The sequence below is a fragment of the Phenylobacterium sp. genome, assembly GCF_965284355.1.
Taxonomy (GTDB): Bacteria; Pseudomonadota; Alphaproteobacteria; order Caulobacterales; family Caulobacteraceae; genus Phenylobacterium.
Genome location: NZ_OZ260078.1, coordinates 1 through 57,099 on the forward strand (window position 1 = coordinate 1; position 57,099 = coordinate 57,099).

46 protein-coding genes, 2 tRNA genes, 1 pseudogene and 1 riboswitch (1 of these 50 only partly in view) are annotated in these 57,099 nt (G+C 68.7%); of the genes and pseudogenes, 29 read left to right on the top strand and 20 right to left on the bottom strand.

Features of this window, described 5'->3' with window-relative positions; genetic code table 11:
• The coding region (locus ACQ66R_RS00005; RefSeq protein ID WP_430426159.1) for a circularly permuted type 2 ATP-grasp protein at positions 1 to 1,236 on the bottom strand (1,236 nt) is incomplete at its 3' end.
• A 276-nt stretch (positions 1,237 to 1,512) separates the two neighbouring features.
• Between ACQ66R_RS00005 and ACQ66R_RS00010 the strand changes: the two genes are divergently transcribed.
• Together ACQ66R_RS00010 and ACQ66R_RS00015 are read left to right on the top strand one after the other, a co-directional pair.
• Entirely contained in the window at positions 1,513 to 3,282 is a 1,770-nt protein-coding gene (locus tag ACQ66R_RS00010; RefSeq protein ID WP_430418103.1) for an autotransporter assembly complex protein TamA, read from the top strand.
• Entirely contained in the window at positions 3,279 to 7,439 is a 4,161-nt protein-coding gene (locus ACQ66R_RS00015) for a translocation/assembly module TamB domain-containing protein (protein WP_430418105.1), read from the top strand. Before ACQ66R_RS00010 ends, ACQ66R_RS00015 begins: the two co-directional genes overlap by 4 nt.
• On the opposite strand, the gene ACQ66R_RS00020 is transcribed toward ACQ66R_RS00015, so the two are convergent.
• From ACQ66R_RS00020 to hspQ, 3 genes are all read right to left on the bottom strand, one after another.
• Positions 7,436 to 8,266 carry an acyl-CoA thioesterase gene (locus tag ACQ66R_RS00020; RefSeq protein WP_430418107.1) on the bottom strand — a complete coding sequence of 277 codons (831 nt, stop codon included), beginning with the start codon at positions 8,264 to 8,266 and terminating at the stop codon, positions 7,436 to 7,438. The two genes, ACQ66R_RS00015 and ACQ66R_RS00020, sit on opposite strands and share 4 nt — an antisense overlap.
• A gap of 67 nt (positions 8,267 to 8,333) precedes the next feature.
• Entirely contained in the window at positions 8,334 to 9,203 is an 870-nt protein-coding gene (gene phhA / locus ACQ66R_RS00025) for a phenylalanine 4-monooxygenase (RefSeq protein WP_430418108.1), read from the bottom strand.
• A gap of 106 nt (positions 9,204 to 9,309) precedes the next feature.
• On the bottom strand, positions 9,310 to 9,639 hold the full coding sequence (hspQ, locus tag ACQ66R_RS00030; RefSeq protein ID WP_293364778.1) for a heat shock protein HspQ: 330 nt from the start codon (positions 9,637 to 9,639) through the stop codon (positions 9,310 to 9,312).
• Positions 9,640 to 9,803: 164 nt separating this feature from the next.
• Here hspQ and ACQ66R_RS00035 point away from each other — a divergent pair.
• Positions 9,804 to 10,893 (top strand): annotated as a pseudogene (locus tag ACQ66R_RS00035) (Ppx/GppA phosphatase family protein).
• Positions 10,890 to 11,597: an RlmE family RNA methyltransferase gene (locus ACQ66R_RS00040; protein WP_430418110.1), complete on the top strand. Its 708-nt coding sequence runs from the start codon at positions 10,890 to 10,892 to the stop codon at positions 11,595 to 11,597. The pseudogene ACQ66R_RS00035 and the gene ACQ66R_RS00040 overlap by 4 nt, the downstream one beginning before the upstream one ends.
• 12 nt (positions 11,598 to 11,609) lie before the next feature.
• Here ACQ66R_RS00040 and ACQ66R_RS00045 read toward each other — a convergent pair whose 3' ends face one another.
• Positions 11,610 to 12,482 carry a sulfurtransferase gene (locus ACQ66R_RS00045; RefSeq protein WP_430418112.1) on the bottom strand — a complete coding sequence of 291 codons (873 nt, stop codon included), beginning with the start codon at positions 12,480 to 12,482 and terminating at the stop codon, positions 11,610 to 11,612.
• 62 nt (positions 12,483 to 12,544) lie between these two features.
• A complete protein-coding gene (locus tag ACQ66R_RS00050) occupies positions 12,545 to 13,447 on the bottom strand; it encodes a LysR family transcriptional regulator (protein ID WP_430418114.1) in 903 nt (300 codons plus the stop codon).
• A gap of 54 nt (positions 13,448 to 13,501) precedes the next feature.
• Here ACQ66R_RS00050 and ACQ66R_RS00055 point away from each other — a divergent pair, with 54 nt between their 5' ends.
• The 6 genes from ACQ66R_RS00055 to guaA all read left to right on the top strand — a co-directional run bounded on the left by ACQ66R_RS00055 (position 13,502) and on the right by guaA (position 20,267).
• Complete coding sequence (locus ACQ66R_RS00055; RefSeq protein ID WP_430418116.1) at positions 13,502 to 14,290, top strand: class I SAM-dependent methyltransferase; 789 nt, start codon at positions 13,502 to 13,504, stop codon at positions 14,288 to 14,290.
• Positions 14,287 to 15,459 carry an MFS transporter gene (locus tag ACQ66R_RS00060; protein ID WP_430418117.1) on the top strand — a complete coding sequence of 391 codons (1,173 nt, stop codon included), beginning with the start codon at positions 14,287 to 14,289 and terminating at the stop codon, positions 15,457 to 15,459. Before ACQ66R_RS00055 ends, ACQ66R_RS00060 begins: the two co-directional genes overlap by 4 nt.
• 71 nt (positions 15,460 to 15,530) lie before the next feature.
• Complete coding sequence (gene guaB / locus ACQ66R_RS00065) at positions 15,531 to 16,991, top strand: IMP dehydrogenase (protein ID WP_430418119.1); 1,461 nt, start codon at positions 15,531 to 15,533, stop codon at positions 16,989 to 16,991.
• A 42-nt stretch (positions 16,992 to 17,033) separates the two neighbouring features.
• On the top strand, positions 17,034 to 17,429 hold the full coding sequence (locus ACQ66R_RS00070; RefSeq protein ID WP_430426161.1) for an MAPEG family protein: 396 nt from the start codon (positions 17,034 to 17,036) through the stop codon (positions 17,427 to 17,429).
• 4 nt (positions 17,430 to 17,433) lie between these two features.
• Positions 17,434 to 18,711: an RsmB/NOP family class I SAM-dependent RNA methyltransferase gene (locus tag ACQ66R_RS00075; protein WP_430418121.1), complete on the top strand. Its 1,278-nt coding sequence runs from the start codon at positions 17,434 to 17,436 to the stop codon at positions 18,709 to 18,711.
• The gene (gene guaA / locus ACQ66R_RS00080) at positions 18,708 to 20,267 is read left to right on the top strand and encodes a glutamine-hydrolyzing GMP synthase (RefSeq protein WP_430418122.1); all 1,560 of its coding nucleotides are present in this window, start codon (positions 18,708 to 18,710) and stop codon (positions 20,265 to 20,267) included. The genes ACQ66R_RS00075 and guaA overlap by 4 nt, the downstream gene beginning before the upstream one ends.
• Before the next feature lie 13 nt (positions 20,268 to 20,280).
• Here guaA and ACQ66R_RS00085 read toward each other — a convergent pair whose 3' ends face one another.
• Positions 20,281 to 21,060, bottom strand: coding sequence for a class I SAM-dependent methyltransferase (locus tag ACQ66R_RS00085; protein ID WP_430418124.1), 780 nt, complete (start codon positions 21,058 to 21,060; stop codon positions 20,281 to 20,283).
• A 353-nt stretch (positions 21,061 to 21,413) separates the two neighbouring features.
• Between ACQ66R_RS00085 and lon the strand changes: the two genes are divergently transcribed.
• The 4 genes from lon (at position 21,414) to ACQ66R_RS00105 (ending at position 26,570) form a co-directional block, all read left to right on the top strand.
• Positions 21,414 to 23,810 (top strand): endopeptidase La, encoded by a 2,397-nt coding sequence (lon, locus tag ACQ66R_RS00090; protein ID WP_430418125.1) that lies wholly within the window; start codon positions 21,414 to 21,416, stop codon positions 23,808 to 23,810.
• A gap of 198 nt (positions 23,811 to 24,008) precedes the next feature.
• A complete protein-coding gene (locus tag ACQ66R_RS00095; RefSeq protein ID WP_430418127.1) occupies positions 24,009 to 24,284 on the top strand; it encodes an HU family DNA-binding protein in 276 nt (91 codons plus the stop codon).
• A gap of 87 nt (positions 24,285 to 24,371) precedes the next feature.
• Positions 24,372 to 24,497: riboswitch (yybP-ykoY riboswitch) on the top strand.
• 65 nt (positions 24,498 to 24,562) lie between these two features.
• Complete coding sequence (locus tag ACQ66R_RS00100; RefSeq protein WP_430418129.1) at positions 24,563 to 25,144, top strand: TMEM165/GDT1 family protein; 582 nt, start codon at positions 24,563 to 24,565, stop codon at positions 25,142 to 25,144.
• 25 nt (positions 25,145 to 25,169) lie between these two features.
• Positions 25,170 to 26,570: a peptide MFS transporter gene (locus ACQ66R_RS00105; RefSeq protein WP_430418131.1), complete on the top strand. Its 1,401-nt coding sequence runs from the start codon at positions 25,170 to 25,172 to the stop codon at positions 26,568 to 26,570.
• Positions 26,571 to 26,624: 54 nt separating this feature from the next.
• On the opposite strand, the gene ACQ66R_RS00110 is transcribed toward ACQ66R_RS00105, so the two are convergent.
• Positions 26,625 to 26,701, bottom strand: a tRNA-Val gene (locus ACQ66R_RS00110).
• Between the two features lie 39 nt (positions 26,702 to 26,740).
• On the opposite strand from ACQ66R_RS00110, the gene ACQ66R_RS00115 reads away from it, so the two are divergent.
• From ACQ66R_RS00115 to ACQ66R_RS00130, 4 genes are all read left to right on the top strand, one after another.
• Entirely contained in the window at positions 26,741 to 27,613 is an 873-nt protein-coding gene (locus ACQ66R_RS00115) for an alpha/beta hydrolase (protein WP_430418133.1), read from the top strand.
• A complete protein-coding gene (locus ACQ66R_RS00120; protein WP_430418134.1) occupies positions 27,613 to 28,524 on the top strand; it encodes an aldo/keto reductase in 912 nt (303 codons plus the stop codon). Before ACQ66R_RS00115 ends, ACQ66R_RS00120 begins: the two co-directional genes overlap by 1 nt.
• Before the next feature lie 89 nt (positions 28,525 to 28,613).
• Complete coding sequence (locus tag ACQ66R_RS00125; RefSeq protein WP_430418136.1) at positions 28,614 to 30,536, top strand: flavin-containing monooxygenase; 1,923 nt, start codon at positions 28,614 to 28,616, stop codon at positions 30,534 to 30,536.
• Between the two features lie 15 nt (positions 30,537 to 30,551).
• Complete coding sequence (locus ACQ66R_RS00130; RefSeq protein ID WP_430418138.1) at positions 30,552 to 30,968, top strand: GFA family protein; 417 nt, start codon at positions 30,552 to 30,554, stop codon at positions 30,966 to 30,968.
• Here the strand turns inward: ACQ66R_RS00130 and ACQ66R_RS00135 are convergent.
• The 9 genes from ACQ66R_RS00135 to lptF all read right to left on the bottom strand — a co-directional run bounded on the left by ACQ66R_RS00135 (position 30,965) and on the right by lptF (position 41,600).
• Complete coding sequence (locus ACQ66R_RS00135) at positions 30,965 to 31,975, bottom strand: DUF2891 domain-containing protein (RefSeq protein WP_430418140.1); 1,011 nt, start codon at positions 31,973 to 31,975, stop codon at positions 30,965 to 30,967. The genes ACQ66R_RS00130 and ACQ66R_RS00135 overlap by 4 nt on opposite strands.
• Complete coding sequence (locus tag ACQ66R_RS00140) at positions 31,959 to 32,909, bottom strand: DUF979 domain-containing protein (protein ID WP_430418142.1); 951 nt, start codon at positions 32,907 to 32,909, stop codon at positions 31,959 to 31,961. The genes ACQ66R_RS00135 and ACQ66R_RS00140 overlap by 17 nt, the downstream gene beginning before the upstream one ends.
• Complete coding sequence (locus ACQ66R_RS00145) at positions 32,906 to 33,574, bottom strand: DUF969 domain-containing protein (protein WP_430418144.1); 669 nt, start codon at positions 33,572 to 33,574, stop codon at positions 32,906 to 32,908. The genes ACQ66R_RS00140 and ACQ66R_RS00145 overlap by 4 nt, the downstream gene beginning before the upstream one ends.
• A gap of 59 nt (positions 33,575 to 33,633) precedes the next feature.
• The gene (gene rsmA, locus ACQ66R_RS00150; protein WP_430418146.1) at positions 33,634 to 34,461 is read right to left on the bottom strand and encodes a 16S rRNA (adenine(1518)-N(6)/adenine(1519)-N(6))-dimethyltransferase RsmA; all 828 of its coding nucleotides are present in this window, start codon (positions 34,459 to 34,461) and stop codon (positions 33,634 to 33,636) included.
• On the bottom strand, positions 34,458 to 35,462 hold the full coding sequence (gene pdxA, locus ACQ66R_RS00155; protein WP_430418148.1) for a 4-hydroxythreonine-4-phosphate dehydrogenase PdxA: 1,005 nt from the start codon (positions 35,460 to 35,462) through the stop codon (positions 34,458 to 34,460). Before pdxA ends, rsmA begins: the two co-directional genes overlap by 4 nt.
• Complete coding sequence (locus ACQ66R_RS00160) at positions 35,459 to 36,802, bottom strand: peptidylprolyl isomerase (protein WP_430418150.1); 1,344 nt, start codon at positions 36,800 to 36,802, stop codon at positions 35,459 to 35,461. The genes pdxA and ACQ66R_RS00160 overlap by 4 nt, the downstream gene beginning before the upstream one ends.
• Before the next feature lie 42 nt (positions 36,803 to 36,844).
• On the bottom strand, positions 36,845 to 39,175 hold the full coding sequence (locus tag ACQ66R_RS00165; RefSeq protein ID WP_430418152.1) for an LPS-assembly protein LptD: 2,331 nt from the start codon (positions 39,173 to 39,175) through the stop codon (positions 36,845 to 36,847).
• Between the two features lie 179 nt (positions 39,176 to 39,354).
• Positions 39,355 to 40,455 (bottom strand): LPS export ABC transporter permease LptG, encoded by a 1,101-nt coding sequence (gene lptG / locus ACQ66R_RS00170; protein ID WP_430426162.1) that lies wholly within the window; start codon positions 40,453 to 40,455, stop codon positions 39,355 to 39,357.
• A complete protein-coding gene (lptF, locus tag ACQ66R_RS00175; protein WP_430418154.1) occupies positions 40,455 to 41,600 on the bottom strand; it encodes an LPS export ABC transporter permease LptF in 1,146 nt (381 codons plus the stop codon). The genes lptG and lptF overlap by 1 nt, the downstream gene beginning before the upstream one ends.
• 129 nt (positions 41,601 to 41,729) lie before the next feature.
• Here lptF and ACQ66R_RS00180 point away from each other — a divergent pair, with 129 nt between their 5' ends.
• From ACQ66R_RS00180 to ACQ66R_RS00190, 3 genes are read left to right on the top strand one after another with little or no spacing between them, the layout of a single operon-like run.
• Complete coding sequence (locus tag ACQ66R_RS00180; protein ID WP_430418156.1) at positions 41,730 to 43,178, top strand: leucyl aminopeptidase; 1,449 nt, start codon at positions 41,730 to 41,732, stop codon at positions 43,176 to 43,178.
• A 1-nt stretch (position 43,179) separates the two neighbouring features.
• Complete coding sequence (locus ACQ66R_RS00185) at positions 43,180 to 43,656, top strand: DNA polymerase III subunit chi (RefSeq protein ID WP_430418158.1); 477 nt, start codon at positions 43,180 to 43,182, stop codon at positions 43,654 to 43,656.
• Between the two features lie 5 nt (positions 43,657 to 43,661).
• Entirely contained in the window at positions 43,662 to 43,982 is a 321-nt protein-coding gene (locus ACQ66R_RS00190; protein WP_430426164.1) for an I78 family peptidase inhibitor, read from the top strand.
• Here the strand turns inward: ACQ66R_RS00190 and ACQ66R_RS00195 are convergent.
• Positions 43,979 to 45,205, bottom strand: coding sequence for a glycosyltransferase (locus tag ACQ66R_RS00195; RefSeq protein ID WP_430418160.1), 1,227 nt, complete (start codon positions 45,203 to 45,205; stop codon positions 43,979 to 43,981). The two genes, ACQ66R_RS00190 and ACQ66R_RS00195, sit on opposite strands and share 4 nt — an antisense overlap.
• Before the next feature lie 335 nt (positions 45,206 to 45,540).
• Between ACQ66R_RS00195 and ACQ66R_RS00200 the strand changes: the two genes are divergently transcribed.
• Genes ACQ66R_RS00200 through ACQ66R_RS00235 form a run of 8 tightly spaced genes read left to right on the top strand, consistent with a single transcriptional unit; the run spans position 45,541 to position 56,170 of the window.
• Complete coding sequence (locus ACQ66R_RS00200; RefSeq protein WP_430418162.1) at positions 45,541 to 48,435, top strand: TonB-dependent receptor plug domain-containing protein; 2,895 nt, start codon at positions 45,541 to 45,543, stop codon at positions 48,433 to 48,435.
• Between the two features lie 38 nt (positions 48,436 to 48,473).
• A complete protein-coding gene (locus ACQ66R_RS00205) occupies positions 48,474 to 50,003 on the top strand; it encodes an alpha/beta hydrolase-fold protein (protein WP_430418164.1) in 1,530 nt (509 codons plus the stop codon).
• 28 nt (positions 50,004 to 50,031) lie between these two features.
• Positions 50,032 to 50,835 (top strand): IclR family transcriptional regulator, encoded by an 804-nt coding sequence (locus ACQ66R_RS00210; protein WP_430418166.1) that lies wholly within the window; start codon positions 50,032 to 50,034, stop codon positions 50,833 to 50,835.
• A gap of 27 nt (positions 50,836 to 50,862) precedes the next feature.
• A complete protein-coding gene (locus ACQ66R_RS00215) occupies positions 50,863 to 51,807 on the top strand; it encodes a dihydrodipicolinate synthase family protein (RefSeq protein WP_430418167.1) in 945 nt (314 codons plus the stop codon).
• 1 nt (position 51,808) lies between these two features.
• Positions 51,809 to 52,498, top strand: coding sequence for an SDR family NAD(P)-dependent oxidoreductase (locus ACQ66R_RS00220; RefSeq protein WP_430418169.1), 690 nt, complete (start codon positions 51,809 to 51,811; stop codon positions 52,496 to 52,498).
• Positions 52,495 to 53,697, top strand: coding sequence for a mandelate racemase/muconate lactonizing enzyme family protein (locus tag ACQ66R_RS00225; RefSeq protein ID WP_430418171.1), 1,203 nt, complete (start codon positions 52,495 to 52,497; stop codon positions 53,695 to 53,697). The genes ACQ66R_RS00220 and ACQ66R_RS00225 overlap by 4 nt, the downstream gene beginning before the upstream one ends.
• 44 nt (positions 53,698 to 53,741) lie before the next feature.
• Positions 53,742 to 55,142, top strand: coding sequence for a sodium:solute symporter family protein (locus ACQ66R_RS00230; RefSeq protein WP_430418173.1), 1,401 nt, complete (start codon positions 53,742 to 53,744; stop codon positions 55,140 to 55,142).
• Positions 55,139 to 56,170, top strand: coding sequence for an alpha/beta hydrolase (locus ACQ66R_RS00235; RefSeq protein ID WP_430418175.1), 1,032 nt, complete (start codon positions 55,139 to 55,141; stop codon positions 56,168 to 56,170). Before ACQ66R_RS00230 ends, ACQ66R_RS00235 begins: the two co-directional genes overlap by 4 nt.
• A gap of 78 nt (positions 56,171 to 56,248) precedes the next feature.
• On the opposite strand, the gene ACQ66R_RS00240 is transcribed toward ACQ66R_RS00235, so the two are convergent.
• Both ACQ66R_RS00240 and ACQ66R_RS00245 read right to left on the bottom strand, forming a co-directional pair.
• Positions 56,249 to 56,338: transfer RNA gene (locus tag ACQ66R_RS00240), tRNA-Leu, on the bottom strand.
• Positions 56,339 to 56,627: 289 nt separating this feature from the next.
• Positions 56,628 to 57,099: the 3' end of a PepSY-associated TM helix domain-containing protein gene (locus ACQ66R_RS00245; protein ID WP_430418177.1), read on the bottom strand. The gene runs 731 nt beyond the window's last position; the window shows 472 of its 1,203 coding nt (coding positions 732-1,203); its start codon lies beyond the right edge, outside the window; the stop codon is at positions 56,628 to 56,630.

Below are 57,099 nucleotides of genomic sequence, written 5' to 3' on the forward strand. Positions count from 1 at the left end.
CTCGACGGCGTGGTCGATCAGGCAGGGGGCGGTCGAAAGCTGGATGGTCGGCTGGGCGATGTAATTCTCGGGGTCGGCGCGCAGGGCCTCGGCGAACTCGGCCTGCTGGGCCTTGGTCGAGTGCGGGCCCACCAGCATGCCGTAGCCGCCGGACGCCCCCACGGCCTTGACCACCAGCTTGTCCAGGTTGGTCAGGACATGGCTGAGCTGCGACTTCTCGCGGCAGAGATAGGTCTCGATGTTGGGCAGGATCGCATCCTCGCCCAGGTAGTATTTGATGATTTCCGGGACGTAGGCGTAGACCGCCTTGTCGTCGGCCACGCCGGTGCCGGGCGCGTTGCAGATCACGATGTTGCCGGCCCGGTAGGCGTTGAACAGCCCCGCGGCGCCCAATGAGCTGTCCCGCCGGAAGGTGAGGGGATCGATGAAGTCGTCGTCCACACGTCGGTAGATCACGTCGATCCGGCGAAGGCCCGTCGTGGTCCGCATGTAGACCATGTTGTCGTGGACCACGAGGTCGCGGCCCTCGACCAGCGGCACGCCCATCAGCCGCGCCAGGTAGGCGTGCTCGTAGTAGGCTGAATTGTAGACGCCGGGCGTCAGCACCACGACCTGCGGGTTGGGCCGCCAGTCGGCCGCCATGCTCTTCAGCGTGGTCAGAAGAAGGTCGGGGTAACGGTCGATCGAGCGCACGCCCGAGGCGCGGAAAGTGCCCGGGAAGACGCGCCGCGAGGCCTCGCGGTTGGCCAGCATGTAAGACACCCCGGACGGGACGCGGAGGTTATCCTCGAGAACCGCGAACTCGCCGTTCTCCTGGCGGATAAGGTCCGAACCGCAGACGTTGGCGTAGGCCTTGTGGGGCACGTACAGGTTCTGCATCTCGCGCCGGTAGCTGGGCGCGTTCAGCACCAGCTCGCGCGGGACCACCCCGTCCATCAGGATCTGCTGTTCCGAGTAGATGTCGGCCAGGAACATGTTGAGCGCGCGAAGGCGCTGCGTCAGGCCCGCCTCGATTCGCGCCCATTCGGCCGCCGCGATGATCCGCGGCAGGATGTCGGTCGGGATGATCCGCTCGGTCGAACTCTCGGCGCCGTAGACGGTGAAGGTGATACCCTGGAGCAGGAAGAACCGCTCCTGGGTCCGCTGCCGCTCGGCCAGCTCGTCGGGCGAAAGCGTGGAGAGCCGGGCGTCGAGCGCCGCATAGTGCGGGCGCACCTGGCCCTCGGGCGTCAGCATCTCGTCGTAGGGCGTGGCCGGCGCAATCGCCGCCGGGGAAGGCGCTTCCAGGGCCGGGTCGTCCCGCTTCACGCTCACGATCGATTCCACGCTTGCCGCCGTACAGACTTCAAATCTGTAGGACGCTTAGAGCCCCGCCGATAGCCGGGCCCTCAAATTCGGCCCGCGCAAGAGATGCGGGCTGCGACTGCCTAAGAATTGGGCGCCCACTTCGGATGACACATCTGCCTCGCGGGGCTAAGCGTGGGGCGGGGGCTAAACCTGAGGATTCGTGGCTTGGGTCGACTGCTCTACGCCGCCGCCGTCTCGGCGGCCATCTGCAGCCCCGCCGCAGCCGCCGAACCACGCGCGGTCATCCAGGGTGACATGCCGGCCGACCTGCGCGCGACGATCCAGCGGGCCGTGGGCGAGACCGACCGCCCGATAGAGAACCGCTTCGAGGCCCGCCGGCGCGCCCGCGCCGCCGCCGAGGACGCCATCGCCGTCCTGCGCTCAGAAGGCTACTACGCCGCCGTGGTCGAACCCGAGGTCAGTGAGACCGATCCGCCGGCGCCGCTGGTCCGCGTCGTCCCCGGCCGTCGCTTCAATCTCGGCCCGGCCGCCATCGACTGGCAGGGCGAGCAGCCCGACCCCCAGGCCGACGAGTCCGCCCGGGCGGCGCTGGCGCTGACCCCGGGAGCTCCGGGCCGGGCCGGCGACGTGGTGGCGGCCGAAGGGCGGGCCGTGGCGGCGATGCAGGAGCGCGGCTACGCCGACGTCGTCTCCGAGCCGCGCGAGGTCATCGTGGACCACGCCGACTTCACCGTGCGGCCGACCTACAAGATCGCCGCCGGCCGACTGGTGCGGCTGGATGGGCTGGACGTGACTCCGGGCCTGCGAACACGGACGGATTGGATCCTTCGCCTCGCCCCCTGGCAGTCGGGCGAGACCTACGACCCCAAGGACGTGGCCGAGTTGGAGCGTCGGTTGTTGGACACCGGCGTCTACGACAGCGTCACGGTCGCCCTGTCCCCGCCCGAAAAGGCGACCGCTGAGGGCCTGCGTCCGGTGGTGGTCAGCGTCGCCGAGCGGGCGCGCCGCACCCTGGAGGCCGGCGCCAGCTATGACACGGCCGACGGGCTGGGCGTGAACGTGCGCTGGACGCACTACAATCGCTTCCGCCGCGCCGACACCTCGGCGCTGTTCGGCCAGGTTTCGACCCGCGACAGCCGGGTGGGCGCCGACCTCTCGCTGCCCCACTGGCGACGGCCGCAGCAGACCCTGAAGACCACCGCCGCCGCCTATCGGGTCCGCACCGACGCCTATGACGAGACCGGGGTCGGCGTGGAAGCCGACGTCACCCGCCGCTACGGCCGAACCTCCTACGTGACGGCCGGCGCCTCGCTCGATTACAGCCAGACAGAGGAACTGAAAGCCGGGACCCTCACATCACTTGGGCGCGACCTCATCACGGTGGGTACGTTGGGCGACCTGCTGCTCGACAGATCGAACGATCCGCTCAACCCCACCAGCGGCTGGAAGCTCAGCGCGCGGCTCGAGCCCACCCTGATCCTGGGCGACACCAACCTGCCGTACCTGCGCGCCGTCGCCCAGGGCTCGTACTATCAGCCGCTGGACAAGCAGGCCCGCACGGTGCTCGCAGGTCGGCTGCGGCTGGGCCGCATCCTCAATGGCACGGTCGACCAAATCCCGGCGTCGCAGCGCTTCTATGCCGGCGGGGGCGGGTCGGTGCGCGGCTTTCCCTATCAGGCGGTGGGCCCGCGCCTGGACGACAACACTCCGCGGGGGGGCGTCTTTCTGTTCGAGTCCTCCTTCGAGGTTCGGCGCGATCTGACGCCGAAGTGGGGGTTCGCGGCCTTCGTGGACGCCGGCGCCGTGGGCTCGTCGGGCCCGATCGATTTCATGGACCTGGCGGTCGGGGCGGGCCTGGGTGTGCGCTACAACCTGGGCTTTGCGCCGATCCGCATCGACGTCGCCACGCCGGTGGTGAAGCGGCGCGGAGAAGCGCCGTTCCAGGTCTACGTCAGTATCGGACAGAGCTTTTGAGCGAGGGCGCGGACACAACACCCGGCGTCTCGGCGACGCCGAAGCGCTCGGCGATCCTGCGGGCGACCATGGCGGGGGCGCTGAGCCTGCTGTTGCTGCTGCTCCTGGGCGTCGCGAGCTTGCGATACGGGGTTCTGCTGCCTCAGGCGCAGATACTGATCGAGGCCCGGACCGACGGCCTGAAGATCGGCCGCTTCGGGCGGCTGAAGATCGAGGGCCTCTCGGGAGACATCTGGCGTGATGCGCGCGCGGCGCGACTGACGATCCGTGACGAGAGGGGTGTTTGGCTCGAGGCTCGAAATGTCCATGTTTCCTGGCGTTACCTGGAACTCCTCAGGCGCCGGTTCGACGCAGACCTGATCGAGGCCGACAGCGTCCGGATTCTGCGGCGGCCCACGCTGGCGCCAAAGGGCAAGGATCGCGGCCTGCCGGTCTCGTTCCACATCGACCAGATCCGCACCCGTCTGACGATGGAACCCGCGTTCAGTTACACGCGCGGAGTCTACGACGTGCGGATGGCGCTGGACCTCGAGCGCAGCGGCGGTCGGTCGGGAAAGCTCAGCGCCGGGAGCGTGCTGCACCCCGGCGACCACCTCGAACTCGACTTCGCCGTGGGCGGAACGGGGCCACTGAAGCTGGTCGCCGACGCCGAGGAGGCGCGCGGCGGGGCGCTGGCCGGCGCGATCGGGCTGTCGCCGGGCCAGCCGTTCCTGCTCGATATCCGTGCCGATGGAACCGCCTCGCAGGGCCGCTTCACCGCCAGGGCCACGTCGGGCGCGGTGTCGCCCCTCGTCGCCAGTGGGGCGTGGAATCCGCAGGGCGGAGAGGCGTCGGGGCGCGTTCTGCTCACCGCGTCGCGACTGACGACAGGCTTGGCCGAGCGGCTCGGCGGCGACGTCCGGTTCGGGCTCACGGGGCGCAAGACCAGCCCCGGTGTCTATGCGCTCGACGCCAAACTGGCCTCGGATGCGCTGAGCCTGCATGCCTGGGGCCCCGGGGACCTGGGCAAGCGGAAACTGAGTCAGGTTCGACTGGACGCGCAGGCGCAGTCCCTCTCCCGGATCACCGGGGGCCCGAAGATGGGACCGGCCCGGATCACCGGGGCCGTCACGGCCAACGGCGCGGACTGGACTTTCGCGGGATCGGGCATGGTCACCCAGGCTGAGCTGGGCGGCTACGGGCTGGCGCGGATATCCGGGCCGTTGACCCTGGCGCGCAGCAAGGCCGGCTATGTGCTGAGAGCGCGGCTGGCCGGCGCGGGCGGTCGCGGTTCCGGGTTCGTGGCGACGTTCCTGGGCGCTGCGCCCACCGCCGACTTCGAAGGCCAGCGCCTGGCCAACGGTCAGTTCCTGATGAGATCGCTCGATCTGAAGGGGCGGGGTCTCAAGGTCCAGGCCAGCGGCGGCCGCGGCCTGCTGGGCGGCCTGAACTTCAAGGGCAAGGCGCAGGTGTCGAACCTCGCCGAGGCCCGGCTGGGCGCATCGGGCGGCGCCAACCTTGACTGGTCGGCGAGCCAGTCCGGCGCGGGCGCGCCCTGGACCTTCAAGGCGGACGCCACGGGCGACAGGTTCGCTGTGGGCATGGCCGAACTCGACCGCCTGTTGGGCCCCAGGCCGCGCCTGGAGCTTCAGGCCAACTGGCAGGCGGGCCGCCTGGCCGTCGCCAAGGCCGACCTGGACGGCGCCTCGCTCGACGCCAAGGCGGCGGGCGTGATGGAGCGCGACCGGCGCCTGGCGTTCAAGGCCGACTGGACGGCCACGGGTCCGTTCCGCGCCGGCCCCGTCGAAATCACAGGCCGCGCAAAGGGAACCGGCGGCGTCACGGGCCAGCTGTCGGCGCCGCGGCTCGACCTCACCGCGGAGTTGGAACAGATCGACCTCCCGCGCCTGCCGCTCCGCGACGGCCGCCTGACGCTCACGTTCCAGCGGCAGGCCGACGGTTCGTCGGGGCAGGTCGCGCTCACCGCCAATAGCCAGTACGGCTCTGCGCGCGCCAGGTCGGACTTCCGCTTCCCGCGCGGGGGCGTCGACCTCACCGACCTCTCGGTCGACGCCGGCGGCCTGAAGGCCGAGGGGGCGCTCTCGCTGCGGGCCCGCAGTCCCTCGGCCGCCGACCTGACGGTCGAGGTGACCAAAGGCGCCTTCATCGACTCGGGCCGGATCGCTGGGACCGCCAAGATCGTCGATGCGCCCGGGGGGCCCCGCGCGACCCTGAACCTCGCCGGGCAGAACGTGCGCCAGGGCGCGTCCGACATTCTGGTCCGTTCGTTGCGCCTGACTGCCGACGGTCCGCTGGGCCGGCTGCCGTTCGACGTGACCGCGCGCGGAACGTCCGGACAGGGCGCCTGGACCGCGGTCGGGCGTGGCGTGCTGGATGACCAGGCGGCGGGCTGGCTGGCGACCTTCGACGGCAAGGGCACGCTAGGCGGCCGTGATTTGCATACGACCGAGACGGCGTCGTTGCGCTTCGGCGGGCCGGAGCAGAGCGCGCGCGTTCGCCTGGCCGGCTCCGATGGCGGCCGACTGGATCTGGACGCCGCCCTGCGCGGGGAGACGGCCGACATCGACGCCCGCGTCGCCCAGATGGGCCTGAACCTGTTCAACGCCGACTTCGACGGTCGCATCAACGCCACCCTGGCGCTGCGGGGGCGGGGCGAGCAGCTCACAGGCACGCTGGACGCCCGCCTGAGCGAGGCGCGCGGCAAGGGCACGCCTACCGAACTCGGCATGGATGGGGTGCTGAAGGCCGCCCTGGCCGATCAGAGCCTGACCCTGGATGTCGTCACCAACAACGCCCAGGGCCTGCGGGCCAACGCCAACCTGGTGCTGCCCACCGAGGCCTCAGCGAAGCCGTTCCGCATCGCCATCGCGCGCCAACGCCCGATGCGCGGCCGCTTCTTCGCCGAGGGGGAGGTGAGCCCGCTGTGGGACATCGCCATCGGCGGCGAGCGCGCGCTGGCGGGCTTCGTCCGCACCGAAGGGACCATCGCCGGCACGCTGGCGTCGCCCCGGGCGACGGGACGGGTCTCGGTGGAGCAGGGCCGCTTCGACGACGGCGGCACCGGCCTGACCCTGCGCGACGTGGCTCTGAAGGCGGTGTTCGACGAGAGCGCGGTCAATGTCACCGAAGCCCGAGGCGTCGATGGCCGCGGCGGACAGGTGAGCGGGCAGGGACGTGTCAGCCTCGCGCGGGACGGTGTCTCGACCTTCCGGCTCGACCTGCGCCAGTTCCGGCTGATTGACAACGAAATCGCCACGGCCTCGGCCACCGGGCAGGCCACCATCAACCGCGCCGCCGACGGCCAGGTGCGACTGACGGGAGACCTCACGATCGACCGCGCGGATGTGGCCGCCGATCCCCCGGTCCCGTCGGGCGTGGTGGCCATGGACGTGAAGGAGATCAACCGGCCGGAGGAGCTGTCCGCCGGCCTGCCGCCTCGCCTGCGCCGCGGCGACGGCTGGGCGATGGACGTGAAGCTGCGCGCGCCGCGGCACGTCTACCTGCGCGGACGGGGTCTAGATGTGGAGCTGTCGTTGGACGCGCGGGTGACCGGGACGACGACCCGGCCAGAGCTCTCCGGGGCCGCCCGGGTGGTGCGCGGCGACTACGATTTCGCCGGCAAGCGGTTCGAGTTCGACGATCGCGGCGTGGTCTACCTCTCCAGCCAGCTGCAGAACATCCGCCTGCAGCTGGACGCCACCCGCGCCGATCCTGCACTGACCGTCACGGTTCGGATCCGCGGCACCGCGGCCCGGCCCGAAATCACGCTGGCCTCGTCACCCTCGCTGCCCAACGATGAAATCCTGTCCGAGGTGCTGTTCGGCCGCTCGGCCTCGCAGCTGTCGGCGGTGGAGGCGGCCCAGCTGGCCTCGGCGCTGTCGTCGCTGGCCGGGGGCGGGGGCTTCGACATCATCGGCAACCTGCGCGCCTTCGCCGGCCTCGACCGGCTGGCGTTCGGCGGCGACGAGGCCTCGGGTGTCACGGTCTCAGGCGGCAAGTACCTGACCGACGACATCTATCTTGAGATCGCCGGCGGCGGCCGCGACGGGCCCTCGGCCCAGGTGGAATGGCGCATCCGCAAGAATCTGTCGTTGCTTTCGCGGCTGACCGGCCAGTCGGGCAACCGCATCGCGATCCGGTGGCGGAAGGACTACTAGGCCTTGAAGTAGAAGACCTGGGTGGTGGTCGCCAGAAGACGGCCCGAGGGCGACCACAGCTCGCCCGTCTGGTCACCGTAGCTGCGGTGGAAGGTTCGCGCGTCGGCCACGCCCAAAACCGCGGTCGCACCGTCGGCGGCCAACTCGTCGCTGCTGGCATGGAAGTGGGTGGTCATCGAGACCGTCCCGAACGGCACGATCCCGCGACGGGCGTGGAAGATGCGGCCGAAGAAGGCGTCGCCCATGGCGGTCAGCGACAGGGCGTCCAGCAGGCGGGGCTGGGCGTCGGCGATCCACAGAATCGAGCGCGTCTCGCCCGGGCCTTCGCCGCCCTGAAAATCAGGCGCGCCGGTAGCAAACCGGAACTCGTACTGGCCGGGCCATTTGGCCGAATTCGTGCCTTCGTAGACCGGCGTGGCGTCAAAGGCCGTGGTGGCGGGCGACCGCGCCGGCTGGTGCGACCAGCTCTCGCGACGTGCGGCCAGCACGACCGATGCGGTGGCGACGGCATCGCCGCCCTGGGTCAGGGTCACGTTCCAATGCTGGGTCGAGCGGTTGGCACGCACGCAGGCCACGGCCACGTCGAACGCGCCTTCCTCCAGCGGGGCGCAGTAGTTGACGGTGATCGCCAGGGCGTCGCCCGTCGCCTCTGGATGCTCCAGCACCGCGCGCAGCATCGCCGCGGCCGTAAATCCGCCGAAGGGCCCGACGAAGGCCCAGTAGGCCGAGCTGGTTCGGCCCACTGCGTGTCCGGGCTCGACCCACGACAATGCGGTGGCGGCGTCGAAAGCGTGCAGGGCGGTGTCGGCGATGGACGGGGCGTTCATGTGTTCAACATGGGGCCAGCTCGGCGTCGCGCAATTACCCGCCGGGTAAACCGCAATCGGCGTCGTGTCAGGAGGCGCTCGCCCGCTGCTCGCGGGCATAGGCCTGGGTGCCCTGAGTGAACACCTTGTCCCCGGGCGCGATTGCGTCGATCGGGATGTCTGTCTGGCCCTGTAGCCGGGGATAGAGCGCGCCGAAGTCGGCCAGGGTGGAGTCCAGAAGCGCCTGCAGCGACGGGATCACGAAATAGACCTGCTGGAAGTCGTCGATCCGGTAGGGCGTGCGCATGACCCGTTCGAGATCGAAGCCCAGGCGGTTGGGCGAAGGATCGTCCAGGGCGAAGATCGATTCCGCCCGGCTGGAGACGATGCCGGCGCCGTAGATTCGCAGACCCGCCGGCGTTTGCAGCAGCCCGAACTCCACCGTGTACCAGTAGAGGCGCGCCAGATTGTGCAACTGGCCAAGGCCCAACGCTCGCAAGCCGCCCTGGCCATAGGCCGCCATGTAGTCCGCGAAGGTGGGGTCGGTCAGCATCGGAACGTGGCCGAAAACATCGTGAAAGACGTCGGGTTCCTGAAGATAATCAAGCTGATCGGCGCGCCTTATGAACTGCCCGGCGGGGAACCTGCGGTTGGCCAGGTGGTCGAAGAACACCGCGTCCGGGACGAGCCCCGGCACGGCCACGACGCTCCAGCCGGTGAGCCGTGTCAGCTCTTCATTGATGCGCCTGAAGTCGGGGATGCCGGCGCGGTGGAGGTCCAGCGCGTCGAGGCCCTTCAGGAAAGGATCGCAGGCGCGGCCCACGAGGAGCTTCGTCTGGCGCTCATACAGCGTGATCCAGACATCGTGCTCGGCCTGGGAATAGCCTTCCCAGCCCTGGTCGATGGTCCAGTCGGCGCGTGCGCCCGGCGGCGGAATGAGGCTCAGATCGTCGGCCATGGGCGAAGAATGGCGACGTTTCGGCGGAAGTTCCGTTCGGATTTGGCCCGGAATTCGGCGATCGCCGGCAAAATCATGCGCCGGCCGGCCGTGCGGTGGATCGGCTCTAGTGCCCAATCCCCGGGCGCAGGTGATATTGGCCTTCCTTGAAGGCGTCGAAGATCAGCGAGGCCTGCGGATGGCCCACCGGCTGTCCGGTCGCGTCCAGCTCGAGGTTCTGTTCCGAGACGTAGGCGACGTAGCTGCTGTCGTCGTTCTCGGCGAGCAGGTGGTAGAAGGGCTGGTCCTTGTGCGGCCGGATGTGCTCCGGGATCGACAGCCAGTACTCCTCGGTGTTGGAGAACATCGGATCGACGTCGAAGATCACGCCACGGAACGGGTACACGCGGTGGCGGACGACTTGGCCGATCGTGAATTTGGCGAGTCGCGTGCTCATAAGCGCGAATCTAAACCCCTGCTTCTGACTGGAAGATGAACGTAGTGCCGCGCGGGCGTCATTCAACCGTCGTCTTCCTGCGATCTGCGACGCTTGCTAAGGTCGCCGGGAAATGAGGCGCCTCCCGGGGCGGCGGCGCCTGCGTAGGACGGAATGACAAGTCCATGAGTGAGGCGCCGCGCGCGCCCGGGCCGAAGAGTGACGGCCGGGGGAGGTCTTTGGGCGAGCAGGTCTGCTACGCCGCCTTGGATCTCGGGACCAACAATTGCCGGCTGCTGATCGCCACGCCGGCCGGCGGCGGCTTCCGCGTGGTCGAGGCCTATTCCCGCATCGTGCGCCTGGGCGAGGGCCTGTCGCCGCAGCGGCAGGCTGTCGGAAGCGGCCATGGAGCGCGCTTTGGCGGCGCTGAAGGTCTCGGGCGAGAAGGTGCGCCGCCGCAAGGTGGTGAAGTTCCGCGCGATCGCCACCCAGGCCTGCCGCATGGCCACGAACGGCCAGGCCTTCGTCAACCGGGTCGCCAACGAGACCGGGGTCAAGCTTCAGATCATCACGCCGCAGGAGGAGGCCCGTCTGTCGGTGACCGGCTGCCTCAATCTGCTGGACGACCGCCACGAGGCCGCGCTGGTGGTCGACGTGGGCGGGGGCTCAACGGAACTCTCGTGGGTCGATCTCAAGGCCGCGCCGCCTGTGGGCCCGCCGCCGGTGCGGGCTTGGCTGTCGGTGCCGATCGGCGTGGTCACCCTGGCCGAGCGCTTCCCCGAGGGCGAGGTCGCCACCGAGGGCTGGTTCCGCCAGATGGTCGACCACGTGAAGGCCGAGATCGCCGCCTTCAAGCGGGCCGATCCGATGAAACCGCTGTTCGACGCCGACAAGGCTCACCTGGTGGGCACCTCGGGCGCCATCACCAGCCTGGCCGGCATGCATCTGCGCCTGCCGCGCTATGACCGAAACCGCGTCGACGGCATCTGGATGACCCGCGACCAGTGCGACGCCGCCGCCGGCAGCCTGCTGGCCCTCAGCGCCGCCGAGCGCGCCGCCCAGCCCTGCATCGGCCCCGACCGCGCCGACCTGGTGCTGGCCGGCGCCGCGATCCTGCAGGCCGTGCAGGAACAGTGGCCGTGCAGCCGCGTGCGTGTGGCTGACCGCGGCCTGCGCGAGGGCATCCTGCTTTCGCTGATGTCCGAGCGCGCCGGACGCCGCCGCCGCAAGCGCCGCCGCGGCCGCACGCCAAAGCGTGCTATTGCGGCCGAATGAGCGACGAGCCCCCCCGCAAACGCATGGTGAAGCCGCCGACCGGCGGCCAGGAAGGCGGCCGTGGCAAGCCTGCGCGCCTGAAGACCGCCAAGCAGCGCACGCCCAGCCAGCAGGCCTGGCTGAACCGCCAGGTGAACGACCCATTCTCGGCGAAGGCCCGCGCTATGGGCTATCGCAGCCGCGCGGCCTTCAAGATCACCGAGATCGACGACAAGCACCGCTTCTTCAAGCCGGGCGCCAGGGTCGTCGACCTGGGGCTGGCCCCGGGCGGCTGGACCCAGATCGCCATCTTGCGCGGCGTCACCAACATCGTGGGCGTCGACCTGCTCGAGGTCGACCCGCTGCCCCCCGCCCAGATCCTGCAGATGGACTTCACCGACCCCGAGTGCGCGCCCAGGCTGATCGAGCTGCTGGGCGGGGCGCCGGACGTGGTGCTTTCGGACATGGCGCCCAACACGGTCGGCCACCGCGAGACCGACCACCTGCGCATCGTGGGCCTGATCGAGGCGGCGATCGACTTCGCCATCGAGGTGCTGAAGCCCGGCGGGACGTTCGTGGCCAAGGCCTTCCAGGGCGGCGGCACCGATCGGCTGATCGCCGGCCTGAAGGTCCACTTCAAGGACGTCCGCAACTTCAAGCCGAAGGCCAGCCGACAGGACAGCTCCGAGGTCTTCCTCGTCGCGACGGGGTTCAAGGGGCGTTGATGTCCGGGCCGTCTAGGCTCCGGTCTCCATCGGCAGCTCTAGGTCGCGCGTCCACTCGGACATCGACCCGTCGTAGACCGCGACCGACGGATGTCCCAGCCGGGTCAGCGCCAGCGCATCCATCGTCGCCGAGATCCCCCCGCCGCAGTAGCAGATCACCCGCGCCTTCTGCAGCGCGCCCACGCCGTCGAACAGCTCCCGGAGTTGGGCGTCGCTCACGTAGCAGCCTTGCGCGTCGACGAGCCCCGCGTAGGGCACGTTCACGCTGCCTTTGATGTGGCCCCTGCGCCCGTAGTTGGTGGATGACTCGCCGCTGTGAACGCTCGCCGCCAGGGCGTTGATGGTGCAGACGCCGCCGTCGCCGATGGCGGCCAGCACATCGGACCTGTCGGCCCAAGCGCCAGGCCGGTCTGCCAGGCGGGGAGCCGCCGTCGGCGCATACGTTCGGCTCCTGGCTTCGACCGGCCGCCCGGCCGCGGTCCAGGCCGGCAAACCTCCATCGAGGATCGCGACGTTCTCGAAACCGGCCGCCCGGAGCATCCACCAGAAGCGCGTCGCCCACATCGGCGTGGTGCTGCTGTAGGCGACAACGCGGTGGTCAGCGCCGATCCCGGCCCGGCCCAACGCCGTCGCGAGGCGATCGGCCGGCAGGTGGGTGAAGTTGAGCGGCGATGACGTATCCGAAAGGTCGGTGGCCAGGTCGAGGAAGGCCGCGCCTGGAATGTGCGCCGCCTCGTAGTCGGCGCGCCCGCTTTCGATGCGATACGGCCCGGGCGTCGCCGGCCTCAGGTGAACGGTGACGTCGAAGAGGCGCAGGTCACGGTCGTCGAGGTGTGCCTGCAGCCAGTCTGCCGAGACTAGGCCTCGGCCGTCCCAGGTCTCCATTGGCGGTCCTCCGTCGCTTCAGCGCATCCGTCGCAACTTCCGGGCCGCCGCGCAATCGCCGCCTAGGATGTGCGGGCCCCGGGCGGCGCCGGCGTCTTCGCGCCTTCGGCCACCAGCCAGTCGCGGAAGCGGTCCAGGGTGCGGCTCTCGGCGCCCGGGGCGGTCAGCATGGCGAAGGCGCTGCCTGAGGTAAGGAACCCCAGCGGCGCGACCAACTGGCCCTGTTGCACCTCTTGCACGCACAGCGGCCAGGACACTACCGCCGCGCCCAGTCCGGCCAAGGCGGCGTCCATCGCGAAATGCACATGCGGGAAGGGCCGCTCGTTGGCCGGCGGCAACTCGATGCCTGCATGCTCCGCGAAGATCGGCCAGGCCTCGGGGTGGGTCGCGGCCGCGAGGCGAGGGGCGCGCAGCGGATCATTCCCGCATCGCTCCGCCATCTCCGGGGACATGACGGCCCCCAGGGCGTTGCGAATGAAGGCGGTGCAGTTCGGGTCGCTGGTCCGGCTCAGCGGCACGATCCGAACCACCGCCTGGGCGCCCCGGTGCGACGTGGCGTGGGCCGACAGCTCGGACAGGTGCAGCCGGATCTCGGGATGGGCGGCCTGGAATCCCGCGAGTCGCGGGATCAGCCACTTCACCGACAGGCTGGCGTTGACCGCGATGTGCAGGTCCTCGCCGCCGATACGGACGCGACGCACGGCGCCCGCGATCTGGTCGAAAGCCTCGGTGAGGTGTGGCAGCAGCTCGCGCCCTGCCGCGGTCAGTTCGAGCCGGTTCTTGGGTCCGGAGAACAGCCGCACCCCCAGGCTCCGCTCCAGCGCCTTCACCTGGCGGCTCACGGCCGAGTGGGTCACGTGCAGCTCCTCGGCCGCCAGGATGACCCGGCCTGTGCGCGCCATCGCCTCGAACGCCCGAAGCGCGTTCAGAGACGGCAACGGCCCTGATGTGAGATTTTCGAACATCAGGGTTCAGATAAGTCGTTTTCCTCCCAACAGCAATTCCGGCACAAGCTGGTCATGGAAGCCGACACGACCCCTCAGCCTCTCGCCCCGGTCGACTACAATCGGGTCCAGCACCAGGGCTACGCCCAGGGCCGCGCCCTGCCGGTCGATGCCATCCAGCGCTATATGGACGTCTTCGGGGCCCATCTGCCGGCCGTCCGCCCGCTGGTCGGTGTCGATCTGGGTTCAGGGACCGGGCGCTTCGCCCCGGCGCTTGCTGAAGCGTTCGGCGGTCCGCTGTACGGCGTCGAGCCCGCGGACGGCATGCGCCACGCCGCCGAGGCGGGCAGTCGCCACCCCCGGGTGAGGTACCTCGCCGGCCGCGCCGAGGCGATCCCGCTGCCCGACGCCATCGCCGACTTCGTGCTGATGTTCCTGTCCTGGCACCACGTGACGGATAAGCCGGCCGGGGCACGGGAGATCCTCCGCGTCCTGAAGCCCCGCGGGCGCCTGATCCTGCGCAGCACCTTCAAGGATCGCATCCCCGACCACTGGTGGCGCAGCTACTTCCCGCGCAGTCATGACATCGAGGTGGCGATGTTCGCGAGCGAGGCTGAGACCCGCGCGCTGTTCGAGGGCGCGGGCTTCCGCACGCTGGCCTCGGTGCAGATGGAAATCCCATTCAAGGGCGATATCGCGGCCCTCGTGGCGCGTCTGAAGCTGCGCGCCGTTTCGGTCTTCGAGCACATGACCGGGGAGGAGATCGACGATGGCTTCGCGCGCATCGACGCCGACCTCGCCGCCGGGACCATTGTCGAGAAATCCACCTACGGCGACTTCGTCGTCTTCGAGGCTCCGCAATGACCCGGCCGCCGGCCCTGGTCGTCGGGGGCCTGGGCCTGGGTCAGATCGTGGCGTTCGCCTGCTCGTTCTATCTGATGGGCGTGCTGGGCGACGCCATCGGCCGCGACCTGGGCGTCTCGGCCACCTTCGTGTTCGCCACCGTCTCGCTGTCGCTGATGGTCCCGGCGCTGATCGCGCCGTACGTGGCCCGCCGCATCGACGAGAAGGGCGGCAAGCCCGTCCTCCTGCTCTCGCACGTGGTGCTGGCCCTGGGCCTCGTGATGATCGGCCTTGCCCGCGACGGGGTGAGCCTCGCAGTCGCCATGGCCATGATCGGCTTCGGCCAGGCGTTGGGTCTGTCGCCGACGCCCTTCGCCATCCTCGTCCAGCTCCACGGCGAGGCGGCGCGGCGACCGATCACCGGGGTCGCCCTGATCGGCGGCCTGGGCTCGACCCTGGGGTGGCCGCTGACGGCCTGGTTCGCCGACGAACTGGGCTGGCGCGGCGCCTGTTTCGTCTGGGCGGGCGTCCAGGTGCTGGTCTGCCTACCGCTCACCGCCTGGCTGTGCCCGCGCACCCAGGGGCGTCCTCGGCACGAGGCGGCCCACGCTCAGGTCCGCTGGGATCGACCGATGGTCCAACTGGCGGTGCTGTTCGCCTGCGCCTGGTTCGTCTCCACCTGCATGAGCGCCCATCTGCCCCGGCTGCTCACGCACTTCGGCCTGAACCTGGCCCAGGCCTCGGCCGCCGCCGGCCTGGTCGGGATCGCCGCCGTCACGGTCCGGTTCCTGGAGTTCACGGTGCTGCGCCGGCTGAACCCCATCGCCACAACGCGAACGGCCACGCTGATGCACCCAACCGGCGCGCTGGCTCTGCTGAGCTTGGGGGGCGCTCCGGGCGGGGCGACGATGGCGATTGGGCAGGGGGCCGGAAACGGGGTGCTGGCCGTGGCCAAGGGCGTCCTGCCGCTCAGCATCTGGGGACCTGACGGCTACGCCTATCGTTCCGCGATCCTTGGGCGCCCCGCGCTCTGGGCCCAGGTGCTGGGACCCACCGTGTTCGCTGCAGCCTTGGAGCGCTCGGCGACTTCCGCCGTGTTCGGCACATCCGCCCTCTGCCTGGTCATGTTCGCCATGACTTTCGGTCTTACCCGACGCGCCAAGTCCGCACAGGAGCCCGCAATCGCATGAACGCCCTCTTCTCGCCCCTTGCTCCTCACGGCGCCGAGCCCCTATACGCGGATCGCAAAATGGAGAGTCGCATGGAGATCCGAGAAGGTCTCACCTTCGACGACGTTTTGCTCGAGCCCGGCCCGTCCGACGTCATGCCCACGCAGGTGGACGTCTCGACCCGCTTCACGCGCGAAATCAGTCTGAATATCCCGCTGGTGTCCGCGGCCATGGACACCGTCACCGAGAGCCGGCTGGCCATCGCCATGGCCCAGTCGGGCGGCATCGGCGTGCTGCACCGGAACCTGACCGTCGACGAACAGGCCGACCAGGTGCGCGAAGTGAAGCGCTACGAAAGCGGCATGGTCATCAATCCGCTGACCATCGGGCCCGAGACCACCCTGGGCGAGGTTCGCCAGATCAAGGCGCGTCGGCACATCTCGGGCTTCCCGGTGGTCGACCACAACGGGCGACTGTGCGGCATCCTCACGAACCGCGACATGCGCTTCGAGGGCAGCGACGCCACCCCGGCCAAGTCGGTGATGACCCATGAGGGCTTGGTCACCGTGCGCGAAGGCGTCAGCCAGGCCGAGGCGCGCGACCTGCTTCGGCGTCACAAGATCGAGCGGCTGATCGTCGTCGACGACGACTACCGCGCCGTGGGCCTGATCACCGTGAAGGACATGGAGAAGTCCCAGGCTCACCCGTTCGCGGCCAAGGACGCCCAAGGCCGCCTGCTGGTCGCCGCCGCCTCGACGGTGGGGGACGCGGGTTACGAGCGCTCGATGGCGCTGGTGGACGCCGGTGTGGACGTGGTCGTCATCGACACCGCCCACGGCCACAACAGCTCGGTCGCCGACGCCGTCGCCCGGGTGAAGCGTGAGACCAACCGCGTGCAGATCGTCGCCGGCAACGTCGCCACCTATGACGGCGCGCGTGCGCTGATCGCGGCCGGCGCTGACGCGGTGAAGGTGGGTATCGGCCCGGGCTCCATCTGCACCACGCGGATCGTGGCCGGTGTCGGCGTGCCTCAGCTGACCGCCATCGCCGACGCCGTGCGCGCGGCCAAGGACTCCGACGTGCCGATCGTCGCCGACGGCGGCATCAAGTACTCGGGCGACCTGGCCAAGGCGCTGGCCATGGGCGCCTCGGTGGCCATGATGGGTTCGGTGTTCGCGGGCGTCGACGAGGCCCCTGGCGAGGTGTTCCTGTACCAGGGCCGGTCATACAAGTCGTACCGCGGCATGGGCTCGGTGGGCGCCATGGGCCAGGGCTCGGCCGACCGCTACTTCCAGAAGGACGTCAAGGACGCGCTGAAGCTGGTGCCCGAGGGTATCGAGGGCCAGGTCCCCTACAAGGGGCCGATCGCGCCGATCCTGCACCAGATGGTGGGCGGCCTGCGTGCGGCCATGGGCTATGTCGGCGCGCCCGACCTGGCGCTGTTCCGCGAGCGCGCCCGCTTCATCCGCATCACCGGCGCGGGCCTGCGCGAGAGCCACGTCCACGACGTGATGATCACGCGGGAAGCGCCGAACTATCCGAGCGCGGTCTGAGCCGGCGCCGGACAACCGGGGGAGGCTGGAATGGTGGGTGAGATGCCTGTGGAGCTGAAGCTCCTCGGTGCGGCGATCGTCGTCGGGTTGGTCCAGCTGCTGTGGGCGGCGGCGGCGGCGCGCGCGCATCAGGGCGACCTGAAGTGGGCGGCCGGCCCGCGCGACACGCCCATGCCTCTGGGCGGCGTGGCCGCACGCCTCGAGCGCGCCTTCTGGAACTTCGCCGAGACCTTCCCCTTCTTCGCCGCCGCGATCCTGGCCTGCGCCTTCGCAGGCAAGCTCGGGACCGATCTGACCGTCTGGGGCTCCGGCCTCTATGTCGCTGCTCGCGCCCTCTATGCGCCGCTCTACGCCTCGGGGATCCCGACCATCCGTACGTTGGTCTGGCTCGTGGCGATGGTCGGGCTCGTGATGGTGCTCGTGGCCCTCTTCAGGTGAGTTGATGCGCGACGGCGGACGTCTGACGGCGGCCATTGAGGTTCTGACCGAGATCGAGACGCGGCATAAGCCCGTCCGCCTCGCCATGAAGACCTGGGGAGAAGGCGCCCGCTACGCCGGTTCGAAGGACCGCGCGTTCATCTCGGGCCTCGTCCTCGACGTCCTGCGCCGTCGGCGTTCGCTGGGTTGGCAGATGGGCGACGACAGCCTGCGCGCCGCAGTGCTGGCCACGTTGCATCTGCACTGGGGATGGCCGCTCGACCGGCTGGCCGAAGCCGCGGGCGACGAGGTTCATGGCCATGGACCAATTACCGACGCCGAACGCGCGGCCCTGGCCGCGCCGCGGGATCTGACCGATGCCCCGCCGGCGGTACGTGGCGACTATGCCGACTGGCTCGAGCCGGCCTTCACCCGCGCCTTTGGCGAGAACCGGGCAGAGGAAGGCGCTGCCCTGGCGGAACGCGCGCCGGTGGACCTGCGCGTCAACACGATCAAGACCGACCCGGCCCGCGCGCTGAATGCGTTGAAGACCTTCGATGCCCAGCCGCCGGGCCTGATGCCCAACGCGCTGCGCGTCGCCGCGCCGGCCGCCGCCGACCGGGGCGCCGCCATCGAGGCGATCCCTCAGTTCTCCAAGGGCTGGTATGAGGTCCAGGACCTGGGCTCCCAGGTCGCTGCTGCGGCGGCGGGCGATGTGAAGGGCAAGCAGGTGCTCGACCTGTGCGCCGGCGGCGGCGGCAAGACGCTCGCGCTCGCGGCCGCCATGAACAACACCGGTCAGATCTATGCCTACGACAGCGACGCCCGACGCCTGACCGACACGATCCGCCGCGGCGACCGCGCGGGCGTCCGCAACCTGCAGGTCCGCACCCCGCTCAATCCCGAGCCGCTCAAGGACCTCGTGGGCAAGATGGACGTGGTGTTCATCGACGCACCCTGTTCCGGAACCGGCTCCTGGCGCCGTCACCCCGACACCAAGTGGCGACTGACGCCGGACACCCTGGCCAAGCGCCAGAAGGACCAGGATCAGGTGCTCGACGACGGGGCGACCTACACCAGGCCGGGCGGGCGGATGATCTATGTCACCTGCTCGGTGCTGCCCGACGAGGACGAGGATCGCGTGGAGGCCTTCCTGGCCCGCAACCCCGCCTTCGCGCGCCGTCCAGCCGCGGCGACGCCTGAGCTCGAACCCTTCCTGACCGCCGCGGGCGACCTGCGGCTCACGCCCCGAACCTCGAACACCGACGGCTTCTACGTCGCGGTCCTGGAGAAACGCCCTTGAGCGCGCCCGCCCACGAAAAGGTCCTGATCGTCGATTTCGGCAGCCAGGTGACCCAGCTCATCGCGCGGCGGCTGCGCGAGGCGGGGGTCTATTGCGAGATCCATCCCTACGACAAGGTCGAGGCCATGCTGGAGGCCTTCGGGCCCAAGGCGATCATCCTGTCGGGGGGGCCGGCCAGCGTGCACGAGGCGCACAGTCCCTCGGCGCCGCAGAAGGTGTTCGAGCTGGGCGTGCCGGTCCTGGGCATCTGCTACGGCGAGATGACCATGTGCGCGCAGCTGGGCGGGGCTGTGGAGGGCGGTCACGACCGCGAGTTCGGCCGGGCCGAGATCAGCATCGAGCGGGAGTCGCCGTTGCTCGAGGGGCTGGGCGCTCTCGGCCACACCGAGACCGTCTGGATGAGCCACGGCGACAAGATCACGGCGATCCCGCAGGGTTTCGACGTGGTCGCCACCTCACCCGGCAGTCCCTACGCCGTGATCGCCGACGAGGGCCGCCGCTTCTATGGCATCCAGTTCCACCCCGAGGTGGTTCACACGCCGCGCGGCGCCCTGATCCTGCGCAATTTCACCCATCGCATCGCCGGGCTTACGGGCGACTGGACGATGGCCTCCTACCGCCAGGAGCAGGTCGAGAAGATCCGCGCCCAGGTCGGCGACGCCAAGGTGATCTGCGGTCTGTCCGGCGGCGTCGACAGCTCGGTGGCCGCCGTCCTGATCCACGAGGCCATTGGCGAGCAGCTGACCTGCGTGTTCGTCGACACCGGCCTGCTGCGCAAGGACGAGGCGACCCAGGTCGTCACCATGTTCCGGGATCACTACAACATTCCGCTGGTACATGTTGATGCGGGTGACCTTTTCCTGGGCGAGCTGGCCGGCGTCACCGACCCTGAGACCAAGCGCAAGACCATCGGCCGGCTGTTCATCGAGGTGTTCGACAAGGAGAGCGCCAAGATCGAGGGCGCGGCATTCCTGGCGCAGGGCACCCTCTATCCCGACGTGATCGAGAGCGTCTCGCCCACCGGCGGCCCCTCAGCGGTCATCAAGAGCCACCACAATGTGGGCGGCCTGCCCGACTACATGAAGCTGAAGCTGGTCGAGCCGCTTCGCGAGCTGTTCAAGGACGAGGTCCGCGCCCTGGGCGTCGAGCTTGGCCTGCCGCCCGCCTTCGTCGGCCGTCACCCGTTCCCGGGGCCGGGCCTGGCGATCCGCATTCCGGGCGAGATCACCCGCGAGAAGGTCGCCGTGCTGCAACAGGCCGACGCCATCTACCTCGACGAAATTCGGAAGGCGGGGCTCTACGACAAGATCTGGCAGGCCTTCGCGGTGCTGCTGCCGGTCAAGACCGTCGGCGTCATGGGCGACGCCCGCACCTACGAGGACGTCCTGGCCTTGCGCGCGGTCACCTCAACCGACGGCATGACCGCCGACTTCTTCGAGTTCCCCTGGGAGGTCCTGGGTCGCTGCGCCACCCGGATCATCAACGAGGTAAGGGGCGTCAACCGCGTCGTCTACGACGTCACCAGCAAGCCCCCGGGCACCATCGAGTGGGAGTAGGGCGCCGACGCTGCTAAGCCTTGGGCTTCCTGAACTTCAGCACGAACTGGTCGGTCTTGCCGCGGATCGACTTGTCGAACACGTCGGACGTGCGGGGATCGGCCGGGTTGGCCAGGAGCTGGCTTTCGCCCTCCAGCACGAAGCCCGCGGCGGCCACCTGTTGCTTGACCGTCTCGACATCGATCCGATGCAGGGTGTCGGTCTCTTTCATGCCCGTCCCGGGCCTGCCAGAGTGGTCGATGATCACATAGAGGCCGCCGGGCTTCAGGGCCTTGAACACGGCGGCGTTCAGCACCGCCGGATCGACCTTGCCCATGAAGGGGTCGGGATAGTCGTGGTAGTTCTGCGACGTGAAGACCAGGTCCAGCGGCTCAGGCGCGCTGAACGCCTTGGCCGGCTGGGTCATCACCACGACGTTGGTGTAGGGCGCCGTGGCGGCCATCTTCCGTATCACGTCGGAGTCGGGCTTGGAGACCTTGTCGTACTCGTCGGGCCACACCGCGAAGACCTTGCCCGTCGGCCCCACCGTCAGGCCGAACAGGCGGGTGAAGTAGCCGCCGCCCGGGATGAGGTCGTAGACCCGCTGGCCCGGCTTTACCTCGGCGAAGGCCACCAGCTCCGGCCCGTGCCGGGTCGCGTCCTTGGCCACGTCGGCCGCGCGCGCCGGATCGGCGGCGATATTCGGAGCCGGGGCCGCCGCCGCAGGCGCAGCCGCCTCGGGCGCCGCGGACTGCGACTTGGAACAGCCAGACGCCAGGGCGGCGGCGAGGGCGACGGTCAGGATCGGGCGCATCGGCGACCTCCTTCGAGAAGCAAGCGAACGGTGGGGCAGGCTAGGCCACGTGGGCAGCGGCGCCGACAGCCTTGAGACCAACGGGCGTATTGCCTATCTCAACGGCGTGAGTGGATTCTGGCCCTTTCGCCATCCGCGTCCTGATCCGTCGGCTGAGCCTCAGAGGCGAATGGACGCAGTGTCGCGCCCGCTATGCGTGATCCTTGAAAGGCCTTGGAAACCGTCCACATGAATCATCGAGCAAGCCGCCGGGCATCGGCGGACGGGTCGTCCGACTCAAGCGCATCGTTTGAGTGACCACGATCCGGCAGGGCGAGCTGCCACAAAAGGGGCCCGCCAGGAGTTAGAGCAATATGTCTGAGATCAAGATTCTGCCGATCCTGCCCCTGCGGGACATCGTGGTCTTCCCACATCAACCGGTGCCGCTCTTCGTGGGCCGGGAGAAGTCCGTCAGGGCGCTCGAAGAGGCCATGCGGGCGGAAGGCAAGCAGATCCTTCTGGCCACCCAGAAGGACAAGGACGACGACGATCCGTCGCCGAACGCCATCTATGACGTGGGCGTGGTCGCCACCATCCTGCAGCTGCTGAAGCTGCCCGACGGCACCGTGAAGGTGCTGGTCGAAGGCAAGGCGCGCGCCGGGATCACCAAGTTCACCGGCCAGGGCGAGTGGTACGAAGCCGAGATCGCCATGGTCCAGGAGGACGGCGCGGGTTCGCCTGAAGCCGAAGCCCTGAGCCGTGCGGTGATCGAGCAGTTCGAGAACTATGTGAAGCTGAACAAGAAGGTCCCGCCCGAGGCGCTGGCTGCGATCCCGCAGATCGACAACCCGTCCGAGCTGGCCGACCGCATCGCCGGCCACCTGAGCGTCAAGATCGCCGAGAAGCAGCAGCTCCTCGAGGTCTTCAACGTCGTGAAGCGCCTGGAGAAGGTCTACGCCCTGATGGAGGGCGAGATCTCGGTCATGCAGACCGAGAAGAAGATCCGGAACCGCGTGAAGCGGCAGATGGAGAAGACCCAGCGCGAGTACTATCTGAACGAGCAGATGAAGGCGATCCAGCGCGAGCTGGGCGAGCAGGACGATCATCGCGACGAACTGATCGAACTCGAGAAGCGCATCAAGAAGACCAAGCTCTCGAAGGAAGCCCGCACGAAGGCCGAGGCGGAGCTGAAGAAGCTGCGCAACATGAGTCCGATGTCGGCCGAGAGCACGGTCGTGCGGAACTATCTGGACTGGCTGCTGTCGATCCCCTGGGGCAAGGCGAAGCAGAAGCCCATCGACCTGCAGAAGGCCGAGGACATCCTCAACGAGGACCACTACGGCCTCGACAAGGTGAAGGAACGGATCCTGGAGTACCTCGCGGTGCAGAGCCGCGTGGGCAGCCTGAAGGGCCCGATCCTGTGCCTGGTGGGTCCGCCTGGGGTGGGCAAGACCTCGCTGGGCAAGTCGATCGCCAAGGCCACCAGCCGCGAGTTTGTCCGGGTGTCCCTGGGCGGCGTGCGCGACGAGGCCGAGATCCGCGGCCACCGACGCACCTACATCGGCTCGATGCCCGGCAAGGTCATCCAGTCGATGAAGAAGGCGAAGACCACGAACGCCTTCTTCCTGCTGGACGAGATCGACAAGATGGGCAGCGACTGGCGGGGCGATCCGTCGTCGGCGCTGCTCGAGGTGCTGGACCCCGCGCAGAACTCTACGTTCGGCGACCACTATCTGGAAGTCGACTACGACCTGTCGCCGGTGATGTTCGTCACCACGGCCAACTCGCTCAACATGCCCCAGCCCCTGCTGGACCGCATGGAGATCATCCGTATCCCCGGCTACACCGAGGACGAGAAGGTCGAGATCGCCAAGCGGCACATCCTGCCCAAGCTGACCAAGGACCACGGGCTGAAGCCGGAAGAGTTCTCGGTGCCCGAGGAGTCCATCCGCGACCTGATCCGCTACTACACCCGTGAAGCGGGCGTCCGGAACCTCGAGCGCGAGCTGGGCAACCTGGCGCGCAAGACGGTCCGGGACCTGGGCCGCGAAAAGCTGCTGTCGATCACGGTCGATGGCGAGCGGCTGGAGAAGTACGCGGGCGTCAAGAAGTACCGCTATGGCGAGACCGACAAGGAGGACGCGGTCGGCATCATCACCGGCCTGGCGTACACCGACTTTGGCGGCGACATTCTGACGATCGAAGCCGTGAAGATGCCCGGCAAGGGCCGCATGTCCATCACGGGCAACCTGAAGGACGTGATGAAGGAGTCGATCGCGGCGGCGAATAGCTATGTCCGCAGCCGGGCGACCAAGTTCGGCATCGAGCCGCCCTCGTTCGAGCGGACCGACGTGCACATCCACGTGCCCGACGGCGCCACGCCCAAGGACGGTCCATCCGCCGGCGCGGCCATGGCCACGGCGATCGTCTCGGTGCTGACCGGCATTCCGATTCGGGCCGACATCGCCATGACCGGCGAGGTCACCCTGCGCGGACGTGTCACCGCCATCGGCGGCCTGAAGGAGAAGCTGCTGGCGGCCCTCCGCTCGGGCGTGAAGACGGTGCTGATCCCGGAAGAGAACGAGAAAGACCTGGCCGACATCCCCGAGAACGTGAAGTCGGCGATGGAGATCATCCCCGTCAACACCATGGACGAGGTGCTCGCCAAGGCGCTCACTCGCGCCCCGGTGGCGATCGAGTGGACCGAGCCTGTGCCGGTGGCCGTGGCGGTCGATGATTCGGATGGGTCCGACGCGATCGGGATTCACTAGTTCGAAAACAAGGTATCCCCGGCGTCTCGACCACGCTGGGGATCAAATTCTGTGACAACGCGCGGCGCGGGAGGGATTCCCGCGCCGCTGCCGTTTGACGGTTCCGCTTTGTCATGCGTGAATTCGAACAAGGCGTAGGGGGGCGCGGCCCAAGACCTTCCACGCCACAGATAGAATTGGGCTGGGAGAAAACACACCATGACGAAGGCCGAACTTGTCTCGGCGATTGCCGACAAGGCGGGTCTCAACCGGGCGCAGGCCAAGGAGGCGCTGGACGCCTTCATCGCTTCCGTCTCCACCTCGCTCAAGGCGGGTGATGAGGTTCGTCTCGTCGGCTTCGGGAGTTTTGTGCCCGTCAAGCGGGCCGCTGGTGTCGCGCGCAACCCCCGCACCGGCGAGAAGGTGAAGCGTCCGGCTTCGCAGACCTGCCGGTTCCGCGTGGGTGACGCGCTGAAGAGTACGCTGAACAGCTAGGGCGTCTGGGGAGACAGAAAGGGCGGCCGCTCGTCGCGGCCGCTCTTTTCGTTTGTACGTCCAGGCCGGGGCGGGGTAGGACGTCCGCCTCCTCGGGGAGTAGCCGTCCGCGCGACAGCGGAGCCCGCGTCAACAAACTTGGCTTTTCGAAGCCATGGCGCGTGCGGCAGGCCTTCGGGCCTGGATTGGCGAGACCGGCGATGCAGCCTCCTTAAGCCTGCGGGCGCGGCGGGGGCCTTGCGTCGTCGTGTCGAACGCCGCGTCCCGGAGTATCCGCCTTGGAAGCCTTCCTCGTCTCCACCGGGCTCGTCGCCGTCGCCGAGATCGGCGACAAGACCCAGCTGCTCGCCATGATCCTGGCCGCGAAGTTCAGACGGCCCGTCCCGATCATCCTGGGCATTCTGGTCGCCACCATCCTGAACCACACCGGCGCGGCGGCCCTGGGCTTCGTGGTCGCCCGTTGGCTGAGCGGGCCGACGTTCCAGATCCTGGTGGGCGCGGGCTTCATCGCTATGGCCCTCTGGGCCCTCATTCCCGACAAGGATGACGAGGGCGCGGCGAACCGGGCGGCCGGCGGCGTCTTCCTGACCACCGTCGTCGCCTTCTTCCTGGTGGAGATCGGCGACAAGACCCAGATCGCCACGACCCTGCTCGCCGCCCGCTTCCAGGATGTCGCCGTCGTGGCGGCCGGGACGACGCTGGGCATGATGATCGCCAACGTCCCGGCGGTGCTGCTCGGCGAGGCCGCCACCCGGATCGTGCCGTTGCGCTACGTGCGGGTGGGGGCCGCCCTCATCTTCCTGATCCTTGGGGCATGGGTGCTCGCGGCGGCCTTCCTAAAGCCCGGCATTTCCTTCTAAGGTTCGGCAGGGTCTGGAGAATCTTATGACGGCCAAGACCGTGGGGGACGGGGACAGGGCCTTCTTTGGCCACCCGAAGGCGCTGGGCTACCTGGCCTTCACCGAGGCCTGGGAGCGGTTCTCCTACTACGGCATGCAGGGCCTGCTGGTCCTCTACATGACCAAGTCGCTGCTGCTGGCTCCGCACGTCGACCAGATCTGGGGCTTCGAGGGCTTCAGGTCGTTCATCCAGCTGATCTACCGGCCCGGCGCGTCCACCCAGGACGTCGCCTCGACGATCTTCGGGATGTACACCAGCCTCGTCTATCTGACCCCCATCCTGGGCGGGCTGCTGGCCGACCGGCTGCTGGGCAAGACACGCACGATCGTACTGGGGGCCCTGCTGATGGCCGCCGGCCACTTCCTCATGGCCTTCGACCAGACGTTCCTGCTGGCGCTGCTGTGCCTGGTGCTGGGCACCGGCTGCTTCAAGGGCAACATCGCGGGCCAGGTGGGCTCGCTGTACGCCGAGAAGGATCTGCGGCGCGCCGACGCCTTCCAGATCTTCTACCTGGCCATCAATGCCGGCGTGATCGCCGCTCCGCTCGTGGCCGGGACCCTGGGCGAGAAGGTGGGGTGGCACTACGGCTTCGGCGCGGCGGGCATCGGCATGTTGCTCGCGCTCATGATCTACCTCTGGGGGCGCCGCCACCTGCCGCCTGAGCCCGTGGTGCGTCGCGCCGACCGGGTCGAGCGTCCGAAGCTGACGGCCCACGACTGGCGCGTGGTGGCCTTGCTGGTCCTGCTGATCCCGGTGCTGACCGCCTCGGTGCTCTGCAACCAGCAGATCTTCAACGCCTACCTCGTGTGGGCCGACACGAGTGTCGATCTGACCTTGATGGGCGACAAGGTGCCCACGACCTGGCTGATCAGCCTCGACAGCATCGTCTCGGTCAGCTTCCTGGCCATCATGGTCGTCTTCTGGCGGCTCTGGGCGACCCGCTTCAAGGAGCCCGACGAGATCGGCAAGCTGACGATCGGGGCCTTCGTGTCGGTGACGGGCGTGGCGTCCCTCGCCGTGGGCTCGCTGATCGCCGAGGCGAACGGGACCCAGGTCAGCATCTGGTGGTGCGTGCTGTTCCACGTCCTCAACAGCATCGCCTTCGCCAACATGCTGCCGGTGTCGCTGGCGCTCTACGCGCGCGCCGCGCCGGCGGCGATCACCTCGACGATTATCGGCATCTACTACCTGCACCTGTTCGCCGGGAATCAGACCGTCGGCATTCTGGGCACGCTGCTGGACGACCTGGGCGCCAGCCGGTTCTGGCTGATGCACACCGCGATCGCGGCGGGCGCGGCGGTGGTGTTCCTGATCGTGGGCCGCTTCTTCTCGCCGTTGCTGAGCCCGGCTGCGATCGGGGCTGGGCGAGCCGTGGAGGCGGCTTGAGGCCAAGCGCCCAAGCTTGCTCTTCGTGCCGTAGCGCGGGGACCGCGCGAAGGCTGGTGGGCGGCGACGGGTTCGAACCGCCGACCCCCTCGGTGTAAACGAGGTGCTCTAACCAGCTGAGCTAGCCGCCCTTGGCGCGCTCTACTGCCTCAACAGGAGCCCATTGCGCAATGCGTTGGCGAGCCGCGATCATCCTTCTCATGTGCGCCACATCCGCCCAGACGGCTCCCGCCACCGTTGACGACTACATGGGTCAGCCTCAGACGAAGGCCGACGCGCGCATTTCCTATGGCCCGGCGCCTGCCCAGGTGGTCGAGCTGTTTCTGCCGAAGACGAAGGGGCCGCATCCGGTCGTGGTGCTGATCCACGGCGGGTGTTTCCTGGCCGAGTACCAGGGCCTGCCCCAGTCCAGCGGCATCGCCGCCGATCTGGCCGACCGCGGCTATGCCGTCTGGAACGTCGAGTACCGCAAGCTGGGCGAGAATGGGGCCGGCTATCCGGGGACTCTTCAGGACGTGGCCGACGCCGTGGATCGGATTCGCACCGAGGCGCCGACGTACCGGCTCGACACCCGGCGGGTCGTCGCCGTGGGCCATTCGGCCGGGGGGCATCTTGGCCTCTGGGCCACGTCGCGGGCCAAGCTGCCGAAGGACAGCCCGCTTTGGCGCGCCAGGCCGCTGAAGATCCGTGCGGTGGTCAGCCTGGGCGGGATCGGTGACCTGCAGTCCCACGCAGGCGTCTTCTCCGGCGCATGCGGACCCACAATCTCCCAGGTCGCGCCGCCCGCGACCTACGCCGAGACCTCGCCGGCCGAGCTCCTGCCTGTCGGCGCCGCTGTGACGATGATCCATGGCGAATTCGATCACGTCATGCCGCCTGAGACCGGCCAGGCCTACGCCGCGAAGGTGAGGGCCGCCGGCGACAAGGCCGAGGCCATCGAAATCAAGGGCGTGGGTCATTTCGACCCGGTGATCCCGACGACCGACGCCTGGAAGACGGTCGTGGTCCCGGCGATCGAACGCGCCTTCGGCAACCGCCGCTGATGTTCTATCGCCCGCTCGGCCGCACGGGGCTGACCATCTCGGAGCTGGGCTTCGGCTGCGCCAGCTGGTGGGGCAAATCACGCTTTGATGAGCGGACTGCGCTGGGTCTGGTGCACGAGGCGATCGACCTGGGCGTCACTCTCTTCGACACCGGGGCCAGCTACTCGGCCGGCGAGGCCGAGCCGCGGCTAGGGCGGGCGCTGCAGGGCCGCGACGTCTCGAAGCTGGTCATCGCCACCAAGGCCGGCACCCATCACGCGGGCGGCGGGCGCATCGCGCGCGACATGAGCCCCGCCGCCATCGTCGCGAGCGCCGAGCGCAGCCTGCGCAACCTGGGCCTCGAGACCCTGGGCCTGCTTCAGCTCCACGGGCCGTCCGCCGCCGAACTGGACGATGAGATGCAGGCGGCGCTGGAGGGCCTGAAGGCGAGGGGCGTGGCGCGGGCCATCGGCCTCAACAGCTTCGATCCCGCCGTGATTGATCACGCCATCGGCCTGGCGGTCATCGACGCGGTGATGGTCGACTACAACGTCCTGCGCCCTGAGCGCGAACCGCTGATCGCCCGCGCGGCGGCGGCGGGGAAGGGCGTGCTTGCGGGCATGCCGCTGGCCATGGGCCACACCCGCCCGCTGCTGGCGCGGCTGAAAGGCCCGCAAGACCTCTGGTACGCCGCCCGCGCGCTGGCCAAGCATAGGGAGGAACTTCGCCGCGGCCGTCCGTTCGGCTTCCTGCATCGTCTACCGGACTGGTCGGGATCCCAGGCGGCCTTGGCGTATGTCCTGGCCAACCCCAACGTCAGCGCCGCGGTCTTCGGCGCGACCAGGCCGTCGCACCTGCGCGAAAACCTCGCGACGTCAGGCCGGCAGCTGCCCGCAGACGTCATGGCCAAAGTTCGGGTCGCGCAAACCTAAGTCCCTGACGTCACGTGAGGACTTCCGCCGCGCGTCGGCCGCGGGCATGCTGATTTCAGAACAATGATAACCTAGGGCAGGATCGGCAGATGGCAGTCTCTCGCGCGGATATCGAAGAGGCCCTCAAGGACGCGCATCTTCCGGCGCTCATGGCCGCCCTCGTGCAGATGACGGGCGACATCTCGTGGCTCCGCTCGGATTGGACGCCGGTCTACAACCCGCTGTCGCGCGGCGACACGGGCCTGCCCGAGGAGGTCCAGGCCGATATCCGCAAGCGCGCCGCCGAGGCCATCGAGGCCTACCTGGGCGGCAGGCCCCTGCAGATGCTGCGTCCCGACCACGCCACGATCTGCAGGCAGATGGACTTCGTGGCCGGCGCGCCGATCCCTGAGCAGTACGTCGACTTCCTGGTCGATGAACTGGTGCTCGAGGAGCGCAGCACCAAGGACCCGCACTTCGAGGCGCCGAAGGTTCAGCAGGCCGTTCGCAAGATGAAGGTGCTGGTGGTCGGCGCCGGGATGTCGGGCCTGCTCACCGGCATCCGGCTCAGCCAGGCCGGGGTGCCGTTCGAGATCGTCGACAAGAACCCCGACGTCGGCGGCACCTGGTTCGAGAACACCTATCCGGGCTGCCGGGTCGACAACTCCAACCACATGTACAGCTACTCATTCGAGCCCAACCACGCCTGGCCGCAGCATTTCTCGCCCCAGCCGGTCCTGCTCGAGTACTTCCGCGGCATCGCCAAGAAGTACGACCTGAAGAAGCACATCCGCTTCGAGACACTGGTCGAGACCCTGGCGTGGGACGAGGGCCGGAACGTCTGGCGCGCGACGCTCAAGGGCAAGGACGGCAAGACCGAGGTCGTCGAGGCCACCGCGGTGGTCACCGCCGTGGGCCAGCTGAACCGCCCACGTTTCCCCGACATCGAGGGCCTGGGCGCCTTCGAGGGCCCGGCTTTTCACTCGGCCGAGTGGCGCCACGACGTCGACCTGAAGGGTAAGCGCATCGCCGTGATCGGCACGGGCGCCTCGGCCTACCAGTTCGTGCCCGAGATCGCGCCCGACGTGGCGAAACTGACGGTCTTCCAGCGCAATCCGCCCTGGGGCCTGCCGGTTCCGCACTACCACGAGGACGTGCCCGAGGGCGTGAAGTGGACGCTCGAGCACGTGCCCTATTACGACAAGTGGTACCGGTTCTGGCTCTTCTGGATGACCACCGAGGGCTTCCTGCCGATGGTCAAGTCCGATCCGGCCTGGAACGCCACCGACTCGGTCAGCGGCGAGAACGCCATGCTGCGGGCGATGGCCACAGAGTCCTACCGGACCCAGCTCGCCGATCGCCCGGACCTCCTGGATAAGGTGACGCCCAACTATCCCATCGGCGGCAAGCGCTCGGTGCTGGACAATGGCGTGTGGCTTGCCGCCCTGAAGCGCGACAACGTCGAGCTGGTCACCGACAAGGTCGTGAAGATCACGCCCAAGGGCGTGCTCACCGCCGACGGCCGCGAGCACGAGGTCGACGTGCTGATCTACGGCACCGGCTTCCAGGCCTCGAACTTCCTGTCGTTCCTGAAGATCAAGGGCCGGGGCGGGCGCGACCTGCACGAGACTTGGGGCGGCGATGCCCGCGCCTATCTGGGCATGACCCACCCGGGCTTCCCCAACCTGTTCACGATCTATGGCCCCAACACCAACATCGTCGTGAACGGCTCGATCATCTTCTTCTCGGAGTGCGCCGTCCGCTACATCGTGGGCTGCCTCAAGCTGCTGGGCGAGACCGGGGCTGCGGCCATGGAGCCGAAGCAGGCCGTCTACGACGAGTTCAACCGCAAGGTCGATGAGGCCAACGCCGGCTGGGCGTGGGGCTCGCCCAACGTATCGAGCTGGTACAAGAACGCGTTCGGTCGGGTCAGCCAGAACTGGCCCTTCGGCCTGATCGACTACTGGCGCGCCACGCTGGCCCCCAACCCGGACGACTACGTCCTGGAGCGGACGCCTGAACCCGTGGCCTGAACGGGGGACGACACCATGAGCGATATCGAGGGCGGCTGCGCGTGCGGAGCGATCCGCTTCAAGATCGCGGGGCCCTTGGCGGGCGTCGGTGTATGCCATTGCCGAGCCTGCCAGTACGCCACCGGCGGGCCGCCGAACTACGTGGCGCTGGCCATGAAGCCCGGCTTCGCGATCACCAAAGGCGAGCCGAAGGTCCACGTCTCGAAGGCCGACAGCGGCAACGAGGTTGGCCGCGCATTCTGCCCCGAATGCGGGACGCCGCTCTACACGGTCACGTCTGAAGGGACGCCGTTCTACCCGGTCAAGCTGGGCGCTCTGGACGATCCCTCGCCCTACGCGCCGAACCTCCACCTCTACATGGAGGACGCTCAGCCCTGGCACCTGACCCACGAGGGTCTGCCGCAGTTCCCGCGGATGCCGCCCGTCGGCTAGCCTGCCAGCAGGGCCAGCAGGGCGAACGACGCCAGCCAGTGCTCGCCCATGTAGTCGCCCGCCACATGGGGCAGAGCCACGGCCAGATGGGCCGTTGCCGCGCGTTCGGCGGCCTCGCGGGCGGGGTTGAACGCCGGCAGGCCCGAGGCGATCTCGCGCCAGCACCAGGCCCGTGAGAGGTTCAGGCCGTCCAGGTGGGCGATCTTGCCATCGGTGCGGTCGCTGACGGTCGCAGGACTGAACAGGCTGGCCGGACGGCAATCTCCGGCCAGCGGCAGATAGTTGTCGAACCAGCGACGCCACTCTTCCTGCGGCAGCAACCGGCGCAGGCAGACGGCAGTCATTAGGGTCGGCGACAGGAAATCGTCCTGCGACGGCTCCCAGGCCTGGGCGGCGCGGTCGTCACGGTGCCAGCGCCGGGCCTTGGTCTCGAACATGTCGAACAACTCGGCGTCGCCGGCCGCGCGGGTGTAGTCGCTGGCCAGCGCCAGCGCGAAGCTCGTCGAGGAATGCACCCCGGTCCGGATGGGGTAGGTCGCGAGCGGCAGGAACTCCCGGAACCGCTGCGCGAAGGCGTCCGCCAACGGCTGGAGCGTGGTCGCCCATGAGGCGTCATGCGCCAACAGCTCGGCCTGCAGCTTCAGCAGCCACGCCCAGCCGTAGGGCCGTTCGAAGCCGCGGGAGGCGGGGCGCAGGACGTAGGCGGTCTCGACGGCCACCTTTGCGGCCGTGAAGCTGTCGTCGAACAGCGCGCGGATGTCGGCCGCTTCCGGAAGATCCGGGTGCAGCCGCAGAATCGTCGCCAGGGTCCAGTAGCCGTGCACGCAGCTGTGCCAGTCGAAGCTGCCGAAGAAGATCGGATGCTGTGCGCGCGGGCCCTTCACGTCGCCCGGCCCGGTCAGGACGGTGTCCATCTTGTTCGGGAACTCGCGCCCGACGTGCCGCAGCGCGATGCGGGCGAACCTCGACGCCAGGTCCGGCGTCAGGCGATCAGAAGGCAAGGACATACATCAGGATCACGTTGGCGATGAGCAGGGGAAGCGCGGTCGGGATCTGCGCCTTAATGACCGCGTAGCGGTCGGGCAGCTCCAGCAGCGCGGCGGGCACCAGGTTGAAGTTGGCGGCCAGCGGGGTCATCAGCGTGCCGCAGAACCCCGAAAGCATGCCGATCGAGGCGACCACCGCAGGATCGCCGCCGAACTGCTTGATCAGGATGGGCAAACCGATCCCCGCGGTCATCACGGGGAAGGCCGCGAAGGCGTTGCCCATGATCATCGTGAACCCGGCCATGCCCAGGCAGTAGACGGCGACGGCAGTCAGCCGGGCGTCCATGGGGATGTAGCTGGTCACCAACTGGCCGATCAGTTCGCCGACGCCCGCGATGGCGAACACCGCGCCCAGGGCCGCCAGCATCTGGGGCAGCAGGGCCGCCCAGCCCACAGTGTCCATCAGCCGCCGGCCCTCCTGCAGCGGGCTCATCAGGGGTTGGCGCAACAGGATCAACCCCACGCCCACGGCGATCACCGCAGCCAGGGCCAGGGAAATCAGGGTCGCCTGCTTGGGATCCAGCAGGGGCACGCCGCCGATCGTCACCGGCTTCAGCACCAGCACGCCGAACGCCACCACGACGGGAAGCGTGAGGGCCGGGATGAACAGCTTTTCCCCGAACCGTTCGGCCAGCGCCCTGCGGTCCTCTGTCGAGGTCGTGGCGGGCTCGCCGCGGCCCAGCAGGCCCAGGCCCGCGATCAGGGCCAGCCCGAGCACCAGCACGCCGTTGCCCAGGTCGCCGATATGGTCGCCGGCCAGGAAGCTGGTGGCGACCAGCGCCCAGAAGACGGCGTTGCCGATGCGCTTTCCGTTGTTTCGGTCCATCGCGCTGAGGACGGCGAAGGCGGCGAACACCAGGCCCGCCAGCAGGTAGACCGCGCCCAGCTTGATCATGCGCCGGCCCTCGCGCGGAGCTTGCGGTCGAAGAAGATCAGGCGGCCGCCATGGATGAGGAACGCCACGATCGCAGTCGGGATCGCCCAGATCGACACGTGGATCGGGTCGATGGTGATGCCGGCGGTGGCCAGGAAGCCCACCATCAAGAGGATCGAACCGATGGCGATGAAGATGTCCTCGCCGAAGAACAGGCCGATGTTGTCCGTGGCCGACGCCATGGCGCGGGTGGCCTGGCGGGTGTCGGCGTCGAGGGGGCCGGTGCGGGCCTCCACCGCGCCTTCGGCCATCGGCGCGACCATGGGCCGGATGCTCTGGGCGTGGCCGGCGATCGAGGTCAGTCCCAGGGCTGACGTGATCTGGCGGAACGCCAGGTAGACGATCAGGAAGGGCCCGACCGAGACGCCCTTGAACCGGCCGATCAGGGTGCGGGCCCGCTCCTGCAGGCCGGCCCGCTCGACCACGCCGATGACCGGCAGCACGAGGTAGGCGGCGCTGACGAAGCGGTTCTCGTTGAAGGCCTTGCCAAACGCCTTGAGCACTTCGACCGGAGAGAGACCGGCGGCCAGGCCCGTGACGAAGGCGGCGATCACCACCACGAGCAACGGGTTCAGCCGTATAGCGAAGCCGACCACAACGGCGGCCACGCCCAGTAGCGTCAGCATTGCAGCTCCCCCGTCCCGTGATCCGCCTTGGCGAATCCGAGCCCATAGTGGGCGAGCGTCTAGCGGCGCGCCAGCCAGGCGTCAGCCAGCGCCAGGAACCCGTCGACCGGGATCACCTCGGCGCGGGCCTGAGGGTCGAGGCCGGCCTCCAGGATCAGGCTCTCGCCGCCCATCAGCTTCAGGCTGGAGCGCAGCATCTTGCGGCGCTGGCCGAAGGCGGCGGCCGTGATCTGCTGGAGGGCGTCAAGGCGCTCTGCGCTGGGCCGTTCCGCGTGGGGCTCCAGCCGCACCACCGCCGAGTCCACCTTGGGCGGCGGCGTGAAGGCCCGGGCCGGGGCGTCCAGGACCCGCTCCGCCCGGCAGGTGGCCTGGACGATCACGGCCAGGCGGCCGTAGGCGTCGGCTCCGGGCCCCTCGGTGATGCGGTCGGCCACCTCGCGCTGAAACATCAGGGTCATCGAGGCGGGTGTCCATGGCCCGATCAGCCATTTGATGAGCAGCGGCGTGCCGACGTTGTAGGGCAGGTTCGAGACGATGTGCGCCGGCTGATCGCCCGCGATCGCCGCCTCGTCAGCCTTCAGCGCGTCGCCGAACACCAGGGTCAGGCTGGGCGCCACCTCGGCCACCTCGGCCAGCAGCGGCTGGAACCGCTCGTCCTTCTCGATGGCCGTCACGCTGGCGCCGGTCTCAAGCAGCGCCCGCGTCAGGCCGCCAGGCCCGGGGCCCACCTCGATCACGTGATCGCCTTCGCCCACCTGGGCCAGGCGTGCGATCTTACGGGTCACATTGAGGTCCAGGAGGAAGTGCTGACCGAACGCCTTCTTGGCCCACAGGCCGTGCGACTCGAGCGCCTCGCGCAGGCTGGGCAGGGTGTCGAGGCCGCTCACGTTCTGCGCTGCGCGATCTCGGCGGCCAGGCGGATGGCGGCGATCAGGCTGTCGGCGCGCGCGATCCCGCGGCCCGCGATGTCGAAGGCGGTGCCATGGTCGGGTGAGGTCCGCACAATCGGCAGGCCCAGGGTCACGTTCACGCCGCCCCAGAAGTCCAGCATCTTCACCGGGATCAGCGCCTGGTCGTGATAGAGGCACAGCGCCGCGTCATAGGTGGCGCGCACCTCGGCGGGAAACATGGTGTCGGCCGGGTAGGGGCCCTTGGCGTCCACGCCCAGCTCGCGCAGCGCCCGAACGGCCGGCTCCACTAGCTTCACTTCTTCCTGGCCGATCGTCCCGCTTTCGCCGGCATGAGGATTCAGGCCCGCCACAGCGATCCGGGGCGCGGCGATGCCGAAGTCGCGCTGCATGGCCTGGGCGGTGACGAGGCCCGCATGGACGAGCGCCTCAAGAGTCAGCTTGTCCGCGACCCTCGACAGCGGCTCGTGAACGGTCACCAGCGTGGCGCGCAGGTCGGCGGCCGTCAGCATCATGATCGGCCCGCGCGCGCCTTCGAAGCTGGCCGCGGAGGTCAGCTCGCCCAGGAACTCGGTGTGGCCGGGAAACTTGAAGCCGGCGGCGTAGAGCGGGGCCTTGGCGATCGGCGCCGTCACCACGCCTGAGACTGCCCCGGAGAGGGCGAGTCCGACCGCCGTCTCAATCCACTGGATGATCGGTCCGGCCGCCGCGGGCGAGGGTTGGCCCGCCACCACCGGGGTCGTCAGCGGCAGATCCAGGATGGGGATCGCGTCCGCGAATACGGCTTCGACCTCCTCGGACGACGAGATCGTGCGCACGGCGTCGCCATCGCCGTTCGCGGCCGAGGCCAAGGTCCGCGCGTCGCCGACCACGAAGAACGGGATCCGTTCGCGTCGGAGCGCCCGCCACGCCCTGACGACGATCTCGGGGCCTATGCCCGCCGGATCGCCGAGGGTGAGGGCGAGCGGCCCGGTCTTCACCGGGTCTCGATGGTGGCCGAGTTGCGGAGGTCACGCATGTAGCGCCGCGCGATCATGCTCAGCTGCTGGCCCCGGAGGCGGCGCTCGATCTGCTCCTTGTCGGCGATGCCGCCGCCGGCGGCGCGACGGGCGCACACCGCCACGAGGTGCAGGCCGGCCGAGGTGCGGATGGGGTCGGAGACCTCGCCCACCTTCAGCTTCTTCGCGGCGTCCTGGAACTGCGGCGCGAGGTCGGCGACTTCGGCCTCGCCCAGGTCCCCGGCCACCACGCCAGGGGTCTTGCCGGCGGTGGCTTCCAGCGTGGCGCAGTCCTTGATCTGCGGCTTGAGGCCCGACAGCTTGGCGCGGGCGGCGGCCTCTTCGTCGGCCGATGCGCCCTGTGCCAGGGCGACGGCCGCCTGCTTCAGGTTCACCAGTTCGGCGCTGCCGCCGGCGCGCTTGTCGCGCAGGTAGAGGATGTAGACGCCGTCGCGCACCTGGATCGGCTGCGACAGCTGACCCGGGCGCATCTGCTCCAGCACCGCCTCGACCTCGGGCGGCATCTCGCCGGGGCTGACCCAGCCGGCGTCGCCGCCGTTGGCCGCCGTGGGCAGAGCCGAGAACTGGCGGGCGACCGAGGGGAAGGGCGCGCCCTGCTGCATCTGCTGCACCAGCTGAGCGGCGCCGGCCATGGCCTGCGGCATGCCGCCCACGCGGTTGGCGTCGATCAGGACCTCGCCGATCTGATACTGCGGCTTGCTGGCCTGGGCCGCGAGCAGGGCCTGGGCCGCGGCGATCTGGTCGTCGCCGACCCGCAGGCGCGAGCCGTAGCGGCCCTGGATCCATCGGCCCCAGCTGATCTGCGCGCGCAGCTGCTGGCGCAGGGTATCGGCGCCGATGCCGCGCGAGGCCAGGTAGGCCAGGAACTGGTCCCGGCTCATGTTGTTCTGCTTGGCCATGTCGTCGATGTCTTCGTTGACGTCATTGTCGTCAGCGACGATGTCGATCTTCTGCTCCTTCTCGACGCGGCGCAGTTCCTGGAACTGAAGGTGCTCGTCGACGAGCGAGACCAGCGCCTCGCGCTGGAACTGGGGCAGGTTCTCCTGGGTGGGCTGCACGCCCGACGTGGCGATCAGCAGGCGCATCCGCTGGCCGAGGTCGTAGGTCGAGACGATGTCGTCGTTCACCACGGCGGCGACGGATTCCGAAAGACCCTCGGGTGCGGCGCGAGCGGGCGCGACCGGAGCGTCGGCCGGAGCCGTGCCGACCACCTCCGGCTGCTGGGCGAGCGCGTGTGGCGCGCCGAGCGCACAAACGAGGATCGCGCCAAGCGCCGCAGAGCCTGACAGTAGACGCTTCATGGATAGGAAAACCTTATAAGACACCGCAGTTCGGTGACCATTCTAACGCCCATTGAATGAGCCGCCCAATGTGGCGAGCGTTAGGCGTACGGACACCGACTCGCTGGGTAGCAGACGACCGATGATCGTGTCTTCGCGGCGATAGATCACATCAACCCGCAGACAATCGTCGCGATAGAACACACCGACGTCGCGAATGACCCAGCTGTCCTGCGAAAGATCGCGCTGACCATAGAAGCTGACGCCATAGCGTTTGCCCAGGTTCAGCTCGCCGCCGAGGTCGAGGTTCTCGCGCTTCGTGCCGTTGATGTCGAAGTCGTCGGTCAGGTAGCGGACGAAACCGGATCCGTACTTGTTGTAGACGTTCGCGCCGGCTTCCAGCCTGTGGACGTCCAGCGAGTCGCTGTCGAGGCGGGCCCGGGCGAACACCGACATGCCGCGGATCGGCTGAGCGTCGGCGGACACGATCCAGTCCGAAGCCTTGGTGCGCAGGCCGCTGCGGTTGGTGAAGACCGCGTTCTCCTCGGTCCGGAAACTGCGGCCGACGAGGAAGTTGGCGCGGCGGCCGTCGTCCCACATCACGGTCGCGCGCCCCGCCATGTTGAGGCGCACGCCGTCCTCGTAGAGGTCATAGCCGGGGAACTTGTTGGGCCGGAAGAGGGTGGTTTCGTCGAACTCGAAGGCGATCGAGTCCTCGTTGAGGTAGATCGGCTCGCCGGCGGTGTTGCGGCCGATCACGACCTGCTTGGCGTTGGGCGAGGCGGCGACCTGCACAACCGGTTCGACCACCACCGTCGCGTCGCTCAGCCGCTTGTAGAACGGATAGGTGATGTCGACGCCGGCGGTCGCCAGTGCGCGGGTCATGTTGTCCTTGCGCGTGGCCGAGCCTACGCCGGTCAGGATGTCCTGGATCCGATAGGCGTCGGCGCGCACGGTGGCGAACGGCTCCAGCCGCAGGCCGGCCGGTGAGATATACGCCCGCCGCCAGTCCAGGTCAGCGGTGACCCGGGCGCTGTCGAGGCCGGGCAGGCGTCGCGAAAGGTCGGTCTGCGACTGCTCGCGGCTCAGCACCACGGCGCTGGTATGGGCGCGCAAGCGACCGCCGAGGATCTTGGGTGCGGGCTCGTAGTGGCCTTCGACCAGCGGGCCGATGATCGGGAAAACGCGGTCGTTCTCGCCGACGGCGCGTCCGGTCACGGGGTCGATCGCGCCCGGGCGCAGGCCCTGGATCGTCATCCCGGCGACCGAGAAGTACGACTGCTCGTCCTGACGCATGGCGTACAGCTGCGAGATCAGCCGCCGGTCGTCGGCGATGTAAGGTCCCCGGGTGTCATAGACCTTGCCGATCTCGTACTTGTCGAAGATCAGGTCATCCGACGCGCGCTCGGCGGTGAAGCCCCAGAGCCACTTTTCGTCGATCTGGAACGACCCGCGGCCCAGGATATAGCTGCGGTCGGTCGAGGTGCCGGGCAGTTCGTTGCCCTTGCCGTCGAAGTCGCGGGCGTGGGTGTAGCCGAACCGGAAATCCACATCGCCGGAGTAGAAGCGCTTGCGCAGCTGGCCGTTCAGGAACGGCGCGATCTTCGAGTTCACCTGCGGGCTGATGATCGCGTCGGTCGAGGGCGAGATCACCCAGTAGTAGGGCTGCTCGTATGAGAGACCGCGCCGGTCCGAGACCGAGGCCTTCGGCACCAGGAAGCCCGATGACCGCTCGGCGGCCGGGTCGGCGTGCCAGAACAGCGGCAGGTAGACCACCGAGACGCCGAACAGCTTGAATCGGGCGTTGCGATAGTAGACGACGCGCCGCTTCTTATCGCGGATCACCCGCTCGGCGGCGATGGACCAGGTGGGCGTCTTGACGGAGCCGTCCTTCGCGCAGATCTCGCACGGCGTATAGATCGCCTTGCTGAGCTCCTCGACGTTCTCGTTGCGCTTGGCGGCGGTGGCCGCCGCGATCTTCACGTTCTCCTGCAGCCGGGCCGAGAACCCCAGGGCCACGCCGGCGCGCATGTCCTCGTCGAGGACGATCTCCTCGGCGTACTCGAACGTGCCGTCCGAGTTTATGATGACGATGTTGCCGTAGGCGCGGATGACGCCCGTCTGGTCGTTGTAGATCAGGCGGTTGGCGCGCAGCGTGCGGCCGTTATAGCGGACCTCGATGTTGCCGTTCGCGGTGGTCAGCCCGGCATCGTCCTCACGGATGACCTCGTCGGCCTCCATGTACATCTCGTCCTTCTGGAGCCCGTCCGGGCTGGGCCCGGCAGGCCCCTGCGCGTGAGCGCAGGCCGTCCAGAGGAGGGCGGCCGCGGCGCCCGCGAACAGGGCGCGCTTACCCCTGACGCGTTCGGCGAAAGTGGAAGTCGGTTTCGCCATTAGAACGCGCTCCAGACAAACTTCAGGCGCCGCTCGCCATAGGCAAACGACTCTGGGGGTCGCGGCGTGCGCCGACGCGGACTCATCAACCCTCTCGATCCCCTACGGCGCGAAGCTCTGCGGCCCGGCGGCGCTCATTCAGTCAGGCCTGGGATGTACTAGCTCCGCAGGCCGGCGATTCAACCGTCTTCCGTGTAGCAAAGCAGGGTGAGCCCTGCGAGCGCGGCGACGACCGCCGGCGCCCAGGCCGCCGCAAACAGCGGGATGATGTCGGCTTTCGCCAGCGCGCCCGCAAACTGGTTGAAGAAGAACAGCACGAACCCCAGCGCCACGCCGGCCCCCGCCAGGCCGGCCAGTCCGCCAAGCCGGGTGAGTCGCAGCGAGAAAGCCGCCGCCAGCACGGCCATCGCCGCGAAGAGCAGCGGCGTCGCCAGCAGCTGGTGGAAACGCAACCTGTAGCCCGAGGCCGAGAACCCGGCCTGTTCGGTCAGCTGGATCGCCTTGGGCAGCCGCCAGAACGCGATCGCTTCGGGCGAGGCCAGGCTCTCCATCGCCGCCTCGGCGTCCAGGGTCGAGCGGATGGTCAGGGTGTCGGACCGAATCGACGAGTCGCCGGCCGTCGCTTCGCGCACGTCCTTCAGGCGCCAGAAGCCCGGCATCAGGGTCGCTTCGCTGGCCTCAAGGCGTCGCCGGAATTCCGGCTGCCCCTTGGCGTTCTTCTCGTAGATGAACAGCGAGACGCCGCGCAGCGTCACAGCCCCCTGCCGGGCGTCGCGGGCCTTGGCGTGGATCACGATCTGGCTGGTGTCGTCGCCCTGGCGCAGCCAGATGTCCTTGGGCTGGTCGCCCAGATAGTTGGCCATCAGGCGCGCGCGCTGCAGCTCGAACTGGCCATTCATGGCGGCCGCCATCGGGTTCACCCCCGCCACCACCACCACACCCAGCGCCATGGCCGCGGCGGCCGACGGCAGGATGAAGCGCCAGGCCGAGACGCCCGCGGCCCGCATGGCGACCAGTTCGCTACGGCGGTTCAGGCCGACGAAGGCAGTGATCCCGCCGAACAGGAAACAGAACGGCAGCAGGATCTGAACCAGCGACGGCAGTCGTAGCATCGTCAGCTGCAGGATGCTGCTGGCGCCCACGTCGGCCCGCGTGCCCACCTGGCTGGACAGCTCGACGAACTGGATCAGCATCACCACCGACGACAGGATCGCCAGCCAGATCAGCACGCCCAGCAGGGTGTAGCCCACCACGTAGCGCTCGATGCGTCCCAGCCCCATCACGCGCGGGCCCCGGCGCGACCGGCCAGCTGGAGCGGCCGCTTGGTGATGTCGATGTGGCGGCTGACCTTGCCGCGGAAGATCTGGGCCAGAGCCGCCCAGATCGTGATCAGCGGCACGAGATACTGCAGCACGTTCAGCCACGCCTCGTCCTCGGCGCCGGACTGCACGAGGAAGCCCACGAGTCGTACGCCCGCCGCGACGGCCCCCATGGTGGCGATGCGCCGCCCGTAGCCCAGCCGCGAGAAGCCGCCCCCGATGATGGCGTTCAAGGCCAGCGCCATGAAGGCGATATTGTAGAGCGGCGAGGCGATCCGGGCGTTGCCCTCGGCCAGCAGGTCCAGCCGGTTCTTGCGCTCCCAGTCCTGCTGCAGGTCGGGGAAGAACAGCTCGTGCAGGTAGCGGTCCGACGGCTTGTAGTGGATCAGCTCGTCGGCGCGGGCGAGGGGAGCCAGGTCGAAGATGTATTCGTCGAAGGTCAGGTAGTTCAGGACGCCGCGGCTGGAGAACTCCTGGTTCGTGCCGTTGGTCATGAACAGCACCGGCCGGCCCTGGGCGCGGCCCACGCGGCCCTGCTCGGCGGTATAGGTGGTGGTGGCCCCATCGGGCTTGATCTGGTGGATGAACAGGTTGCGCAGGTTGCCCTGGCCATCGACGCTCTGAGCATAGACGGTCAGGCCCGGGGTCGGCTCGGTGAACTCGCCCTCGCGCACCAGAGTGGCGGCCAGATCGGTCCTGACCTCGAACAGTTCCTGTCGCAACGTCCGGAACGACAGTGGCTGGACGAAGATGTTCATCAGCAGCGCCAGGAAGGCGACGGTGCAGGCCAGTCGGATCGCCGGCGAGATCACCCGCCAGCGGCTCATCCCGCCCGCGAAGCAGACGACGATCTCCTGCTCGGTGTGCAGTCGGTTCAGCGCGACCAGGGCGGCCACGAACACTGCGATCGGCAGGATCAGGTTGATGAGCTGCGGCATGTACAGCAGCGTCACCTTCAGGAACACGAGCGCGCTCTGGCGCTGGTTCACGATCAGGTCGAGACCGGCAAGGCTCTGCGAGAGCAGCGCTACAGCCGTGAGCGCCAGGGTGGCCAGGGCCACCGGCCCCATCAGCTGGCGCAGGAGATATCGGTCGATCAGGCGCATCAGTGCAAAAAACGGCCTAGGCTGAGATTGGGCGCGCCCCGTCCGCGGACCTGTTCTAAACCATGCGTCGCCCCGCCGCACAACTCACCGTGGCTGTGGCGAAAGTGAGCCCGAGAGAGAACACGGAAGATGGATATCCAGTTCGTTGCGGCCGACGCCGCCATCGCTGCCGGAACGGCAGTGGCCCGCATTGTCTTCGAAGGCGACACCCATGACGGCGCCATTGGCCAGGCGGTTTCGGCCAGCCGGTTCACCGGCGGCAAGGGGCAGACGCTGGATATCCCGGCGCCTCAAGGCCTGGCTGCGGCGCGCCTAGTGCTGGTGGGCGCCGGCAAGCGCGACGCCTTCGACCTCATCGGCGCCGAGCACGCGGCGGCCACGGGCTATAACGCCGTGAAGGCCTCGGGCCTCGAAACCCTGCGGGTGGACGTCTCCGGCGGCGCCGATCTGGCCGCCCACGCCGCCCTGGGCGTGCGTCTGGCGAGCTACCGATTCGACAAGTACCGGACCAAGGAAAAGGCCGACAAGAAGCCGTCCATCACCAAGACCCTGGTGGCCACGGCGGACCCGGACGCGGCGCTGGCGGCGTTCCCCGACCTGGCGGCGCTGGCCGACGCCATCAGCTTCACCCGCGACCTGGTCTCAGAGCCGCCGAACGTCCTCTACCCCGCCGAGTTCGCTTCCCGGGTGAAGGCGCTGGAATCCCTGGGCCTGGAGATCGAGGTCCTGGGCGAGGCCGAGATGATGAAGCTGGGCATGGGCTCGCTGCTGGCCGTGGGCCAGGGCAGCATTCGTGAGAGCCAGCTGGTGATCGCGCGTTGGAACGGCGCGGACGACAAGTCGGCCCAGCCCGTGGCCTTCGTCGGCAAGGGCGTGTGCTTCGACACCGGCGGTATCTCGATCAAGCCCGCCGACGGCATGGAGGACATGAAGTGGGACATGGGCGGCGCGGGCACGGTGGCCGGCGTCATGCACGTTCTGGCCGCCCGCAAGGCCAAGGTGAACGCGGTCGGCATCCTGGGCCTCGTCGAGAACATGCCCGACGGCAACGCCTATCGCCCCGGCGACGTGCTGACCTCGATGTCGGGCCAGACGATCGAGGTGGTGAACACCGACGCCGAGGGCCGCCTCGTGCTGGCCGACGCGCTCTGGTACTGCCAGGACCGCTTCAAGCCCAAGTTCATGGTCGACTTGGCCACCCTGACCGGCGCGATCATCATCTCGCTGGGCAACGACTATGCGGGCTGCTTCTCGAACAACGACGAGCTGGCGGGCAACCTGCTGGACGCCGCCAAGAGCGAGGACGAGGGCCTGTGGCGCATGCCGATGCCCGACGCCTACAACAAGCAGATCGACTCGATGATCGCCGACATGAAGAACACCGGCGGCCGGCCGGGCGGCTCGATCACCGCGGCGCTGTTCCTCAAGCGCTATGTGAACGACGTCCCGTGGGCGCACCTCGATATCGCGTCGACCGCCTGGAAGAAGCCGTCCTCGGTCCCGACCATCCCGGACGGCGCCGTCGGCTACGGCATCCGGCTGCTGAACCGCATGGTGCGGGACAAGTACGAGGGCTGAGGTGTCCGCCAAGGATCCAGCGGGGGCCGCCGCCTGCGAGGTCTGGTTCTATCACCTGGAACGCACCGGGCTGGACCAGGCCTTGCCGGAGCTCCTCGAGAAGACCCTGCAGCGGGGCTGGAAGGCCATCGTGCGCTCGTCGGCGCCCGAGCGGATCGAGCACCTGGACGGCTGGCTCTGGTCCTACCGCGACGAGAGCTTCCTGCCGCATGCGCCGGCCGACGAACCGGGCGCCGCGCGCCAGCCGATCCTGCTGACGACGGGTGTCGAGAACGCCAACGCCGCCGACGCGCTGTTCCTGGTGGATGGCGCCGAGCCCGGCGAACTGGCGGCCTTCAAACGCTGCGTCGTGCTGTTCGACGGCAATGACGATGACCAGCTGCGGAACGCCCGGGCGCAGTGGAGCGCTGTGAAGGCAAGAGGCCTGCCGGTCTCGTACTGGAAGCAGCAGGCGCGCGGATGGGAGAAGCAGGCTTGAGGCGGGTGATCCTTCTGGCGAGCCTTCTGGCGTTGGCGGCTTGTTCGACACCGCAGGACACCCCGCCGCTCGCGCCGCCGCCACCTTTCGCCCAGGTCGCGCCGCCTCGCGAGCCTGAGCGCCCCGTCGTCGTCGACGCCTGCAACGCCGCCGCGCACCGCCACCTGATCGGTCGACCGCGCTCAGAGATCCCGGTGCCGGTGCAACCCAACCTGCAGCGCGTGCTCTGCACCACCTGCCCGATGACCATGGATCACAATCCCAACCGCCTGAACTTCCTGTTCGACGCCGGCTCTGGGAAAATCACCGAGGTTCGCTGCGGCTAGGGCAGGGTGAGCCCCAGCTCCTGCAGCAGGCTGATCCAGGCCGCGCGGCCCTTGTTCCGATCAAATGCCGCGACCGCCGTCGCCCGCGCCGCGGCGCGCATTCCGGCTGACTCCGCAGGGCTGCGGCATGCGGCGATCAACGCGTCCGACAGGGCGTCGACGTCGAAGAACGGCAGGAGGCGGCCGTTGACGCCGTCCTCGATCGCATCGTGCAGCGGCGGCGTGTCCGAACCGATCACGTAGCAGCCGGACGCCATCGCCTCGACCAGCGACCACGAGAGGACGAAGGGATAGGTGTAGTAGACGTGCGCCACGCCCAGCCTCAGCGCCGCCAGCATCCGGGCGTGGGCGACGCGGCCCAGGAAGTTCACCCGGGCCGGATCGTAGTCCACGCCGTCGAAGCAGACATCGCGCCACGTGCGGCCCTCGGGCGCCGAGCCGCCGTAGGCTCGCTTGTCGGTGTCGCCGACGATCAGCACCTGGGCGTCCGGAACCTCACGGAGCAACCGTGGAAGGGCGCGGGCCAGGATGTGCAGACCCCGCAGCGGCTCCATGTTGTTGTTCACGTGCGTGATCACCGGTGTGCCCGGCGCAATCACGCGTCCGTCGTCGAGGGCGAAGGATTCGGCCGGCGCCGGGCGGATCGCATCGACGTCCACACCTTCGTGGATGACGCGGACCCGATCACGGAAGGCCGCGGGCAGCGCGGCGGCCTGGAACTCGGTCGGCGAGACGATGGCGTCGGCTTCGGCGTAGGCCAGAGCCATCACCGCGTTCTTGGCCTCGGCCTTGAAGACCGACTCCGGCTCGAAGGGGAAGAACTCGGTGTCGAAGCCCACGTCCAGGCCACGACCGCGATAGTAGAACTCGGCGAAGGCGACCTGCTTCGCGTTCGGAAACACCTCCCGCAGGAAGGTCATCTCGCCCCAGCCCGGGTGGCCTACGATAACCTCTGGATCCCAGCCGTCGTTCTGTAGCGCCCGCGCGGCTTCGTAGGCGCTTCGGCCGCGCAGCAGGTCGGCCTCGGCACGGACGGCCAGAGGATAGATCCCCGGCGTCGAGCCGCGGGGCAGCGTGTAGCGGGCGGTCCGCACGGCGCCCATGACGCCGGCATGATCCTGGGCGATCGCGCAGCACGGCGCGCCGCGCGCCACGAGCCCTGCGGCTAGGTCCCGGAACTGGGCGGGGAAGTTGTTGTGAACGAACAGGACGCCGCGCGGCATCGCAGGGCTTTAGCGTGGCCCGCCTGCCCACGCCAAGGCCTCGAGGGCATCCTGCTTCAGCCGTCCGGGGTGGGCGGCCCCGCTGCCTGCTCACGCGGCCTGTTCGCTCGCCCGCCGTCGCCACGGGGCCGCGCACATGGCTACCGCGCTCGTGGCGAGAGCCCCGGGCCGAGAGGCCGCCAACTCTAGCCACCAGTTGGGTCCAGTCCGCCGGCGCGGGCGCCCTCGCGTCATCCAAGTGTCATCCACGGCTTGCCTGCCGCCCCGACGAAGCGTATTCATATGGCGAATTAAAGTTCGTAATCCGAATAACGAACAAGGGGAAGGGAAACAGGATGGCGAGTTCCGAGCTTTCGAAGCTGTTGGTGGGAGGCGCGAGCCTCGTGGCGCTGCTGGCCGGCGCGCCGGCCGCCCATGCCCAGGCTGCGGCCTCCGGCCGCGCGGCCGATGAGACCATCGACGAGGTCGTGGTGACGGGCAGCCGGATCCAGAACTCCGGCATGACCTCGCCGACGCCGCTGACGGTGCTGAACGCGGACCAGTTCAAGCAGACCGCCCCGTCATCCGTGGATGACATCATCGCCCAGCTGCCGGCGATGCGCATGAACTCGGGCCCCAACCAGGTGCAGCGGAACGCCGGCTCGATCTCGACCGCCCAGAGCGTGACCAACCTGCGCGGCCTGGGCGGCCAGCGCACCCTGATGCTGATCGACGGCCAGCGGCCGGTGCCGACCAATGCGCAGGGCACCACCAGCACCAGCATCATTCCCGTCGAGCTCGTGCGGCGGCTCGAGGTGGTCACCGGCGGCGCGTCGGCCGCCTATGGCTCGGACGCGGTCGCCGGGGTCGTCAACTTCATCCTGAAGGACAAGATCGAGGGCCTGCAGGGCTCGGTCTACGCCGGCCGCTCGATGCGCGGCGACAACAACGAGATCGGCTTCAGCCTGGCCACCGGCCTGTCGCTGATGGACGACCGACTGCGGATCATCGCGGGTGGCGACTACAACGACAATGACGGCGTCGGGAACATCTACAGCCGCGGCTGGAGCGAGGTGGAGCCGGGCAACTCGGGAAATCCGCTGTCGTTCGGCGCAGCGCGTCCTGCCGGCACGCCGGCGTTCGGCTGGGCCAACGGCGTCGAGTACGCGACCCAGACTCCGGGCGGCGTGATCAACACGGCCCGGACGGCGACGGGCGCCACCAGCACGCTCTTGAATCAGTTCGCCTTCGCCGGCGACGGCAGCCTCTACCGTCTGGTCCGAGGCCCGGTGTTCGGCAACCTGATGATCAACTCATCGAGCAACCCGATCGCGACGCCGATCGCCCAGTGGAACCTCAAGCAGCCGCTGGAGCAGCTCTCGACGATGGCGAAGGCCGTCTACGACGTGAACGAGGCGACCACCGCCTGGGCCCAGGCCAGCTATGCGTGGGCCAACGTCTTCACGCTGTCGCAGTACCACCAGACGCCCACCGTCACGATCCTGCAGAGCAACCCTTACCTGCCGAACCAGGTGCGGACCCTGATGGCGGCCAACAACATCGCCTCGTTCGACATGGGCCGCGTCGACACCGAGTGGCTGGGGACCTCTGGCGACAACACCTACTGGACCTTCCAGGCCTCTGCCGGGCTCAAGGGCAAGGTGTTCGAGACGTTCAACTGGGATCTCTCGTACAACTACGGCAAGTCGGTCATCGACTCGAAGATCTACGGCACCCGCGAAGCGAACCTGGCGGCCGCCGAGTACGCGGTCCTGGACGCCGCGGGCAACATCGTCTGCGGCCCGATCGCGACCAATCCGAACTTCGCCACGAACCGGCTGACCAACACCATCCAGCCGGGCCTGGTCCAGCCTGGGTGCGTGCCCCTGAATCCGTTCGGCGCGGGCAACGTCTCGCAGGCGGCGCGCGACTACGTGGCGGGCCTGGAGTTCACCCGGAACGATATCATCCGCCACGACCTGGCGCTGAACATCGGCGGGACGCTCTTCGACCTGCCGGCCGGGGCGGTGGCGTTCGCCGCGGGCGCCGAGTACCGCCGCGACACCCTGGAGCAGACGGCCGATCCGCTGCAGATCCTCGGGCTCTACTCGTCGGGCAACAACAAGTCCTACTCGGGCAAGAACAACGTCAAGGAGGCGTATGCCGAGGTCGAGGTCCCGCTTCTGAAGGATATGACCGGCTTCGAGGCGCTGGGGGTGAACGCCGCCGTCCGGCGCACCGACTACAAGACCAGCGGCGCGGTCACGACCTGGAAGCTCGGCGGAACGTGGGAGCCCATCGACGGCGTCCTGTTGCGCATCACCCGCTCGCGAGACATCCGCGCGCCGTCGCTGTCGGAACTGTTCTCGCTGGGCGGCATCTCGGCCACGGGCTCGTTCGTGAACCCGTTCAACGGCCAGTCGGCCCGACTGCCGGTGCAAACCACGGGAAACCCGGACCTCGTGCCGGAGCGGGCCGACACCTTCTCGTTCGGCGCGACGTGGCAGGCGCGCGGGGGCCCGCTCACCGGGCTGCGGCTGTCGGCCGACTACTACAACATCAAGATCAAGGACGTGATCGCGTCGGTCGGCGCCACGGACATTCTGCAGCGCTGCTTCCAGAAGGTGACGACCTACTGCTCGGCGATCACGTTCGACAATTCGGCGTTCGGGATTGCGAAGGTCTTCACCCAGCCCTTCAACCAGTCGATCCTTGAGGCCGAGGGCGTCGATTTCGAGGTGGGATATCGAACCGACCTGGAGGCCCTGAACCTGCCGGGTTCGCTGGACCTCAACCTCTATGTCACGCACCTGGCCCACCTGAAGACGACGGACCGTCCCGGCCCGTTGGGCATTACGGTGGACAACGCAGGGGTCCAGGCCGGCCAGTCCAAATGGGTCGGAATGGCCTATATCAACTACCGCCTCGAGCCGTTCACGTTGGGGCTTCAGGCGCGCGCCTTCTCGCCGATCCGCTACTCGGCGCTGTTCTTCGGTCCGGGCCAGGACGGCTATGACCCGGCGTTGTCGACCAGCATCAACAAGAACGTCTTCCCGGCCCACGTCTACTTCAACATGAACGGGGCCTACGACTTCGAGCGCTTCGGGAAGAAGTTCCAGCTCTACGCCAACGTCAGCAATCTGCTCGATAAAGACCCGCCCGCCTTCGCTATCGCGGCGATCAACCTGGGCGGCAACCCCTATGACTACGTCGGTCGCACCTTCAAGGTCGGCCTGCGGTTCGGCTTCTGATCGTGGCCCGCGCCAGCTTCCTCCCAGCGCGGGCCGCCATGGTCCTCGGCGCCGCGATCAGTACGATCGCGGTGGCCGAGGCCAGCGCTCAGCTTGTCGACTACGAGCCGGCGGCGAAGGCTACGCCTGTGCAGCAGGACGCCGCCTGGCGACTGGCCTTCCGACCTGGGATGCAGGTCCTGACGCAGACAGTGGGTCAGCTCCGCTCGGGTGTCGCGCCGTCCGTCCAGGCTCAGGTGGACGCCCTGGTCGCCGAAGCCGCGAAGCAATCCGAACCCGAGGCCCGGCGCACGCTTTGGCGCGCGGTGAGCCTGATGGACGGACGCCCCTGGACACCGGATCAGGAGCGTCTGGGCGCCGTGGCGCTGCGGACGCCGAGCCAGATCTGGACTGGCGCGGGCGACGTCCTGACCGCCGAGATGCTCTATCCGGCGACCGGGCCGATGACGTACGCGCTCGACCTCTACGCCAGCCAGCCGACCACATCGGCCACGCCCAAGAAGGGGAGCCTGATCCGGCCGCTGGGGCAGGGGGCTTTGAGCGCCTACCCGACGTCGATCTCGACCCGGTTGGGTGACCTGCCGGACGGCGCCTACCTGTTGATCGCCCGCGTGTCTGCGGGCGCGGCGACCACCGAGATCGTGCAGCCGATCTACCTCGTGCGTGACCTCGACGCGCGCTACACGGCCCTCAAGCGTGAGCTTGCGACGGTGGCCGGACATGAGGAAGCCAAGGCGCTGGCAGAGTATCCCTTCGCGCTCGCCCAGGCGATGAAGGCGGGTCGGCGCGAGGTGGTTTCCTATGACTTTCCGGCCGCGATCAAGCGCTCGTCGGATATCGCGGGGGCGCTGAGGGCAGGTCGTGATCCGGTGCGCCAGGCCACCGGACTCCAGAATCGCGCGCACCGCTTCGCGGAGACCGGCGAACTCATCCCCTACCAGGTGTACGTCCCAACGAACTGGACGCCTGCAAAGCGCTGGCCGCTGGTGGTCGCCCTGCACGGCGCGAACCTGGACGAGACCAACATGCTGGGTCGCGACGGCGGCCGGATGCAGAAGCTGGCCGAACAGCACGGCTTCGTGGTGGTGACCCCACTCGGCTATCGCCTCAACAGCGCCTATGGATCCGAGCGCGGGCTCGCCGGGCTTGCGGGACGCGACATGACTCGCGTCAAACGCAGCGAGCAGGACGTCCTCCAGGTCACCGCCCTGGTCGAGACCGAGTACAACATCGACCCGCGCCGCCGTTACCTGACCGGCAACTCTATGGGCGGCGGCGGCACGTGGTGGATCGGCGGCCGGCACAACCAGATGTGGGCCGCCATCGCCCCCGGCGCCTACGGCGGCGTGATCGCGGAAGACGTCCCGGCCCTCTCGAAACTGCCGATCCGCGTGGTCGTCGGAGAGCGGGACGACCTGATGCTGGACCGTGTCCGCGAGACCATGGCCACCCTCAAGGCCGGGGGTGTGACGCCGGAATATGTGGAGGTTCCCGGCGGCACCCACGCGAGCGCTTTCGAGACCGAGTTGCCGGAGATTTTCAAGTTCTTCGAAAAGCACGCCAAATAGCCCCGGGACGATGATGAGCGAGGGGCCCATGAGCGACGAGAAGAACATCGTGAAGTCGGTGGCGAAGGCGTTTGCCGTCCTTCAGGCCTTCGGTCCGGATGCGACCGAGATGGTGCTGGCGGACGTGGCCCGCGCCGCCCGCCTCGACAACGCCGGCGCCTTCCGCCTGCTCAACACCCTCGTCATGCTGGGCTACGTCGAGCGGGTGCCCGATACGCGGCGCTTCCGGCTCACCTTCAAATGCCTGGACCTCGGCTTCAACGCCATCGCGCGGTCCGATCTCCGCAGCCTTGGCCGACCGCTTCTGCGCGCGATCGTCGGCGAGCGCGTCGAGGCCGCCTCGATCGGCGTGCTCGACGGCCATGAGGTGGTCTACATCGAGCGCATCCAGGCGGGGCTGGAGCGCCTGGCGGTCGACATCCGCGTCGGCAACCGGGTCCCGGCCTTCTCGTCGGCCATCGGCCGGGCGATTCTCTCGCGGATGCCGGTGGACGCCCAGCGCGCGGTGCTCGACGCCAGCCCGCCGCGGCGTCTGACCGATCACACCCTGATCGATATCGACAGCATCCTGGAGCAGATCGCCGAGACCGGCCGCTTGGGCTACGCCTTCTCCGACCAGGAGACGGTCACCGGCCTTCGCGTCATCGCCGCGCCGATCACCGACGTCGACGGCGTGCCGATCGCGGGCCTGAGCGCCGCCGCCCCGGCCTTCGGCCGCACGGTGGACGAGTTCCTTGCCGACGCCCTCGAGCCCACCCGAAACGCCGCCGAACGCCTGTCCGAAGCCGCCCGCGCGGCCGGCGGGATGGCGGCGCACCGACACTCACCCTGACCTTTCACACTTCGGAGCCCTGATCCCGTGCCGCATTCGCTCGACCTAAAGGGACTGATCCCCGCGATCGCCGTCCCGTTCCAAGAAGACTTCAGCATCGATGCGGCAGGGCTTACCCGTTTTGCGCGCTGGCTGGCCGGACAGCGCGGCATCAAGGCGCTGATGACCAACGGTCACACTGGCGAGGTCTTCTCGCTGACACCGGCCGAGCGCACCGAGGTCACCCGGATCACCGTCCAGGCCGTCGACGGCCGCGTGCCGGTCATCTCGTCCATCGTCTGCGAGGGCATCCTGGACGCGGTCGAGCAGGCGAAGGCCGCGAAGGCCGCCGGCGCCTCCGCGCTGGATATCATGCCGCCGCACCACTGGCTGCGGTTCGGCTTCCGGCCCTCGCACGTGATCGACTACTTCAACGCCATCGGCGACGCCTGCGGGCTGCCGCTGGTGGTGCACGTCTACCCGGCCTGGACGAAGGCCTCATTCTCATCAGAGCTGCTCGCAGACCTCGCGCGTCTGGACCATGTGCATGCCTTCAAGATCGGCACGCGCGAGATGAACAAGTACGCCCGTGACCTGAAGGCCATCCGCGCCGCGGCGCCCGACAAGGCGCTGCTGACCTGCCACGACGAGTACCTGCTGGCCTCGATGGTCCAGGGCGTGGACGGCGCGCTGGTCGGCTTCGCTTCGCTCATCCCGGGCCTCATCCAGGACCTGCTGGACGCTGTGGCCGCAGGCGACCTCAAGCGCGCCATGCAGATCCAGGGCGTCATCGATCCGCTCAAGCAGTCGGTCTACGGCGACGGCGAGCCGACGGGCGAGGCGCATGCCTGCATGAAAGCCGCGATGGCCGCCGCCGGGATCTTCGACCGCGCCACGGTGCGCCCGCCCACCATCGCCCCGTCGCCGGACGAACTGGCCCGCATCAAGGCGGCCGTCGAAGGCGCCGGCCTCTCGCAACGCCCTGCGGCCTGAGATGTCCACGTCCGAATCCCGGCCCACGGCGTTGGTGACGGGCAGCCGCTCGGGCATCGGCGCAGCCGTCGCCCGTCGCCTCGCGAGCGCCGGCTGGTCGGTGGTGGGCGTGGACCTGGGCGTCGATGACGGCGCGAGGTGCTTCGCGGCGCAGAAGGTGGTCGACCTGACCGAACCGACGAGCGTGGCGACACTGCTGGCCGAACTGCCGCCGGTGCAGGCGGTGGTTCATGCCGCCGGCTTCATGCGCACCGGCGCGCTGGGCGACCTCGACCCAGCCGACGGGGCGGCGATGTGGGCCGTCCATGTCCAGGCGTTGACCCGGCTGGGCCAGGCGCTGCTGCCGCGCATGGCGCCGGGCGGGCGACTGGTCGCCATCGGCAGTCGCACCAGCGCGGGCGCGGCCGGCAAGAGCCAGTACGCTGCCTGCAAGGCCGCCGTTGTCGCGCTGGTCCGGTCGTGGGCCATCGAGCTGGCGCCGCGCGGGATCACCTGCAACGTCGTAGCGCCGGCGGCCACCGCCACGCCCATGCTGACCCAGGGCGACCGAACGGTCGCTCCCATCACGCCGCCCATCGGGCGGTTCATCGAACCCGACGAGATCGCGGCCTACGTCGCCTTCCTGCTCTCGCCCGACGCCGCGGCGATCACCGGGCAGGAGCTTCTCGTCTGTGGAGGAGCTTCCCTGTGACTGTGATTCTCAAGGCGGGCGTGTCGGTCGATGCGCCCCGCATCGTCGATGTCGTCGAGGTGACCAAGCCGATCGCCTCGCCGATCCGCAACGCGTACATCGACTTCTCCAAGATGACCGCCAGCCTGGTGGCGGTGGTGACCAATGTGGTCCGCGATGGTCGCCGCGTGGTGGGCTACGGCTTCAACTCGAACGGCCGCTACGGTCAGGGCGGGTTGATCCGCGAGCGCTTCGCCGACCGCCTGCGCGAGGCCGATCCGGCTTCGCTGCTGGACGACACGGGCGAGAACCTGGACCCGCACCGGATTTGGGCCACGCTGATGACCAACGAGAAGCCGGGCGGGCATGGCGAGCGCTCCGTCGCGGTCGGCACCATCGACATGGCGGTGTGGGACGCGGTGGCCAAGATCGCGGGCAAGCCGCTGTTCCGGTTGCTTGCCGAGCGCAGCGGACGCGAGGCGAACCCGCGGGTCTTCGTCTATGCCGCCGGCGGCTACTACTATCCGGGCAAGGACGACGACGCCCTGCGCGCCGAGATGCGCAGCTACATCGACCGCGGCTACAACGTCGTGAAAATGAAGATCGGCGGCGAGAGTCCGGATGTTGACCGCCGCCGCATCGAGTCTGTGCTGAATGAGATCGGATCGGACGCCCAGTTGGCGGTCGACGCCAACGGCCGCTTCGATACGCTCACCGCCATCGCTTACGCCAAGGCGCTGCGGGAATATCCGCTGTTCTGGTACGAGGAGGCCGGCGACCCGCTGGACTACCAGCTGCAGGCGGCGCTCGCCGAGTTCTACCCGGGGCCGATGGCCACCGGCGAGAACCTCTTCAGCCACCAGGATGCGCGCAACCTGATCCGCTACGGCGGCATGCGCCCCGACCGCGACTGGCTGCAATTCGACTGCGCGCTCTCGTACGGACTGGTCGAGTACCTGCGAACGCTCGAGGTTCTGGACGCCGCCGGCTGGTCGCCCTCGCGGTGTATCCCGCACGGCGGCCATCAGATGTCGCTCAACATCGCCGCCGGCCTCGGCCTTGGCGGCAACGAGAGCTACCCCGACCTCTTCCAGCCCTACGGCGGTTTCCCTGACGGGGTGAAGGTCGAGGCCGGCCACATCGTCATGCCCGACCTTCCGGGCATCGGCTTCGAGGGCAAGTCGGACCTCATCAAGGTCATGCGCGACCTCGCCGAGTAACGAGAACAGAACCCCTCGGCCAAGCCGAAGGGGAGGGAGAAGACATGGGCGCCCTGACAAGCCGCGAGCTGCTGATCGCCGGATCGGTGATCGCCTACATCCTGCTGACCAGCATCCTGGCGTACGCGCTCCGCAGCCGGACCAGCGCCCAGTTCATGGTGGGCTCGAAAGCGCTGCCGGCGGTGGTTATCGGCGTCCTGCTGATGAGCGAGTTCATCGGTGCGAAGTCGACCGTCGGCACCGCACAGGAGGCCTTCGAAAAGGGCATGGCCGCCGGCTGGTCGGTCCATGCCGCGGCCGTGGGCTTCCTGCTCCTGGGGCTGCTGTTCGCGCGCAAGGTCTACCGAACCCAGCAGCACACGATCTCGGGGATCGTTGAGCAGCGCTACGGCAACGGCGCGCGGATCGTCGTGTCGATCATCATGATATACGCGTTGCTGCTGGTGAACGTTGGCAACTACGTCAGCGGGGCCGCGGCGCTGAGCTCGGCGATCCACACCAACCTGACGATCTCGACCTTCATCATCGCGGCGTTCAGCGCGGTCTACTACGTCTTTGGCGGCCTCAAGAGCATCGCCTACGTGACCGTCCTGCACAGCATCGTGAAGCTGGCCGGGATCGCGATCCTGGTGGCGGTGGCCGCCCAGCTCAGCGGCGGACTCGAGCCGATCCGCAGCACGCTGCCGCCCGAGTACTTCACCCTCGATGGTATGGTCGGGCCGAACAAGATCTTCGCCTGGATCGTCGGCACCGTGGGCGCGATCTTCTCCACCCAGTACATCATCCAGGCCATCGCCTCGAACCGCAACGAGCTGGCCGCGCGCGGTTCTGTGCTGTTCGCGGCGCTTCTGTGCCTGCCGCTGGGGTTTGCGCTGGGCTTCATCGGCGTCGCGGCGCGCTACCTGTACCCAACCCAGGACAGCCTCTACGCGCTGCCGGTCTTCATCGAGAAGATGTCGCCGGCCCTGGCGTCCGTCGTCACCGTTTCGCTGGTGGCCTCGGTCCTGGTCAGCGTGAGCACGGTCGCGCTTGCGACCACGGCGCTGGTCATGAAGGATTTCTATGTCCCCTGGCGCAAGCCCGGCCCCGACGCCGAACTTCGGGCCACCCGCTACATGTCGCTGGCGGTCGGCATGCTGCCGCTGCTCTGCGTGTTCTTCACCCCTCACATTCTGGAGCTGTCGTTCTTCACAAGGGCGCTCAGGCTTTCCATCGCCATCGTCGCCTGTCTGGGCGTCTACCTGCCTTGGCTGGGTTCGCCGCGCACGGCGGTCGCGTCGCTGGTGGCAAGCGGGGTGTGCACCACGGCCTGGTACCTGATGGGCAACCCCTACGGCATCGACAACATGTACGTTGCGGCGGTGGTCCCCGCCCTGGTGCTGGCGGCGGACCGCCTGATCCCGGGATCGCGCGCCGCCGCCAAGGTCCAGGAAAGCAGCCGATGAGCCGCCGCCATCTCGCCGTCGCCTTCGCCCTGGCCGCGGCCTCGACCGCCCACGCGGCTCCGGTCCCCGTGACGGAAGCCGGGACCACCAGCATCCCGGCTCTGGACATCCCCAGCACGCCGCTGATGAGCCGCGAGGGCAACGCCTCCCGTGTCGAGCACATCCTGACCGAGCGGAGCCTGTCCGGCCGGCCGACGAATGAGTTCAACGCCGTCCTGTTCGGGCCCCGCCTCGAGAGGACGAAGGCGGCCTACCCGGTGAAGACCCACGACGCGACCATGGGCGGCGTACCGGTCCGCATCTACGAGCCGCCATCGGGCGCGCCGCAGGCGCCGGTGCTGTTGAACGTTCATGGGGGCGGCTTCGTGGGCTGCTTCATCGAGTGCGGCGGGCTGGAGTCGATCCCCATCGCGGCGCTCACGGGCCTTAGGGTGATCAGCATCGACTACCGCCTGGCGCCCAAGGGACAGTTCCCCGAGGCCAGTCAGGACGTGGCGGCGGTCTACCGTGAGGTCCTGAAGACCACGCCGGCGACGAAGGTCGGTCTGTACGGCTGTTCGGCCGGCGGCCTGCTCACGGCCCAATCCCTGGCCTGGTTCCAGGCTGAGGGCCTCCCGACGCCTGCGGCCGCGGGCGTGTTCTGCGCCGGCGGTGATCCCGGGATGGGCGGCGACTCGCGGATCCTCGGAATGCTGCTGGGCGATGGCGAGGCGCCGGCGATCGGCGCGTCCGGCGGCCCGCGCCTGGGTTACATGCGTTCGGCCAAGGCGGACGACCCGCGCGCCTTTCCGGCCGCCGACCCCGCGACTTTGGGCAGGTTCCCGCCCACCCTCGTGGTCGTCGGAACCCGCGATTTCGCGCTCAGCAGCGCCGTCAGCCTGCACAGCCGCCTTGTCACCGCCGGTGTCGACGCTCGCCTGCACGCCTGGGAGGGTGGCCGCCACGCCTTCTTCTACGACTCCCGCGTGCCGGAAGCGCGCGAGGCTTACGCGGTGATCACGAAGTTCTTCACCGACCGGCTTCGTTGATCCGGATGTTTGGCGACGGGGTGACCGCCACCGCCGGAACCGGCCTGCCGAGCCGACGCGCGCCTGGCGCGCGAAGGCTGGTGCGGATGAGAGGAGTCGAACCTCCACGCCTTGCGGCGCTGGAACCTAAATCCCATGCCTAGGTGCGCCTGTCGCAGCAGCAACCGCCATTTCTCCTAGGCGGAGCCCCCGGAAACGACAGGACTTCGCTGGCTCTGAACCGGAGCCGGCGGTACCTTTCCGGGCCCTTCCGGACATGGAGTCCCCACAAAATCTCCCACAGTCAGTTCCGATGTTGTTCCTGGTTCAAGCGCCGAGGGATATCCAGGTCCAAGCTCCGAACTCGGTAGGAAGATCGCGAGCCGTTCTGACGAAGGCCCCTTGGGGGTCATGTACTCTCGGGGTCGGAGGAGGGCGAAGCGCCAGCAGCAGTCGCTCTCCGAAAGGCGTGCAGGCGCTATCCCCTTTTGGAGAACGCCGTTCTGCGCGGGCGCGGACTGTCGCGGCGGCTGCGCCCGCGCGCTCGCCATCGGAGGAAGCCGGTGACGAAAAGGCCCGCCGGTACGAGGCCCGCCGCCAGACCAAGGAAGCGCGTCGGCAGACCGGCTACCGACGCGTCATGCAGCGGCCGGATCCAGTTGCTGACGACGGTGGACGCGGTTCCGGCGCCGGCATCGTGGACGGCGAGCACCGCACCTGAATACTGATCGACGAAGACGAAGCTGTAGGGGAAGCGGTGGGTCGGATCGCCGGGGACCTGGGCGCGGATGCGGAAGACGCCGTCGCCCGGGCCGGGGACGTCGATCCAGGCCAGGCGCGCGCCCGGTAGAGCGCGCTCGGCAACGGCCAGGGCCTGGGCGACGGAGACCTGCCGTCCGGTGCCCGTGGTGGACGTCGGGGCCGGGACCGGCACGACCGGAGCCACCAGC

Excerpts from the sequence above, each read along its gene's own strand:
- ACQ66R_RS00020 (WP_430418107.1), bottom strand. The coding sequence starts at position 8,266 with ATGAACGCCCCGTCCATCGCCGACACCGCCCTGCACGCTTTCGACGCC.
- phhA (WP_430418108.1), bottom strand. The coding sequence starts at position 9,203 with ATGGCCGACGATCTGAGCCTCATTCCGCCGCCGGGCGCACGCGCCGAC.
- hspQ (WP_293364778.1), bottom strand. The coding sequence starts at position 9,639 with ATGAGCACGCGACTCGCCAAATTCACGATCGGCCAAGTCGTCCGCCAC.
- ACQ66R_RS00040 (WP_430418110.1), top strand. The coding sequence starts at position 10,890 with ATGAGCGACGAGCCCCCCCGCAAACGCATGGTGAAGCCGCCGACCGGC.
- ACQ66R_RS00045 (WP_430418112.1), bottom strand. The coding sequence starts at position 12,482 with ATGGAGACCTGGGACGGCCGAGGCCTAGTCTCGGCAGACTGGCTGCAG.
- ACQ66R_RS00050 (WP_430418114.1), bottom strand. The coding sequence starts at position 13,447 with ATGTTCGAAAATCTCACATCAGGGCCGTTGCCGTCTCTGAACGCGCTT.
- ACQ66R_RS00055 (WP_430418116.1), top strand. The coding sequence starts at position 13,502 with ATGGAAGCCGACACGACCCCTCAGCCTCTCGCCCCGGTCGACTACAAT.
- ACQ66R_RS00060 (WP_430418117.1), top strand. The coding sequence starts at position 14,287 with ATGACCCGGCCGCCGGCCCTGGTCGTCGGGGGCCTGGGCCTGGGTCAG.
- guaB (WP_430418119.1), top strand. The coding sequence starts at position 15,531 with ATGGAGATCCGAGAAGGTCTCACCTTCGACGACGTTTTGCTCGAGCCC.
- ACQ66R_RS00070 (WP_430426161.1), top strand. The coding sequence starts at position 17,034 with ATGCCTGTGGAGCTGAAGCTCCTCGGTGCGGCGATCGTCGTCGGGTTG.
- ACQ66R_RS00075 (WP_430418121.1), top strand. The coding sequence starts at position 17,434 with ATGCGCGACGGCGGACGTCTGACGGCGGCCATTGAGGTTCTGACCGAG.
- ACQ66R_RS00085 (WP_430418124.1), bottom strand. The coding sequence starts at position 21,060 with ATGCGCCCGATCCTGACCGTCGCCCTCGCCGCCGCCCTGGCGTCTGGC.
- lon (WP_430418125.1), top strand. The coding sequence starts at position 21,414 with ATGTCTGAGATCAAGATTCTGCCGATCCTGCCCCTGCGGGACATCGTG.
- ACQ66R_RS00095 (WP_430418127.1), top strand. The coding sequence starts at position 24,009 with ATGACGAAGGCCGAACTTGTCTCGGCGATTGCCGACAAGGCGGGTCTC.
- ACQ66R_RS00105 (WP_430418131.1), top strand. The coding sequence starts at position 25,170 with ATGACGGCCAAGACCGTGGGGGACGGGGACAGGGCCTTCTTTGGCCAC.
- ACQ66R_RS00115 (WP_430418133.1), top strand. The coding sequence starts at position 26,741 with ATGCGTTGGCGAGCCGCGATCATCCTTCTCATGTGCGCCACATCCGCC.
- ACQ66R_RS00120 (WP_430418134.1), top strand. The coding sequence starts at position 27,613 with ATGTTCTATCGCCCGCTCGGCCGCACGGGGCTGACCATCTCGGAGCTG.
- ACQ66R_RS00125 (WP_430418136.1), top strand. The coding sequence starts at position 28,614 with ATGGCAGTCTCTCGCGCGGATATCGAAGAGGCCCTCAAGGACGCGCAT.
- ACQ66R_RS00130 (WP_430418138.1), top strand. The coding sequence starts at position 30,552 with ATGAGCGATATCGAGGGCGGCTGCGCGTGCGGAGCGATCCGCTTCAAG.
- ACQ66R_RS00135 (WP_430418140.1), bottom strand. The coding sequence starts at position 31,975 with ATGTCCTTGCCTTCTGATCGCCTGACGCCGGACCTGGCGTCGAGGTTC.
- ACQ66R_RS00140 (WP_430418142.1), bottom strand. The coding sequence starts at position 32,909 with ATGATCAAGCTGGGCGCGGTCTACCTGCTGGCGGGCCTGGTGTTCGCC.
- ACQ66R_RS00145 (WP_430418144.1), bottom strand. The coding sequence starts at position 33,574 with ATGCTGACGCTACTGGGCGTGGCCGCCGTTGTGGTCGGCTTCGCTATA.
- ACQ66R_RS00160 (WP_430418150.1), bottom strand. The coding sequence starts at position 36,802 with ATGAAGCGTCTACTGTCAGGCTCTGCGGCGCTTGGCGCGATCCTCGTT.
- ACQ66R_RS00165 (WP_430418152.1), bottom strand. The coding sequence starts at position 39,175 with ATGGCGAAACCGACTTCCACTTTCGCCGAACGCGTCAGGGGTAAGCGC.
- lptG (WP_430426162.1), bottom strand. The coding sequence starts at position 40,455 with ATGGGGCTGGGACGCATCGAGCGCTACGTGGTGGGCTACACCCTGCTG.
- lptF (WP_430418154.1), bottom strand. The coding sequence starts at position 41,600 with ATGCGCCTGATCGACCGATATCTCCTGCGCCAGCTGATGGGGCCGGTG.
- ACQ66R_RS00180 (WP_430418156.1), top strand. The coding sequence starts at position 41,730 with ATGGATATCCAGTTCGTTGCGGCCGACGCCGCCATCGCTGCCGGAACG.
- ACQ66R_RS00195 (WP_430418160.1), bottom strand. The coding sequence starts at position 45,205 with ATGCCGCGCGGCGTCCTGTTCGTTCACAACAACTTCCCCGCCCAGTTC.
- ACQ66R_RS00200 (WP_430418162.1), top strand. The coding sequence starts at position 45,541 with ATGGCGAGTTCCGAGCTTTCGAAGCTGTTGGTGGGAGGCGCGAGCCTC.
- ACQ66R_RS00205 (WP_430418164.1), top strand. The coding sequence starts at position 48,474 with ATGGTCCTCGGCGCCGCGATCAGTACGATCGCGGTGGCCGAGGCCAGC.
- ACQ66R_RS00210 (WP_430418166.1), top strand. The coding sequence starts at position 50,032 with ATGAGCGACGAGAAGAACATCGTGAAGTCGGTGGCGAAGGCGTTTGCC.
- ACQ66R_RS00220 (WP_430418169.1), top strand. The coding sequence starts at position 51,809 with ATGTCCACGTCCGAATCCCGGCCCACGGCGTTGGTGACGGGCAGCCGC.
- ACQ66R_RS00230 (WP_430418173.1), top strand. The coding sequence starts at position 53,742 with ATGGGCGCCCTGACAAGCCGCGAGCTGCTGATCGCCGGATCGGTGATC.
- ACQ66R_RS00235 (WP_430418175.1), top strand. The coding sequence starts at position 55,139 with ATGAGCCGCCGCCATCTCGCCGTCGCCTTCGCCCTGGCCGCGGCCTCG.